Annotated in this window: 50 protein-coding genes and 2 pseudogenes (2 of these 52 running past the window's edge); 16 read left to right on the top strand and 36 right to left on the bottom strand. The window is 60.8% G+C overall.

Annotated features, from left to right (window positions below; genetic code table 11):
- The 9 genes from truD to rlmD all read right to left on the bottom strand — a co-directional run.
- Window positions 1–115: the start of a tRNA pseudouridine(13) synthase TruD gene (gene truD / locus BN1129_RS00255; RefSeq protein ID WP_042033759.1), read on the bottom strand. Its footprint begins 944 nt before the window's first position; 115 of the gene's 1,059 nt are visible here — the first part of the coding sequence; the start codon lies at window positions 113–115; the stop codon falls past the left edge of the window.
- A complete protein-coding gene (gene ispF, locus BN1129_RS00260) occupies window positions 115–591 on the bottom strand; it encodes a 2-C-methyl-D-erythritol 2,4-cyclodiphosphate synthase (protein WP_042033760.1) in 477 nt (158 codons plus the stop codon). The genes truD and ispF overlap by 1 nt, the downstream gene beginning before the upstream one ends.
- A 132-nt stretch (window positions 592–723) precedes the next feature.
- A complete protein-coding gene (gene ispD, locus BN1129_RS00265; protein ID WP_042033761.1) occupies window positions 724–1,410 on the bottom strand; it encodes a 2-C-methyl-D-erythritol 4-phosphate cytidylyltransferase in 687 nt (228 codons plus the stop codon).
- Window positions 1,403–1,720: a cell division protein FtsB gene (ftsB, locus tag BN1129_RS00270; protein WP_042033762.1), complete on the bottom strand. Its 318-nt coding sequence runs from the start codon at window positions 1,718–1,720 to the stop codon at window positions 1,403–1,405. The genes ispD and ftsB overlap by 8 nt, the downstream gene beginning before the upstream one ends.
- Window positions 1,721–1,899: 179 nt before the next feature.
- On the bottom strand, window positions 1,900–3,201 hold the full coding sequence (gene eno, locus BN1129_RS00275; RefSeq protein ID WP_042033763.1) for a phosphopyruvate hydratase: 1,302 nt from the start codon (window positions 3,199–3,201) through the stop codon (window positions 1,900–1,902).
- Between the two features lie 89 nt (window positions 3,202–3,290).
- Window positions 3,291–4,928, bottom strand: coding sequence for a glutamine hydrolyzing CTP synthase (pyrG, locus tag BN1129_RS00280; RefSeq protein ID WP_042033764.1), 1,638 nt, complete (start codon window positions 4,926–4,928; stop codon window positions 3,291–3,293).
- Window positions 4,929–5,068: 140 nt separating this feature from the next.
- Window positions 5,069–5,866 carry a nucleoside triphosphate pyrophosphohydrolase gene (mazG, locus tag BN1129_RS00285; RefSeq protein WP_042033765.1) on the bottom strand — a complete coding sequence of 266 codons (798 nt, stop codon included), beginning with the start codon at window positions 5,864–5,866 and terminating at the stop codon, window positions 5,069–5,071.
- An 84-nt stretch (window positions 5,867–5,950) separates the two neighbouring features.
- Window positions 5,951–8,161 (bottom strand): GTP diphosphokinase, encoded by a 2,211-nt coding sequence (relA, locus tag BN1129_RS00290; RefSeq protein ID WP_042033766.1) that lies wholly within the window; start codon window positions 8,159–8,161, stop codon window positions 5,951–5,953.
- A 304-nt stretch (window positions 8,162–8,465) separates the two neighbouring features.
- A complete protein-coding gene (gene rlmD, locus BN1129_RS00295) occupies window positions 8,466–9,788 on the bottom strand; it encodes a 23S rRNA (uracil(1939)-C(5))-methyltransferase RlmD (protein ID WP_042033767.1) in 1,323 nt (440 codons plus the stop codon).
- A 153-nt stretch (window positions 9,789–9,941) separates the two neighbouring features.
- Here rlmD and barA point away from each other — a divergent pair, with 153 nt between their 5' ends.
- The 4 genes and pseudogenes from barA to kbaY form a co-directional block, all read left to right on the top strand.
- Window positions 9,942–12,653: a two-component sensor histidine kinase BarA gene (barA, locus tag BN1129_RS00300; RefSeq protein ID WP_042033768.1), complete on the top strand. Its 2,712-nt coding sequence runs from the start codon at window positions 9,942–9,944 to the stop codon at window positions 12,651–12,653.
- A gap of 131 nt (window positions 12,654–12,784) precedes the next feature.
- Window positions 12,785–13,264 (top strand): YehS family protein, encoded by a 480-nt coding sequence (locus tag BN1129_RS00305; RefSeq protein WP_042033769.1) that lies wholly within the window; start codon window positions 12,785–12,787, stop codon window positions 13,262–13,264.
- 99 nt (window positions 13,265–13,363) lie between these two features.
- On the top strand, window positions 13,364–14,194 hold the full coding sequence (locus BN1129_RS00310) for an N-acetylmuramoyl-L-alanine amidase (RefSeq protein ID WP_042033770.1): 831 nt from the start codon (window positions 13,364–13,366) through the stop codon (window positions 14,192–14,194).
- Between the two features lie 25 nt (window positions 14,195–14,219).
- Window positions 14,220–14,345: pseudogene (gene kbaY, locus BN1129_RS24425) on the top strand (tagatose-bisphosphate aldolase subunit KbaY); the annotation flags it as partial.
- A gap of 126 nt (window positions 14,346–14,471) precedes the next feature.
- On the opposite strand, the gene pdxJ reads toward kbaY, so the two are convergent.
- The 10 genes from pdxJ to rpoE all read right to left on the bottom strand — a co-directional run bounded on the left by pdxJ (window position 14,472) and on the right by rpoE (window position 23,283).
- Window positions 14,472–15,209, bottom strand: coding sequence for a pyridoxine 5'-phosphate synthase (pdxJ, locus tag BN1129_RS00315; RefSeq protein ID WP_042033771.1), 738 nt, complete (start codon window positions 15,207–15,209; stop codon window positions 14,472–14,474).
- A gap of 140 nt (window positions 15,210–15,349) precedes the next feature.
- A complete protein-coding gene (recO, locus tag BN1129_RS00320) occupies window positions 15,350–16,057 on the bottom strand; it encodes a DNA repair protein RecO (protein ID WP_042033772.1) in 708 nt (235 codons plus the stop codon).
- The gene (gene era, locus BN1129_RS00325) at window positions 16,058–16,957 is read right to left on the bottom strand and encodes a GTPase Era (RefSeq protein ID WP_042033774.1); all 900 of its coding nucleotides are present in this window, start codon (window positions 16,955–16,957) and stop codon (window positions 16,058–16,060) included.
- 61 nt (window positions 16,958–17,018) lie between these two features.
- Window positions 17,019–17,690, bottom strand: coding sequence for a ribonuclease III (rnc, locus tag BN1129_RS00330; protein ID WP_042033775.1), 672 nt, complete (start codon window positions 17,688–17,690; stop codon window positions 17,019–17,021).
- Window positions 17,691–18,614, bottom strand: a complete 924-nt coding sequence (lepB, locus tag BN1129_RS00335; RefSeq protein ID WP_042033776.1) for a signal peptidase I — start codon at window positions 18,612–18,614, stop codon at window positions 17,691–17,693.
- 3 nt (window positions 18,615–18,617) lie between these two features.
- On the bottom strand, window positions 18,618–20,411 hold the full coding sequence (gene lepA, locus BN1129_RS00340; RefSeq protein ID WP_042033777.1) for a translation elongation factor 4: 1,794 nt from the start codon (window positions 20,409–20,411) through the stop codon (window positions 18,618–18,620).
- A 117-nt stretch (window positions 20,412–20,528) separates the two neighbouring features.
- A complete protein-coding gene (locus BN1129_RS00345) occupies window positions 20,529–20,990 on the bottom strand; it encodes a SoxR reducing system RseC family protein (protein ID WP_042033778.1) in 462 nt (153 codons plus the stop codon).
- 93 nt (window positions 20,991–21,083) lie between these two features.
- A complete protein-coding gene (locus BN1129_RS00350) occupies window positions 21,084–22,064 on the bottom strand; it encodes a MucB/RseB C-terminal domain-containing protein (RefSeq protein ID WP_042033779.1) in 981 nt (326 codons plus the stop codon).
- A gap of 21 nt (window positions 22,065–22,085) precedes the next feature.
- Window positions 22,086–22,679, bottom strand: a complete 594-nt coding sequence (locus tag BN1129_RS00355; protein ID WP_042033780.1) for an RseA family anti-sigma factor — start codon at window positions 22,677–22,679, stop codon at window positions 22,086–22,088.
- A gap of 22 nt (window positions 22,680–22,701) precedes the next feature.
- Window positions 22,702–23,283, bottom strand: coding sequence for an RNA polymerase sigma factor RpoE (gene rpoE / locus BN1129_RS00360; protein ID WP_042033782.1), 582 nt, complete (start codon window positions 23,281–23,283; stop codon window positions 22,702–22,704).
- Window positions 23,284–23,465: 182 nt separating this feature from the next.
- Between rpoE and nadB the strand changes: the two genes are divergently transcribed.
- A complete protein-coding gene (gene nadB, locus BN1129_RS00365) occupies window positions 23,466–25,073 on the top strand; it encodes an L-aspartate oxidase (RefSeq protein ID WP_042033783.1) in 1,608 nt (535 codons plus the stop codon).
- An 83-nt stretch (window positions 25,074–25,156) separates the two neighbouring features.
- Here nadB and BN1129_RS00370 read toward each other — a convergent pair whose 3' ends face one another.
- Both BN1129_RS00370 and sdhE read right to left on the bottom strand, forming a co-directional pair.
- Window positions 25,157–25,534: a protein YgfX gene (locus BN1129_RS00370; RefSeq protein WP_209418461.1), complete on the bottom strand. Its 378-nt coding sequence runs from the start codon at window positions 25,532–25,534 to the stop codon at window positions 25,157–25,159.
- 18 nt (window positions 25,535–25,552) lie between these two features.
- Window positions 25,553–25,822, bottom strand: a complete 270-nt coding sequence (sdhE, locus tag BN1129_RS00375; RefSeq protein ID WP_042033786.1) for an FAD assembly factor SdhE — start codon at window positions 25,820–25,822, stop codon at window positions 25,553–25,555.
- 113 nt (window positions 25,823–25,935) lie between these two features.
- Between sdhE and ygfZ the strand changes: the two genes are divergently transcribed.
- Complete coding sequence (gene ygfZ, locus BN1129_RS00380) at window positions 25,936–26,847, top strand: tRNA-modifying protein YgfZ (RefSeq protein ID WP_042033788.1); 912 nt, start codon at window positions 25,936–25,938, stop codon at window positions 26,845–26,847.
- Between the two features lie 6 nt (window positions 26,848–26,853).
- On the opposite strand, the gene BN1129_RS00385 is transcribed toward ygfZ, so the two are convergent.
- On the bottom strand, window positions 26,854–27,735 hold the full coding sequence (locus tag BN1129_RS00385) for a LysR family transcriptional regulator (RefSeq protein WP_042033789.1): 882 nt from the start codon (window positions 27,733–27,735) through the stop codon (window positions 26,854–26,856).
- A gap of 136 nt (window positions 27,736–27,871) precedes the next feature.
- Between BN1129_RS00385 and BN1129_RS00390 the strand changes: the two genes are divergently transcribed.
- Window positions 27,872–28,309, top strand: a complete 438-nt coding sequence (locus tag BN1129_RS00390; RefSeq protein WP_042033790.1) for a PACE efflux transporter — start codon at window positions 27,872–27,874, stop codon at window positions 28,307–28,309.
- 95 nt (window positions 28,310–28,404) lie between these two features.
- Here the strand turns inward: BN1129_RS00390 and BN1129_RS00395 are convergent, their stop codons facing one another.
- Window positions 28,405–28,746, bottom strand: a complete 342-nt coding sequence (locus tag BN1129_RS00395) for a hypothetical protein (protein WP_042033791.1) — start codon at window positions 28,744–28,746, stop codon at window positions 28,405–28,407.
- Between the two features lie 193 nt (window positions 28,747–28,939).
- Here BN1129_RS00395 and cutA point away from each other — a divergent pair, with 193 nt between their 5' ends.
- The 3 genes from cutA (at window position 28,940) to BN1129_RS00410 (ending at window position 31,587) form a co-directional block, all read left to right on the top strand.
- Window positions 28,940–29,257, top strand: a complete 318-nt coding sequence (cutA, locus tag BN1129_RS00400) for a divalent-cation tolerance protein CutA (RefSeq protein WP_042033792.1) — start codon at window positions 28,940–28,942, stop codon at window positions 29,255–29,257.
- The gene (locus BN1129_RS00405) at window positions 29,254–31,047 is read left to right on the top strand and encodes a protein-disulfide reductase DsbD (protein WP_042033793.1); all 1,794 of its coding nucleotides are present in this window, start codon (window positions 29,254–29,256) and stop codon (window positions 31,045–31,047) included. The genes cutA and BN1129_RS00405 overlap by 4 nt, the downstream gene beginning before the upstream one ends.
- A 126-nt stretch (window positions 31,048–31,173) precedes the next feature.
- Complete coding sequence (locus BN1129_RS00410) at window positions 31,174–31,587, top strand: hypothetical protein (protein WP_042033794.1); 414 nt, start codon at window positions 31,174–31,176, stop codon at window positions 31,585–31,587.
- A gap of 51 nt (window positions 31,588–31,638) precedes the next feature.
- On the opposite strand, the gene BN1129_RS00415 is transcribed toward BN1129_RS00410, so the two are convergent.
- The 10 genes from BN1129_RS00415 to BN1129_RS00460 all read right to left on the bottom strand — a co-directional run bounded on the left by BN1129_RS00415 (window position 31,639) and on the right by BN1129_RS00460 (window position 45,099).
- The gene (locus BN1129_RS00415; protein WP_157013207.1) at window positions 31,639–32,943 is read right to left on the bottom strand and encodes an NAD(P)/FAD-dependent oxidoreductase; all 1,305 of its coding nucleotides are present in this window, start codon (window positions 32,941–32,943) and stop codon (window positions 31,639–31,641) included.
- 270 nt (window positions 32,944–33,213) lie between these two features.
- Window positions 33,214–34,293, bottom strand: coding sequence for a class II fructose-bisphosphate aldolase (fbaA, locus tag BN1129_RS00420; protein ID WP_042033796.1), 1,080 nt, complete (start codon window positions 34,291–34,293; stop codon window positions 33,214–33,216).
- Between the two features lie 116 nt (window positions 34,294–34,409).
- The gene (locus BN1129_RS00425) at window positions 34,410–35,573 is read right to left on the bottom strand and encodes a phosphoglycerate kinase (RefSeq protein WP_005318809.1); all 1,164 of its coding nucleotides are present in this window, start codon (window positions 35,571–35,573) and stop codon (window positions 34,410–34,412) included.
- A 62-nt stretch (window positions 35,574–35,635) separates the two neighbouring features.
- Window positions 35,636–36,646 (bottom strand): erythrose-4-phosphate dehydrogenase, encoded by a 1,011-nt coding sequence (gene epd / locus BN1129_RS00430; RefSeq protein WP_042033797.1) that lies wholly within the window; start codon window positions 36,644–36,646, stop codon window positions 35,636–35,638.
- Between the two features lie 46 nt (window positions 36,647–36,692).
- On the bottom strand, window positions 36,693–37,622 hold the full coding sequence (locus BN1129_RS00435; protein WP_042033798.1) for an ROK family protein: 930 nt from the start codon (window positions 37,620–37,622) through the stop codon (window positions 36,693–36,695).
- 204 nt (window positions 37,623–37,826) lie between these two features.
- Complete coding sequence (gene hemE / locus BN1129_RS00440; protein ID WP_042033799.1) at window positions 37,827–38,894, bottom strand: uroporphyrinogen decarboxylase; 1,068 nt, start codon at window positions 38,892–38,894, stop codon at window positions 37,827–37,829.
- Between the two features lie 145 nt (window positions 38,895–39,039).
- Entirely contained in the window at window positions 39,040–39,819 is a 780-nt protein-coding gene (gene nudC, locus BN1129_RS00445) for an NAD(+) diphosphatase (RefSeq protein WP_042033800.1), read from the bottom strand.
- A gap of 207 nt (window positions 39,820–40,026) precedes the next feature.
- Complete coding sequence (gene putA, locus BN1129_RS00450; protein ID WP_042033801.1) at window positions 40,027–43,191, bottom strand: bifunctional proline dehydrogenase/L-glutamate gamma-semialdehyde dehydrogenase PutA; 3,165 nt, start codon at window positions 43,189–43,191, stop codon at window positions 40,027–40,029.
- 327 nt (window positions 43,192–43,518) lie between these two features.
- The gene (locus BN1129_RS00455; RefSeq protein ID WP_042033802.1) at window positions 43,519–44,124 is read right to left on the bottom strand and encodes a TIGR04211 family SH3 domain-containing protein; all 606 of its coding nucleotides are present in this window, start codon (window positions 44,122–44,124) and stop codon (window positions 43,519–43,521) included.
- A gap of 153 nt (window positions 44,125–44,277) precedes the next feature.
- Window positions 44,278–45,099, bottom strand: coding sequence for a potassium channel family protein (locus BN1129_RS00460; protein WP_084204524.1), 822 nt, complete (start codon window positions 45,097–45,099; stop codon window positions 44,278–44,280).
- Window positions 45,100–45,132: 33 nt separating this feature from the next.
- On the opposite strand from BN1129_RS00460, the gene BN1129_RS00465 reads away from it, so the two are divergent.
- From BN1129_RS00465 to glnE, 3 genes are all read left to right on the top strand, one after another.
- A complete protein-coding gene (locus BN1129_RS00465; RefSeq protein WP_042033804.1) occupies window positions 45,133–46,383 on the top strand; it encodes a methyl-accepting chemotaxis protein in 1,251 nt (416 codons plus the stop codon).
- A gap of 166 nt (window positions 46,384–46,549) precedes the next feature.
- Entirely contained in the window at window positions 46,550–46,996 is a 447-nt protein-coding gene (locus tag BN1129_RS00470) for a GNAT family N-acetyltransferase (RefSeq protein ID WP_042033805.1), read from the top strand.
- A 190-nt stretch (window positions 46,997–47,186) separates the two neighbouring features.
- Entirely contained in the window at window positions 47,187–50,072 is a 2,886-nt protein-coding gene (gene glnE, locus BN1129_RS00475) for a bifunctional [glutamate--ammonia ligase]-adenylyl-L-tyrosine phosphorylase/[glutamate--ammonia-ligase] adenylyltransferase (protein WP_042033806.1), read from the top strand.
- A gap of 80 nt (window positions 50,073–50,152) precedes the next feature.
- On the opposite strand, the gene BN1129_RS00480 is transcribed toward glnE, so the two are convergent.
- The 3 genes from BN1129_RS00480 to BN1129_RS00490 all read right to left on the bottom strand — a co-directional run bounded on the left by BN1129_RS00480 (window position 50,153) and on the right by BN1129_RS00490 (window position 55,524).
- Entirely contained in the window at window positions 50,153–50,887 is a 735-nt protein-coding gene (locus BN1129_RS00480) for an SDR family oxidoreductase (protein ID WP_042033807.1), read from the bottom strand.
- Window positions 50,888–51,029: 142 nt separating this feature from the next.
- Entirely contained in the window at window positions 51,030–53,183 is a 2,154-nt protein-coding gene (locus BN1129_RS00485; protein ID WP_042033808.1) for an AsmA family protein, read from the bottom strand.
- A 193-nt stretch (window positions 53,184–53,376) separates the two neighbouring features.
- Window positions 53,377–55,524 (bottom strand): prolyl oligopeptidase family serine peptidase, encoded by a 2,148-nt coding sequence (locus BN1129_RS00490; protein WP_042033809.1) that lies wholly within the window; start codon window positions 55,522–55,524, stop codon window positions 53,377–53,379.
- A gap of 280 nt (window positions 55,525–55,804) precedes the next feature.
- Between BN1129_RS00490 and BN1129_RS00495 the strand changes: the two are divergent.
- The 3 genes and pseudogenes from BN1129_RS00495 to BN1129_RS00505 all read left to right on the top strand — a co-directional run.
- A pseudogene (locus BN1129_RS00495) lies at window positions 55,805–56,014 on the top strand (threonine synthase); the annotation flags it as partial.
- On the top strand, window positions 56,011–56,676 hold the full coding sequence (locus BN1129_RS00500) for an amino acid ABC transporter permease (protein ID WP_042033811.1): 666 nt from the start codon (window positions 56,011–56,013) through the stop codon (window positions 56,674–56,676). The pseudogene BN1129_RS00495 and the gene BN1129_RS00500, both read left to right, overlap by 4 nt.
- Before the next feature lie 92 nt (window positions 56,677–56,768).
- Window positions 56,769–57,312, top strand: the 5' portion of a protein-coding gene (locus tag BN1129_RS00505) for an amino acid ABC transporter permease (protein WP_042033812.1). It continues 119 nt past the right edge of the window; only the first 544 of its 663 coding nucleotides appear in the window; it begins with the start codon at window positions 56,769–56,771; the stop codon falls past the right edge of the window.

Consider the following 57,312-nt stretch of genomic DNA (forward strand, 5'->3'; position numbering starts at 1 on the left):
CCTCGCCACAGGGCTCAAAGCCAAGATCCTCAACCACCACGAAATCACTGGCCTCGGCCTTGAGAATGCCACGGGCGGTGGGCGCCCCGTGCAGATAACTGAGTTGTTCCAACATTATTGTTTCACCAGTAAGACGACGGCTTCGGTGGCGATCCCTTCCTTGCGCCCCGTAAACCCGAGTTGTTCTGTGGTAGTCGCCTTGACATTCACACGGTGCAAATCACACATCAGGTCGGCGGCCAGCACGGCGCACATGGCGTCGATATGGGGTGCCATCTTGGGGGCCTGGGCTATGATGGTCACGTCCAGATTGCCGATGACATAGCCTGCCTTTTTTACTCGGGCAAATACGTCCCGTAGCAGGATCCGGCTGTCGATCCCCTTGAATTGCGCGGCGGTATCGGGAAAGTGGCGGCCTATATCACCGGCACCGATGGCGCCCAGCAGGGCATCGCTCACCGCGTGCAGCACCACATCGCCGTCGGAGTGGGCCAGCAGGCCCTGTTCGTACGGCACAGCGACGCCACCCAGCATGCAGGGGCCCAGCCCACCAAATTTGTGTACATCAAAACCATGACCAATGCGCATCATCAGCGGCAACCTCCCAACATGCTGAAACCAACCCCATCAATTTTGTGTACGTCCACACCATGTCCAATCCGGATCATGCTAACTCCTTGTTCGGGCCTGTTTGTTCGAGACAGTCTGTCCTGACTGAGGAGCTTATGCCTGCTGGCTTAAAAACAGCCCCGCCAGGGACAGATCCTCCGGCCGGGTCACCTTGATATTGTCGGCACGCCCTTCCACCATGCGCACGGTGAAACCGGCACGCTCCATGGCAGAGGCCTCGTCGGTCATGATGGCCCCCAAGGCCAGCCCCTCCTCCAGCGCCCGCAACAGGGTACGGCTAGGGAACATCTGCGGCGTCAGGGCATGCCAGAGCTGCTCGCGATCGACGGTGCCGAGTATGTTGCCCATGGAGTCTGAACGCTTCATGGTGTCGCGCACCCGGCTACCCAGAATGGCGCCACCACACGGGATGGCGGTGGCGATGAGCCGGTCAAGGTCGCCGTGGGTCAGACAGGGACGGGCGGCATCGTGCACCAGCACCCACTCCCCCTCTGCCAAGTGCAGCGCATTGAGAACGGAAAAGGCGCGCTCGGCGCCCCCCTCTACCCGCAGGACACGCGGGTCTGTCGCAATGGGCAGGGCATCAAACCAGCGATCGTGAGGAGCCAGCGCCACTATCACCTGGGTGATGGCCGGGTGAGACAGCAGGGCGCCGAGGGTATGCTCGAGAATGGTCTGTCCCGCCAGTTGCAGATACTGTTTCGGACAATCGGCGCCCATCCGGCTGCCAATCCCGGCGGCGGGGACTATGGCGGTCAGCCCGGTCTGGCGATCAGTCATCGTAGGCTGCATCTCCCGAGCTGGAGCCCTTGTCCTTATCCTTGGGGATGATCCGGTAGAAGGTCTCGCTCTGCTTGATGTAGCCAAGATCGTTGCGCGACAGCTCCTCTATGGCTTCAAGACCCGAGGTCAGATCGTCAATCTCGCGATAAATCAGGTCGTTGCGGTCCTTGAGTACCAGATTGTCCTGCTGCTGCCGGGAGATGGCGTCGGACAATTCGTGATAATCGGACAGGCCATTCTTCCCCAGCCAGAGGTCATATTGAAGCCCTCCCAACAGGAAGAGCAGGATAAGAGTGAGTAGCCGCATGCACTGAGTCTCCTTCAAGCGGCCTAGTTTCCCATATTCGCAGGCAAGACAAAAGGAAGCCTGTGTCCCGGATGGGCAGGGCCGGAATAAAAAATGCAGAAACGGCGCCCGACGATGACGGAAACGAAAAAGCCCCGCCATATAGGCGGGGCTTTGAGCAGATTAAGGGCGGGCTGAAATTAAGCCTGGCCTTTCACTTCTTTCAGACCGTTGAACGGAGCTTTGGCACCCAGAGCTTCTTCGATACGGATCAGCTGGTTGTACTTGGCAACACGGTCAGAACGGCTCATGGAACCGGTCTTGATCTGGCCTGCAGCGGTACCAACAGCCAGGTCGGCGATGGTCGCGTCTTCGGTCTCACCGGAACGGTGGGAGATGACGGCAGTGTAGCCAGCGTCTTTGGCCATCTTGATGGCAGCCAGCGTTTCGGTCAGGGAACCGATCTGGTTGAACTTGATCAGGATGGAGTTGGCGATGCCGTTGTCGATGCCGCGCTTCAGGATCTTGGTGTTGGTTACGAACAGGTCGTCACCCACGATCTGGATTTTCTTACCCAGCTCTTTGGTCTGGTAAGCGAAACCGTCCCAGTCAGATTCGTCCAGGCCATCTTCGATGGAGACGATCGGGAACTTGGTGGTCAGGTCAGCCAGGTAGTCGGAGAACTCGTTGGAGGTGAAGATACGACCTTCGCCCTTCAGGTTGTACTCTTTCTTCTCGGCATCGTAGAACTCGGAAGCAGCGCAGTCCATGGCCAGGGTGATGTCTTTACCCAGTACATAGCCAGCAGCGGCAACGGCTTCAGCGATCACTTCCAGCGCTTCGGCGTTGGATTTCAGGTTGGGAGCGAAACCACCTTCATCACCCACAGCAGTGTTGTAGCCCTTGGACTTCAGCACTTTGGCCAGGTTGTGGAACACTTCGGCACCCATGCGAACGGCTTCTTTCAGAGTCTTGGCGCCAACCGGCTGGATCATGAACTCCTGGATGTCGACGTTGTTGTCGGCGTGCTCACCACCGTTGATGATGTTCATCATCGGCAGCGGCATGGAGTAAACACCGGCGGTGCCGTTCAGCTCGGCGATGTGAGCGTACAGCGGCAGGCCTTTGGCAGCGGCGGCGGCTTTGGCGTTGGCCAGGGAAACAGCCAGGATGGCGTTAGCGCCAAACTTGGATTTGTTCTCGGTGCCGTCGAGGTCGATCATGATCTGGTCGATAGCGGCCTGGTCCTTGGCATCTTTACCCAGCAGAGCTTGAGCGATCGGGCCGTTGACGGCGGCGAGGGCTTTCAGAACGCCTTTACCCAGGAAACGGCTCTTGTCGCCGTCACGCAGTTCCAGCGCTTCGCGGGAACCGGTGGACGCGCCAGACGGCGCGGCTGCCATACCAACAAAACCACCTTCCAGGTGAACTTCGGCCTCAACGGTCGGGTTACCACGGGAGTCGATGATTTCACGACCGATCACTTTAACGATCTTGGACATGTGTATTTCCTCAGGTTTCGTAAAAAAACAACAAAAATATGCCAAAAAAAGCGGCTGTGGCACAGAGCCTCAACCGCATTTATTTTAAATTACTTCAGATTACGCTTCTGATACTCGCCTGCCGCCTTCACAAAACCGGCGAACAGGGCGTGGCCATCACGGGGAGTCGAGGTGAACTCCGGGTGGAACTGCGCCGCCACGAACCAGGGGTGATCCGGGATCTCGATGATTTCCACCAGTTTCTTGTCGGCGGAGAGACCGGTCACTTTCAGACCTGCCGCTTCAATCTGCGGCAGCAGCTTGTTGTTCACTTCGTAACGATGACGGTGGCGCTCGTAAATGGTCGGGCTGCCGTACATCTGACGCACCTTGGAATCGTCGACCAGGTGGCAGAGCTGGGAGCCCAGACGCATGGTGCCGCCCAGATCGGACTTCTCGGTACGAGTCTCGACGTTGCCTTCGTCATCCACCCACTCGGTGATGAGACCGACGACCGGATAGGCGCAATCTTTCTTGAACTCGGAGGAGTGAGCCCCTGTCATGCCCGCCACGTTGCGTGCAAATTCGATCATGGCCACCTGCATGCCGAGGCAGATACCCAGATAAGGGATCTTGTTCTCACGGGCATACTGGGCAGCCTGGATCTTGCCTTCCACGCCGCGCTCACCGAAGCCACCCGGTACCAGGATCGCATCCAGGCCTTCCAGCAGCTCGGCGCCACGGGTCTCGATGTCCTGGGAGTCGATGTACTTGATGGTGACGGAGAGACGGGTCTTGAGACCACCGTGCTTGAGCGCCTCGTTGACCGACTTGTAGGCATCCGGCAGGGAGACATACTTGCCGACCATACCGATAGTCACTTCCGCAGTCGGGTTGGCCTCTTCGAAGACCACTTGTTCCCACTCGGACAGGTCGGCTTCCTTGCACTCCAGACCGAAACGCTCGGTGAAGTAGGAGTCCAGATTCTGGGACTTGAGCAGAGCCGGGATCTTGTAGATGGAGTCGACGTCTTTCATGGAGATGACGGCGCGCTCGGGCACGTTGCAGAACAGGGCAATCTTGGCACGCTCATTGGCCGGGATGGCACGGTCGGAGCGGCAGATCAGCACATCCGGCTGGATACCGATAGAGAGCAGCTCTTTCACGGAATGCTGGGTCGGCTTGGTCTTCACTTCACCGGCAGCGGCCAGGTAAGGCACCAGGGTCAGGTGCATGAACATGGCGCTGTTGCGACCCACTTCGGCAGCCAGCTGACGAATGGCCTCAAGGAACGGCAGGGACTCGATGTCGCCCACGGTACCGCCCACTTCGACGATCGCAACCTGATGGCCTTCGGCACCGGCAATCACCCGCTCCTTGATGGCGTTGGTGATGTGCGGGATGACCTGAATGGTGGCACCCAGATAGTCGCCACGGCGCTCTTTGCGCAGCACGTCGGCGTAGATGCGACCAGTGGTAAAGTTGTTGCGGCGAGTCATCTTGGTGCGGATGAAACGCTCATAGTGGCCCAGATCCAGATCGGTTTCGGCCCCGTCCTCGGTTACGAATACTTCACCGTGCTGGGTCGGGCTCATGGTGCCCGGATCCACGTTGATATAGGGGTCCAGTTTCATGATGGTCACATCCAGACCACGGGCTTCCAGAATGGCTGCCAGAGAAGCTGCGGCAATGCCTTTGCCGAGGGATGAAACAACGCCACCAGTTACAAAAATATATTTTGTCGTCATGCTGAACCTGAAAGAAGTTTAGGGAATTTAAGGGGTGCTTCGGGGATGAAGCAGGACGGGGAAACAGTATACCAAAACCCCCTCTCCCAAACAATGAACAAAAATCTATCAGGCTCCCCGCCCCCTCATCTTGCGCCAAATCAACTTTGTTCGGTTTCCTTGGCCTTGTCCCAGGCTGCATCCAGCTTTTCCAGTGAACAATCGGTCATTTTCAGCCCTTCCGCGGCGATAAACTGCTCAACCAGACGAAAGCGACGTTCGAACTTGGTATTGGCACCCCGCAGCACCTGCTCCGGATCCTTGCCAAGATGACGTACCAGGTTGACGGTAGCAAACAACAGATCGCCGAGCTCATCGCTCACCCGCGCTTCGTCCACATCGGCCATCAGCGCCTCTTCCATTACCTCGTCGATCTCTTCGTGGATCTTGTCTACCACAGGTCCCAGCGTCTTCCAGTCGAAACCAACCGTGGCACAGCGCTTCTGGATCTTGGCCGAACGGGTAAGGGCTGGCAGCGAGAGCGGTATGTCATCCAGCACACTCTGCTGATCCAGCGCAGCCCGCTCTTTGGCCTTTTCGGCCTCCCAGTTCACCTTCACCGCCTGCTCGTCACCGAGATCTGCATCGGAAAACACATGGGGGTGGCGGCGAATGAGCTTTTCGCTCACCGCATCCACGATATCGGCGAAATCGAACAGCCCCTGCTCCTTGCCCAGCTGGGCGTAAAACACCACCTGGAACAGCAAATCGCCGAGTTCCCCCTTCAATCCCTGCCAATCACTGGTTTCGATGGCATCGGCGACCTCATAGGCCTCTTCCAGGGTGTGCGGCACTATGGTCTGAAAGCTCTGCTTGAGATCCCAGGGGCAACCCCGTTGCGGGTCACGCAGGCGAGACATGATATCGAGCAGTTGGGGCAGGTCGTAACGTGGGGACATGGGATATTCGCTTTTTGATTCGTACCACAGGGGGAAAACAGTGACCGACCTAGCGGTCGGTCACGGGTTGGTTCTTGATGACAATCAGAGGCGCTTGGCGCTGATCACGTCATTGAGCTGGCTGAGCTTAGCCAACGCCCGGTTGAAGGCGTTGATGTTGTAGATCTCCAGCTCCATGTCGATCTCGGCAGTCTGCTCGCGCACGTTGGAGCGCGAACGCACTCCCATTACGTTTATCTTCTCGTTGGCCAGCACTGTGGTGATGTCTCGCAGCAGACCCGAGCGATCGTTGGAGAGAATACGGATGGTGAGGCCATAACCACCGGAGTAATTCTCCCCCCATACCGCATCGATCAACCGCTCCGGGTTACGACGAGAGAGCTCCTTGAGCTGCTCGCAATCATCCCTGTGGATAGACACCCCGCGCCCCATGGTGATGAACCCCTGAATGGTGTCACCGGGGATAGGCTGGCAGCAGCGGGCGATATGGGTCATCAGATTGCCGACCCCTTCCACGACTATGTGATCCTTGGGCTTGGGCCGGAACGGGGTATTGGCCTTCTGCTCCAGTTTTTCCAGCACACGGCGATCTTCTTCCTCCGCCGTCAGCTTGTTGTAACGGGTGTCCAGATAGTTGAGCAACTGGTTGATGCGGATATCGCCGCTGCCGATACCGGCCAGCAGGTCTTCCAGCTCCTCGGCGTGGAAACGCTCAAGAACCACCTTGTCCACCTTGGAGAGGGTCAGGTTATGCCTGTCCAGCTCCTTCTCCAGCAGTTCCTTGCCGGCGGCTATGTTTTTGTCCCGATCCAGCTTTCTGAACCAGGTGGCCACCTTGGCCCGCGCCCGGCTGGAGCGCAGGAAACCCGAGTTGGGGTTCATCCAGTCGCGGCTCGGGTTCGGCTCCTTCTGGGTGATCACCTCCACCTGGTCGCCGGTCTGCAGCGCATAGGTGAACGGCACTATGCGCCCATCAATCTTGGCGCCGATGCAGCGGTGGCCGATCATGCTGTGCACGTGATAGGCAAAATCGAGCGGGGTGGCCCCCGCCGGCAGATCGATGACATCCCCTTTCGGGGTAAACACATAGACCCTGTCTTCGAACACCTGACTGCGCAGATCCTCGAGCAGGGAACCGCTTTCGGAGAGATCCTCCTGCCAGGCGAGCAGCTTGCGCAGCCACTCGATCTTGTCTTCAAAGTTGTTGGCTTTGTTGGCGGCCTGAGCCCCTTCCTTGTAACGCCAGTGAGCAGCCACGCCAAGCTCGGCATCCTGATGCATCTGGTCGGTACGGATCTGGATCTCCACCGTCTTGCCCTCGGGCCCCACCACGACAGTGTGGATGGACTGGTAACCATTGGGTTTCGGGTTGGCAACATAATCGTCAAACTCGCGGGGAATATGGTGGAAGTGGGTATGGACTATGCCGAGCGCCGCGTAGCAATCCTGCAGCCGCTTGGTCACCACCCGCACCGCACGCACGTCGAACAACTCGTTGAATTCGAGGTGCTTCTTCTGCATCTTGCGCCAGATGCTGTAGATATGTTTCGGGCGGCCATACACTTCCGCCTCCACCCCGGCCTCTTTGAGCCCGTCGCGCAGGGACTGCACGAACTCGCGGATGTAGCGCTCCCGATCGAGGCGCTTCTCGTCGAGCTGTTTGGCAATCTGCTTGTAGGTATCCGGGTGCAGGTAACGGAAGGCGAGATCTTCCAGCTCCCATTTGAGCTGACCAATGCCGAGCCGGTTGGCAAGCGGCGCATAGATGTTGGTGATCTCCTGGGCCATCAGCACCCGGGTCTCTTCATCCGCCTTCTTGGCTTCCCGCAGACAGGCGATACGCTCCGCCAGCTTGATGACCACGGCGCGCACATCCTCGACCATGGCGAGCAGCATGCGCCGCACGTTGTCGACCTGCTCCGGCGAAGTCTCGCTGCGGTGCAAGGTCTGCAGGGAGCGGATGGCCTCCATCTCCAGCACCCCTTCCACCAGCTTGGCGATCTTGGGGCCGAAGTCTTCGTCCATCCGCTCCTGGCTGATGAGGCCGGCTTCGACGAAGGGGTAGATGATGGCAGCCTTGAGAGTGCCGAGATCCATGCTGAGCATCAGCAGAATGCCCGCCATCTCGACACCACGCACCAGCAGACGGTTGGTGAGCGCCTCGTCACCAAGCGTCAGACAATACTGATAGACGGTTCGCAACTGATCCTTGTCACTGTCACTCAGGGTGAGCGAGCTGACCCACTCTTCCAGGGTGAAGTTGTCTTTCAAATGAATATCGCGAACCGCAACCATGGTATCAATCCTTTAAATTATTGGGCCGAAAGCTGCCGCTTCCTCCCCCTCACCTGATGAGACTGCCTCAGATGGGGATATCTGGAGAACTTTTCAAGGCATATTGTCAATAAAGACAATAGAGTTCTCCAACAGGCCCAGCCGATTTACGAGGGGCTAGATTACCCCAATCACTCAGGCTCCAACAGCCTAACGGACTCCGGATATACCGGATTAAAAGAACATATCCGCCCCCCAACACGTCAGACCAAGGGGTAGGATGACTGAGTTCCTTCACACTTGGTTAGGCCGTGAATGACCTCGTTTACTCCCGCTCAAACAGGGCCATGGACTCCAGGTGACCCGTGTGGGGGAACATGTCGAGCATCCCCAGACGCACCAGTCGGTAGCCCCCTTTCACCAGCACCCGACTGTCACGGGCCAGGGTGACCGGGTTACAGGAAACGTAGACCACTCGCTTGGGTGAAAGTTTCACGACGTGACCCATCACCTCCAGCGCACCGGGGCGGGCTGGATCCAGCAATACCAGATCGAACCCTTCCCGTGCCCAGGACATGCCGACTATGTCACCGCTCAAGTCCGCCTTGTAGAAACGGGCGTTGTCGATGCCGTTGCGACGGGCGTTCTCCTCGGCGCGGGCCACCATGGCCAGATCCCCTTCCACTCCCACTACTTCGCGGGCCTGACGGGCCAGTGGCAGGGTGAAGTTGCCGATGCCGCAGAACAGATCCAGCACCTTGTCATCCTTGCTTGCCCCGAGCCATGCCAACGCTTGGGTCACCATGCGCTGGTTGATGGGGCCATTGACCTGAATGAAGTCACCGGGAGCAAATGCAAGAGACAGGCCATCAAGTGAGTAGGATGGCTGGAATACGTGGTGCAACGGCTCGATGCGTTCATCGGCAGCCTGCAGATAGAGGTCTATCCCCTGTGCCTTCGCAAACGCCACCAGCAGGGCGAGATCCGCCTCGTTGGGGCGACCCGTATGGCGCAGCAGCATCATGATCCCCTGCTCGGCCTGAATGAGTTCGGCATGGCCCAGCTCACGCTGGCTCTTGAGGCGATTGAGACACTCGCGCAGCGGCGCTATGAGCGCAGAGAGCGGCTCGGCCAGCACGGGACACCCCTCAATCTCCACCAGATCATTGGATTGGCGACGACGAAAACCGACCCGGGTGCAGCGGCCATTCTTGTCAAACTTGATGGCCAGCCGGCAGACCCGGCGGTAGGCACGAGACTCCCCTGTCAACACTGGCTCCAGCGCTGGCGCCTTGATCTGCCCCAATCGCTCGAACAGGCTGACCAGCCCGGCCTCTTTGGTGGCCTGCTGATCAGCCTCGCCAAGATGCTGGGCATTGCAACCGCCACACTCGCGGTAGTGGCCGCAGAAGGGGGCGATGCGATTGGCCGCCGGGGTCACCACCTGTTGCAACGCGGCATGGGCATACTGCTTCTTGTCTTCGAGGATGCGGGCCTTGACCTGCTCACCGGGCAGCCCCCCTTCGATGAAGATCGCCTTGCCCTGATGACGGCCGATACCGACGCAGTGGTGATCCAGGCTGTCTACCGTAAATTCAATACGTTGGGGCTGGGTGGATTTCTTTTGGGGTTTGAAAAACTGGGCCATAAAACTTGGTGCCTATAGGTGGCTATGTCATGATTGTGGAATCTGCAGCAGGCTATTGTCCCACAAGAATAATAGTATGACCAAATCCGGCCTGCGGGCCCGCCCACTGTCGTGTACCCTCTTGCCCACCCTGCTCATCGGGGGATCATTCCCATGACCAAGTACGGCCTTCGAGCCCGTGTGCTGGCCTTTACCATATTGCCGACCCTGATCATTGGCGGCCTGATGGCCGGTTATTTTACCTTCCATCGCTACCAACAGCTGGAAAACAACCTGATCGATCAGGGCATCAACATCATAGAGCCGCTGGCCATTGCCAGTGAATACGGCATGACCCAACACAGCCGGGAATCGCTCAAGCGGCTGATTGGCCTGACCCACCGCAAAAACTCACCGTTCATCAAGTCCATCGCCGTCTTCACCCAGGACAACCAGCTGTTTGTGACGTCCAACTATCACAGGGACTTCACCCGACTGCGGCTGCCCGATGGCAGCAAGATCCCCGAGCTGACCAGCGTCACCCTGTACGGTGACGACATCATATTGCGCACCCCGATCCAGGCCGAAACCAGCATGGATGGCTTCCCGCTGCCCAGCGATGTGGAACCGCCCATGATCGGCTACATCTCCATGCAGATGACCACCGACAGGGCCATGATACTGCAGTATCGCGATACCTTCTTTGCGGTGATCGTGGTGCTCATCGGGGTCGCCTTCAGCACCCTGTTTGGCTTTAGGCTGGTCAAGAGCGTGACCCAGCCCATCACCGACATGGTGCAGGCGGTGCACAAGATCAGGGAGGGGCGGCTCGACACCCGGGTCAGCGGCCAGCTCACCGGCGAGCTGGACATGCTGAAAAACGGCATCAACGCCATGGCCAAGGCGCTCTCGGAATATCACGAGGAGATGCAGCAGAACATCGATCAGGCGACCTCGGATCTGCGGGAGACACTTGAACAAATAGAGATCCAGAACGTCGAGCTCGACATGGCGAAGAAACGGGCGCAGGAGGCGGCGCGGGTCAAGTCCGAGTTCCTGGCCAACATGTCCCACGAGCTGCGTACCCCGCTCAACGGCGTCATCGGCTTCACCCGCCAGCTGCTCAAGACGCCGCTGACCCCGAGCCAGACCGACTACATGCAGACCATAGAAAAGTCGGCCCGCAACCTGCTCGGCATCATCAACGACATTCTCGACTTCTCCAAACTGGAGGCGGGTAAGCTGCAGCTGGAACATATCCCGTTCAGCCTGCGCGACACCCTCAACGAGACCATGCACCTGCTCGGTCCCAGCGCCCACGACAAACAACTCGAACTCTCCCTGCAGGTGGATGCCGAGGTGCCGGACTACCTCACCGGCGACCCCATGCGCCTGCAGCAGGTGCTGACCAACCTCACCGGCAACGCCATCAAGTTCACCGAGCGCGGCAACGTGGACGTGCGCATCGAGCAGACCGGGTCCAGCAACGGTAACAAGGTGCGGCTCAACGTGCTGATCCGCGATACCGGCATCGGTATCTCGGAAGAGCAGCAACGCCAGCTGTTTCAGGCCTTCAACCAGGCCGACTCCTCCATCTCGCGTCGCTATGGCGGCACTGGCCTGGGTCTGGTCATCACCCAGAAGCTGGTGCAGCAGATGGGGGGGCAGATCCGTTTCGAATCCGAGTTTGGCAAAGGCTCCGTCTTCTCCTTCAGCCTGGACATCGACGTCTCTCCCCTGCCCCAGACCGACAAGCTGCCGCTGGATCGTATCCAGGGCAAACGGGTCTGGCTGCTGGAGCCGGACCCCTTCAGCCACTCCTCCCTCTGCGCCCTGCTGGCGGAGTGGCAGCTGGATGTGCAGTCGCTCGCCATCGACACCATCTGGCCCGAAATGAGCAACCAGGACATGGTGATCATCGGCAGCAGCACACTGCACACCCCGCAGCAAGTGATCGCCCGCCTCGACGGGCTGGACGGCCAGCAGAACACCATAGTGCTGCTCAGCAGCCACGAGCCCTCACTCTATGACGCCATGCTGGCCCATGGCGCCCAGCACTGCCTCTCCAAACCCACGAACCACCGCAAGCTGCTGCACGCCCTGCTCTCCCCTGAGCCAGCCAAGAGCGCGCCGCTGCCTGCCCCCACCCCGCGCAGCGTGCAGGCGATCAAGGTGCTGGCGGTGGACGACAATGCGGCCAACCTCAAGCTGATCGCCGCCATGCTCAAGGAGATGGTGAGCCAGGTGGTGGTCTGCAAGAATGGCAAGGAGGCTGTCAGACTGGCCCAGAGCCAGCCATTCGATATCATCTTCATGGATATACAGATGCCGATCATGGATGGCATCAGCGCCACCCAGGCGATCCGCAGCCAGTCCCTCAATACTGAGACGCCGATCGTGGCGGTGACCGCCCACGCCATTCCCGGCGAGCGGGAGAGGTTGATCAGGCAAGGGATGGATGACTATCTGGCCAAGCCCATCGACGAGAGCATGCTGGCCCAGCTCATCACCGACTTCGCCCATCGTCGCCACCAGAACCACGCGGACCAGCAGATAGACTGGTCCCTGGCGGTGCGCCAGGCCGCTGGCAAGCCGGATCTCGCCAAAGAGATGCTGACCATGCTGATGGCCAGTTTCGACGAGGTGGATCCCGTGCTGGAGGCGGCCCTTACCGGTCAGGTGGAGGATGCCGAGGTGCTGGCCCAGCTGCATCGCCTCAACGGTGGCTGCGCCTATTCCGGGGTACCTGGTCTGCAACGGCTGCTCTCCCAGCTGGAGCAGCAGCTACGCGACGGGGTGCCGGTCAGCGAGCTGGAACCCGAATTGCTGGAATTGCAGGATGCGATGGAGCAGGTGCGCCAGGAGGCGCCAGACTACCTCGCCTGAATGAGCGGGATTCAGGGCGGCTCGCCATTGGCAGCAACCCCTAGCCCCCTTCTCCTGCCAGGGCCAACCCCGCTTTTTCTGACGCGGGGCGCGCCAGATGATAAAGTTGCGCCGTTTCTACAGGAGTCAACATGACCAACAACGATATTCTGCGCCGTCTGCGCTACGCCCTCACCATCAGTAACGATCAGATGGTCGAGATGTTTGCCAAAGGCAACCTGACGGTCACTCACGCCCAGCTGCACAGCTGGCTGATGAAAGAAGCGGCTGAAGGGGAAGAGCAAGAAGCAGGCTATGTCGCCTGTCCCGATGCGGCCCTGAGCCAATTCCTCGACGGCTTCATCATAGCGCGCCGCGGTGTGCGGGAAGATGCCCCAGCCCAGGTGATCCCGAACCGGATCAACAACAACATGATACTGCGCAAGCTGCGCATCGGCCTCAACTACAAGGAAGAGGACATGCTCGGCACCCTCAAGCTCGCCGACTTCAACCTCTCCAAGTCCGAACTGAGTGCCCTATTCCGCGCCAAGGATCACAAGCACTACCAGGATTGCGGGGATCAGATCCTGCGCAACTTCCTCATCGGCCTCACCGCCAAGTACCGCGCCTGAGTCATGGGCCAGCGTATCCGCTCACTGTCAGCCCGCCTCTCGCTGGCCAGTGAGCGACGCTGGCCGTCGTGCCTTCTCAAGCCGAACCCGAACAGGGCCATGTGGCTGCAGCTATGGTCACTCTGCCTCATACTGCTGCTGAGCGCCTGCCAGCCTGCCCCCTATCAGCTCTCTTCCCGTTATCCCAGCGCCAGCCAGAATGAACGCATCGCCTTCCTGATCCTGCACTACACGGATGAGGACGACGCCCACTCCCTGCGCCTGCTGACCGAGGCGGCCCATCAGGTGAGCGCCCACTACCTGATCCCCCGCGACACGGATCAGACGCCGCTGCCCGTCTACCAGCTGGTGCCCGACAGCCAGCGCGCCTGGCATGCGGGTCGCAGTCGCTGGCACCAGTATGCGGGGCTCAACGCCAGCTCCCTCGGCATCGAAATCGTCAACCTGGGCTATCCGCCGGAAGATGAGCTGCTACCCGCCCACCTGCGGCGCTGGCAGCCTTACACCCAGGCGCAGATCGCCGCCATCGGCGCCCTGACTCAGAAGCTGGTGCAACGCTACCGGATACCGCCAACCCAGGTGCTGGCCCACAGCGATGTTGCCCCCGAGCGCAAGCAGGATCCCGGCCCCCACTTCCCCTGGCGCGAGCTCGCCCTGCACTACGGGGTCGGCGCCTGGCCCGACGAGGCCAGAGTCACGGCCCTGCGCCAACAGCAGGCCCCCGCCTGGGATGCCCTCACCTGGCAGCAGCAACTCGCCCGTTACGGCTATGGGGTCGCCCCAAGCGGCGCCTGGGATGAACAGAGCCGCGCCGCCCTGCGCGCCTTCCAGCTCCATTTCCGTCCCGCCCTGGTCAGCGGCGAGCCCGACGAGCATAGCCAGGCCATCCTCACCGCCCTGCTGGAACGTTACTTCCCCGAGCCTGACTGAGCGCATCTGCTGACAATGAACGAGGGATGCCATGCAGGCCTGCCTCGCTGCCCACCCGGATGCCAGCGATCAGCACCAGTATCTGGTGCCCGCTATGGAGGAAGTGCTCGCCGCCAAGATCCGCATATGCATGAGCGGCGGCAGACTCTGATCATCACGGGGTGACGCGCACGTCTGGCTGACACCTCCCCCTGCACCTGTTCCGCTTTGCAATCAAAAGGGACGCCATGGCGTCCCTGTTTGTTCGTCTCTCGCTGTGTGCAACACCGCCGGGCGGTCAGATCCCCTGACGGGCTTCCTGCATCAGCAGGCGCATGTCGCTCACCGCCTTGCTCAGGCCGTCGAAGGCGGCACGGCCTATGATGGCGTGGCCGATGTTGAGCTCATAGAGCTCGGGGATAGCGGCGATGGCCTTGACGTTATGGTAGTGCAGACCGTGACCGGCATTGACCTTCAAGCCTTTGCCAGCAGCATAGGAGGCGCCGGCGGCAATGCGCTTGAACTCGGCGTTGCGCTCGGCATCCGTGGTGGCATCGGCGTAACGGCCGGTGTGGATCTCGATGAAGGGAGCGCCACTGTCGGCGGCCGCGTCGATCTGGTGCGGGTCGGCATCGATGAACAGCGACACCTGGGCGCCGACGGCCGAGAGGCGCGTCACCGCATCCATTATTTTGTCGAGCTGACCGGCCACGTCCAGACCACCCTCTGTGGTTACCTCGGTACGCTTCTCCGGCACCAGGCAGACGAAGTGCGGCTTGATGCGACAGGCGATGCCGATCATCTCCTCGGTCACCGCCATCTCCAGGTTCATCCTGGTCTGTATGGTCTGGCGCAACACCTCAACATCACGGTCCGTGATGTGGCGACGGTCTTCCCGCAGGTGGACAGTAATGCCATCGGCACCGGCCTGCTCGGCCACGAAGGCGGCCTGCACCGGATCCGGATACTGGGTGCCACGGGCATTACGCAGGGTGGCGATATGATCGATGTTCACACCCAGATAGATTTCGCTCATTGATGACTCCTTGAAACACTTCATCTGTTGACTGCGCGGCTACCGCGCGAATATCCGTATATCAGCCCGTAGGTTCGATTAGCGCAGCGTAATCGGACGTAGGTAACATTCTTACCGTGTCGGGTAACGCCGCAGAGCGGTTAACCCAAGCTATTGCGGCGTTTTAAAAACAGCTCCCGGCTCTTTAACTGACGCTTACCCAGATAGGGTTGCAGCGCCAGTCGGCTGAAACGTTTGGCCGCCTGCAGCAAGGGAGGGGTATCGAAACGTCCCTCGGCGAAGGCCAGCAGGTGGGCACCGAGGAACAGGGTACGGGGATCCGGCGCCCGCTCGCAAGCGACAAAGCCCAATTCGCGCTCGAAGCCGTAGAGCAGCTCGGGCTGGATCGCGGACTCGTCGTCGGCGGCGTATTCGAAGTCCACCGCATAGCCAAGCGCCTGCAACAGCAGGAACTCGAAGCGGCGCAGCGGCAACTCAGGCGTCTCGCCATCCGCCAGCGCCATCAGGGCACGGGCATAGGCGTCAAACACCTCGGGAAAGGGGGTATGGGCTTCCAGCAGGTAGTAGACCAGCTCATTGAGGTAGAGGCCGTAGAAGAGACGATCGCCACCGAGTCGCAATGAGTGATCCGGACATTCGACTTGGGCGAGGTTCTTGAGATCCCCCTTACCACGCCAGCTGATGGTGAGCAGGGAAAAAGGTTGAAGCAGCCCCTTCAGAGGGGAGCGTGGCCCGCGAGAACCGCGAGCCACCAGGGTAAATCGGCCACTATCCTGGGTAAACACCTCGACCAGCTGACTGGTCTCCCGATAGGGCCGACTGTGGATGACGAAGGCTGGACTCAGCAATCAGTCATCGCCATAGCCGAGACTGCGCAGGGCGCGCTCGTCATCGGCCCAGCCCGCCTTGACCTTGACCCACAGCTCAAGGAACACCTTGTTCTGGAACAGGCGTTCCATGTCGATGCGTGCCTCTGTGCCTATGGTCTTGATCTTCTCACCCTTGTTGCCGATGACCATCTTCTTCTGGCCATCACGCTCCACCAGGATCAGGGCATTGATGTGATAGATGCCGCTCTCTTCCACCTTGAAGCGCTCGATCTCCACGGTCACAGAGTAAGGCAGCTCCTCACCGGTGAAACGCATCAGCTTCTCGCGGATGATCTCGGAGGCCATGAAGCGGGAAGAGCGGTCGGTCACGTAATCTTCCGGGAAGAAGAAGTTGTTCTCCGGCAGCAGATCCTTGGACCACTCGCGGATCTTCTCCACGTTGGTGCCCTTCTCGGCGCTGATGGGCAGGATATGGGAGAACTTCATCTGCTGGCCCAGCCACTCCAGGTGGGGCAACAGGTCTTCCTTGTCCTTGACGTTGTCGATCTTGTTGACCGCCAGCACCACGGGACAAGGCAGATGGCGCAACTTGCCGAGCACCATCTCGTCATCCTTGGTCCAGTGGGTACCGTCGACCACGAACACCACCATGGCCACGTCCCCCAGCGAACTGGTGGCGGCGCGGTTCATCAGACGGTTGATAGCCCGCTTCTCTTCGATGTGCAGACCCGGGGTATCCACATAGATGGTCTGATGGTTCTCCTCGGTGTCGATCCCCAGGATCCGGTGACGGGTGGTCTGGGGTTTCTTCGAGGTAATGCTGACCTTCTGGCCGAGCAGCTTGTTGAGCAGGGTGGACTTGCCCACGTTGGGACGGCCCACGATGGCGACAAAGCCGCAATAAGTGGTATCTGTCATGACAGTTTTTCCAATGCCTGTTGTGTTGAAAGACCGCGTCTTCTTGGATCAGCAGTAGCTGTCACGACAATCTTTCCAATGCTTGCTGCGCCGCAGCCTGTTCTGCCTTGCGGCGACTGGTACCAACCCCGACCAGCGGACCATCCAGGCCTTCCACGTCGCACTGGACGGTGAACTCCTGGTTGTGGGCCTCGCCCTTGACGTTGGTCACTGTGTAGGTCGGCAGGGATTTACGGCTTCCCTGCAAAATTTCTTGCAAGCGGGTCTTGGGATCCTTCTGCTCTATGCCCGGGCGTATCTCGTCCAGACGGCTGGCATACCAGCTCAGCAGCAGCACCCGCACCCCCTCAAGATCAGTATCCAGATAGACGGCGCCAATCACCGCCTCGACCGTGTCGGCCAGAATGGATTCGCGACGGAAACCGCCGCTCTTGAGTTCGCCAGGCCCAAGGATCAAGTGATCCCCGAGGTCAAACTCCCGGCCCAGTTCGGCCAGGGTCTTCTCGCGCACCAGGGTGGCGCGCATCCGGCTGAGGTCCCCTTCCGCCGCTTGCGGGAAGCGGTGGAACAGAGCATCGGCAATCACCAGACTCAAAATAGAGTCTCCCAAAAATTCCAGTCGCTCATTGTGACGGGAACCGGCGCTACGGTGGGTCAGCGCCCGGGTCAACAGTTCCTGATCGTGAAAGACATGCCCGAGACGGGACTGCAGTCTGTTCATTTTGATATTCATTTACTTGATTCCGCCAATGCGGTTGAAGCGCACACCTGTCGGTACCCAACTTGGCAGCAGGGAGCCTTCTTCACGCTCGAATTCAAAACTTATCCAGATAGCGACCGCCTTGCCGACCAGATTCCTTTCGGGCACAAACCCCCAGAAACGGCTGTCGGTACTGTTGTCACGGTTATCACCCATCACGAAGTACTGACCTTCCGGCACGACCCACTCGTCGGGGTAAGTGCCGGGCTGGCGATAATAACGGTCGACCATATCGGGCATCAGCGGGTTGCGAAGAGTCCCGTGGGACACCTCACCCAGCTGCTCGGTATAGCGGTCAAGCGGGATCCCCATCTGGGTAAATTCACCCCTTTGTTCAAACTTGGCGTCGACCTTCTCAAAGCCCGGGCACGTTTTCCCTTCCTGCTCCTCGCACTTGGGCCGGATCATCAGCTCCTTGTTGCGATAGATGACCCTGTCACCCGGCATGCCGACCACTCGCTTGATGTAGTCCACCCGGGTATCCAGCGGATACTTGAACACCACCACATCGCCACGTTTGGGTTCGCCAGTCTCGAGGAACTTGGTGTTGGTCACCGGATCCCGCAGACCGTAGGCAAACTTCTGTACCAGGATGAAGTCGCCCACCAGCAGGGTGGGCATCATGGAGCCAGACGGGATCTGAAACGGTTCAAAGATGAACGAACGCAGAATGAGCACAAGTGTGATGACCGGGAAGACACCGGCGGTCTGTTCGATCCAGACCGGCACGGGGGCAACCTTGGCCAGGGTTTTCTCATCCAGATGGGCGCCGCCATGGGCACGGGCCATGGCAATCTTGGCGGCCCGCTGCTTGGACCAGATCATCTTGTCCAGACACCAGATAACACCGGTGATCGCGCAGACCACCACCAAGATCAGGGAAAACGTGCTTGCCATCGATTAATCCTTTCCTACATGGAGAATTGCGAGGAAAGCCTCCTGCGGCACGTCGACACGGCCCAGGGACTTCATCCGCTTCTTACCTTCTTTCTGCTTGTTCAGCAGCTTCTTCTTCCGACTTACGTCACCGCCGTAGCACTTGGCAGTCACGTCCTTGCGCAGCGCCTTGACCGTGCTGCGGGCGATGATCTGGTTGCCGATAGAAGCCTGAATGGCGATATCAAACATCTGGCGCGGGATCAGCTCACGCATCTTCTCCACCACCTGGCGACCGCGATACTGGGCGTTCTCCTTGTGGGTGATGATGGCCAGGGCATCGACGCGCTCACCGTTGATCATGATGTCCAGACGGACCATCTCGGAGGTTTCGAAACGCTTGAAACCATAATCCAGCGAGGCGTAACCACGGCTGGTGGATTTCAGGCGATCGAAGAAGTCGAGCACCACTTCCGCCATCGGGATTTCATACGTCAGTGCGACCTGGTTGCCGTGATAGACCATGTTGGTCTGCACGCCACGCTTCTCAATACAGAGGGTGATGACGTTGCCCATGTACTCCTGCGGCAACAGAATGTTGCACTCGGCGATAGGCTCACGCATCTCCTTGATGTTGTTGACCGGAGGCATGGCGGACGGGCTGTCAATATGGATGGTGTCGCCATTGTTCAGCTCAATCTCATAGACCACGGTCGGCGCAGTAGTAATGAGATCCAGATCGTATTCCCGCTCCAGACGCTCCTGAATGATCTCCATGTGCAGCATGCCGAGGAAGCCGCAACGGAAACCAAAACCCAACGCGGTGGAACTCTCAGGTTCAAAGAACAGGGAGGCATCGTTCAGAGACAGTTTGTCGAGGGCATCACGGAACGACTCGTAGTCATCGCTGGAGATGGGGAACAGACCCGCATACACCTGCGGCTTCACCTTCTTGAAACCCGCCAGCGCTTTTTCGGCGCCGTTCTTGGCTTGAGTCAGGGTATCGCCCACAGGGGCACCGTGGATGTCTTTGATGCCGCAGACAACCCAACCTACCTCGCCACAGCCCAAACCCTGAGTATCCACCTGCTTGGGCGTAAAGATACCGATACGATCGACACCCCACACCTGACCGGTGCTCATCACCTTGATCTTGTCGTTCTTCTTGAGGGAGCCGTTCTTGATCCGCACCAGAGAGACGACGCCCAGATAGGAGTCGAACCAGGAGTCGATGATCAGCGCCTGCAGCGGGGCATCCGGATCACCTTCCGGTGGCGGGATACGCGCTACGATCTCTTCCAGCACGAGATCAACACCCAGGCCAGTCTTGGCGGAGCAGCGCACCGCATCGATGGCGTCGATGCCGACGATGTCTTCGATCTCCTCGGCAACACGCTCGGGTTCTGCGGCCGGCAAATCAATCTTGTTCAGCACCGGCACCACTTCCAGCTCCATTTCCATGGCGGTGTAGCAGTTGGCCAGAGTCTGTGCCTCAACCCCCTGGCCGGCATCTACCACCAGCAGCGCCCCTTCACAGGCCGCCAATGAGCGGGAGACTTCGTAGGAGAAATCTACGTGGCCCGGGGTGTCGATAAAGTTCAGCTGGTAGGTGTTACCGTCTTGTGCCTGGTAGTTCAGGGTCACACTCTGTGCTTTGATGGTAATGCCGCGCTCGCGCTCCAGGTCCATGGAGTCAAGCACCTGAGCCTGCATCTCGCGGGAGGACAGGCCACCGCAAGTCTGGATCAGACGGTCCGACAGGGTCGATTTACCGTGGTCGATGTGCGCAATAATCGAAAAGTTACGAATGTGTTTCATCGAGCAAGAATCACTCAAAATTAGGTTAGGCCGAATATGGAGGCAGGATTTTACTGGATAACCAGGTCGACGGCCAATCTTTAGTCGACGGAGCACCAGAAATACAGGCCTGCATGGTCAGGAGAGGTTGCGGGTATGGAGTACCACACCCAGCATGCGAGGGCCATATGCCCCCTGATCGAGTCGCGTGGAAAAGTAACGAACCAGTGAAAATCCGATGAGACCACCCAGCAAGCAGCTGAGGATGGTGATCCCCTCCCCCCCCGCCAACAAGGGTGCCAACCAGAGCTGGCCAAGCAGAGCGCCAGCCAGCAGACAGAACAGCGGCAATACATAAACCAAGGCGGCCCCCCGCAGGATACTCGCCTGGGGAATGCCGAGCCTCACTTGCTGGCCGACGCTCACCTCGGCGGTAAGGACAACCCGCAGCCGTTGCTGCTTCATCGGAAACGCCTTGGCAACCGTGCCGGTACCGCAGTTGGACTGTTGATGACAACCGCTGCAGGCGGAGCGCCGTTCGCACTCCACCCAAGCATATTGTCCATCAATGGCCACCACAGTCGCCAGCTCTTCGCTCATTTCACTCACAAGCCGTTTCCACAATAACAAGGGACAGATTGACCCAATCTGAACATGGCAGCCCTGCTTGAGCAAGCGGGAGTGCAAATACGACTACTGTACCGTCTCATTGCGGGCCAGAGGTTGCACCGACTCAGCGATGCGTTTCGCCGTTTCGGCCGGTACTTCGCCCACGACCGTGATCTCGACCCCCACGTCGTTGACGTAACTCACCAGCGAGGTCGCCCCCTGGCGGATCAGCTGCTGGCGCACCGCCTGCTTGGGATCGACCCTGGCCACATAGACCGAAAGATCCACCAGACCATCGGAGAGCATCATGTAATCTACCGGCAAGCTGGTGGTCACCAGCTGGTGCCTGTCCTGAGACAATACCTTGAAGCCATCCGGTAACCAGGTGAGATGCCAGTTCAGCGTCTGCTGCGGCGCCGGGTAGGCATCCTCCATCGCCAGCGCCTTGGGCAGTTTGCTGCCGGCCAGCTTCACCAGCCAGGGCGCAGGGGCACTCTGCCTGTCCAGAGCCACGCCCAGCACCTGCTCGACCAGGTTGCCTTCCCGATCCACCATGTCCACCCGCAGCAACAGCTGGCTCTGCTCATCGACCCAGAGCACGAAGCCATACTTGTCCGCCTCTTTGGGCACCAGCCTGACCACCTGCGCCACCAGACCGGCTACCCGGCTGCGGCCGGCCAGCACGGGATCATAGCTTTCCAGCACCCGGGGCAGCGGCATCTTCACCAGAGTGGCCCAAACACCAGGGAAGCGGGCGCCCTTGAGGGTGTAAGGTTCGTGGCTGTTTTCAAAGAAGGTGAACTCGTCCTGGCGCTGCAGGTACTCTATGGTCTTGCCGTCCAGATAGCTCAGGTGAGCCACCTCCTTGCCATCGATCACCCCATGACTGAAACGTATGGGTTCGAGGCGCCCCTGACGGGCTTTGACCATGGATAATTCGAAATTCTGTTGCGAGACGGCACTCTGCATCTGCTGCAACAAGGCCTCGGCCGACTTATCGTCGGCCGAGGCCTTGGCACATATCAGCAGGAGAGAGGCCAGCAAAATACGGCTGGACTGGCGCACGATCTGCTCCCTAAAAATGCGTTATTCCTGAATCTGCTTGTCTTGCAGCAGACGCTGTTGCAACTGATGGTCACGCAGGAAGGCATTGATGCGCTCACGCTGCTCCTGCATCTGTTGCTCACTCAACCCTTGCTGACGCGAGGTCGCCCGGTTGCTATCCTGGGGGTAGTGCACACTAACCGGCGAGGCACTGCCACCGACAGGAATAGTGTTGAGCACAGGATTGGTCGGCATGCCATCATGACCCTGATACTGCTGCACCCCGAAGATGACGGCGGCGGCGACCGAGGCGGCGATGGCATACTGCCCCACCTGCTGACCGACCCGACGAAACAGCGGAACCACTTTGGCAGCGGTGCGAACCTGCGATGCTGTTGGCTTGCTCTCCACCGGTTTGGGCGCCAATATGGTGGGCTCGTCTTCCAGTGCAGCCATGATGCTGTCACTGAAATCCAGCTGCAGATTGACCGGCAGGTCCCCCCGCATGGCATCACCGATCAAGTGGTAACGAGACCAGGTATCTTGCAACGCCGGATCCATTTCCAGCTCGCTCAGAACCTCAACATCACTCAAGTCACCATCCATCAGGGCCGAGAGTTGCTCTTTAGTTGCCATAAGTTAACCTGTCTTTCCCCAGTTAATTCTCGATCAGAGGTTTCAGCTTTTTATCGATTGCTTCCCTCGCCCGGAAAATACGGGATCTCACCGTACCGACAGGGCAATCCATGATTTCGGCAATCTCTTCATAGCTCAGCCCTTCCAGTTCACGAAGGGTGATGGCTGTCCTCAAGTCTTCAGGCAAAGCTTCTATGGCGGAAAACACAGTGCGCTTGATTTCGTCGGTCAGCGCCAGGTTTTCCGGTGTTGCCACCTCTTGCAAGGCTTCGCCACCACCATAGTATTCTGCCTCGTCCGCCTCTACATCACTGCTGGGCGGCCTGCGCCCCTGAGAGGTCAGATAATTTTTGGCCGTATTCACGGCGATTCGGTACAACCAGGTGTAAAACGCGCTCTCGCCACGGAATGTCGGCAACGCCCGGTAGGCTTTGATAAATGCCTCCTGCGCCACATCCGGCACATCGCCCGGATTGTTGACATACCTGGCAACCAGGTTGACCACTTTATGCTGGTATTTTTTTACCAACAGGTTGAATGCATTTTTATCGCCACGCTGGACCCGTTCAACCAGCTGTTCGTCCAGTAGATTCTGGTCGCTCATCAGAGCCGTAAAACCCCCATCAGGTTATCGTTTTTCTTTTCCGGCCCTTCCTAAGCGCACAAGTTCAGACAGGAGGAATCAGGGAAAGTTCGGTTGCATTGAAAAAAATGTGACGCAGGCTGCATCACGGCCCTCGCTTGGGCTACCATGGTGCCAGTTCTTAATCCAAGCCAATGATACTTATGAAAGCAAGTATTGAATACCTTTGCGATGTACTGATCATTGGCAGCGGTGCCGCTGGTCTATCCCTCGCGTTGCGGTTGGCAGACCAGGCCAAAGTCCTGGTTCTGAGCAAGGGTCCCATCAGTGAGGGGGCCACTTTGTATGCGCAAGGAGGCATCGCTGCCGTTTTCGACGAAACAGACAGCATCGAATCCCACGTGAGCGACACGCTCAACGCCGGGGCCGGGTTGTGTGACCCAGCCGTGGTAGAGTTCACCGCCCGTCACGCCCGCGAGTCCATCCAGTGGCTGATCCAACAGGGCGTTCCCTTCGATCAGGAGCAGGACGCCGAGGGTGAATCCCACTATCACCTGACCCGCGAAGGGGGCCACAGCCATCGCCGCATCTTCCACGCGGCCGATGCCACCGGCAAGGCGGTGCAGCTCACCCTGATCGATCAGGTGCGCTCCCACCCCAATATCCAGCTGATGGAGCGTTTCAACGCGGTCGACCTCATCACCACCCGCAAGCTGGGTCTGCCGGGCAACAAGGTGCTGGGCGCCTACGTCTGGAACCGCAACGCCGAGCAGGTCGAAGTGATCCGCGCCCGCTTCGTGGCGCTGGCCACCGGCGGCGCCTCCAAGGTATATCAGTATACCTCCAACCCGGACGTGAGTTCGGGTGACGGTATCGCCATGGCGTGGCGCGCCGGCTGCCGGGTGGCGAACCTGGAGTTCAACCAGTTCCACCCCACCAGCCTGTTCCACCCCGATGACCCCAACTTCCTGTTGACCGAAGCCCTGCGCGGGGAAGGCGCCTATCTGCGCCGTCCCGACGGTAGCCGCTTCATGCTGGAGTTTGACGAGCGGGCCGAGCTGGCCCCGCGGGACATAGTCGCCCGCGCCATCGACCACGAGATGAAACGCCTTGGTGCCGACTGCATGTATCTGGACATCAGCCACAAGCCGGCGGATTTCATCATCAAGCACTTCCCGACCATCCATGAACGCTGCCTCGCAGTCGGCATCGACATCACCAAAGAACCGATGCCCATCGTCCCGGCTGCTCACTACACCTGTGGCGGCGTAATGATAGACAATAATGGCCAGACCGACATTCCCGGTCTCTATGCCATCGGTGAAGTCACCTATACAGGGCTGCACGGCGCCAACCGCATGGCCTCCAACTCCCTGCTCGAGTGCGTGGTCTATGCCCATCAGGCGGGGGCCGACATCATGGCCAAGCTGCCCATGAGCATTGAACCGCCCCATCTGCCCGCCTGGGATGAGAGCAAGGTGGATAACTCGGACGAGCAGGTCGTTATCCAGCACAACTGGCACGAGCTACGGCTGATGATGTGGGACTATGTAGGAATAGTGCGTACCAACAAACGCCTGGCCCGCGCCAAACGCCGCATTGATCTGCTCAAGCAGGAGGTGCAGGAGTACTACGCCAACTTCCGGGTCTCCAACAACTTGCTGGAGCTGCGCAACCTGCTGCAAGTGGCCGAGCTCATCGTCAACTGCGCCTTGCAGCGCAAGGAGTCCCGTGGCCTGCACTACAACCTGGATTATCCAGACATGCAGCCAGACTCCAAACCCACGGTACTGACGCCGGATCGGGAGTAATCACCCGTTAGGCGTCACCCAACTGACCTCGCCCCGGCGGGGTCATTTGCTATGGGGGATAAGGGTCAAAACGGGCGGTACGATTAACGGGCGGGCGGGGTTAGCCGGATGGCGCGGGCCAGCTCCCTGTAGTGTTCCGGCGCGAGCGCGTCGGAGAAAAGCCAGAGGCGCGCATCGGGCCTGTCGTTTGCCACAAGTTGCAGCCAGAGTGCCCCGGGCAAGATGCGGCTGCGCGTCCCCAGCTGGTAGCGATTGCCCTGCCACTCCAGCCACTGCCCATCCCACACCAGCATACCGGCATTGCGACGGGAGCGGCGCCAGGCCAGCCAGCCCCCCGTCAGCCAGCAGGGCAACCAGAGTGCCCACTGCCAGCCATGGATCAGACTGGCCACAGGCCACCACAACAGCAGAAACAGGATCAGCAGCAGAACACGCTGCTGCCGGGAGAGAATGACGGGCATGACCACCCGCATCGGGGATCAGCTCAAGCTGTCGTGGCGCGCCTGATTGCGCTCCAGGATCAGGGGGATCATGGCGGCAAAGGCGGGGTCAGCCGGAACACCATGGCCCATGCACCATTTGAACAGGTCCGGGTCATCGCTCTCCAGCAAACGAATGAAGGTCTGCTGCTGTTCATCGCTCAGGCTATCGAACTCGTGTTCAAAGAACGGCATAAAGATCACATCCAGCTCGAGCATGCCACGACGGCAGGCCCACTTCAGGCGGGATTTTTCAATTGGGCTCAACATGGCACTCTCCTTACAAAGACCTGTGGATGGTAACAGCTGGATTTTCCGGCTGACAAACATTCCTTACGTCTTTACCATGCAGGTCACATACTTTCTGTCTCTGGAATACCATCGTGAGCCTGCAAACGCCTGTTTTTCCTGCCGAGCCAACCCTTTTCTCCCTGACCGATCTGGCCATCACCAGCCTGACCGGTGCGGATCGCGTCAAATATCTGCAAGGCCAGGTCACCTGCGACGTCAACGCCCTGCAACCGGGCCAGAGTACGCTGGGCGGCCACTGCGATGCCAAAGGCAAGCTGTGGGGCGATTTTCGTCTGCTCTGCCTGAGCGATCGCCTGCTGCTGCTGACCAAACCCTCTGTGCTGGCTCGCCAATTGCCGGAGCTCAAGAAGTTTGCGGTGTTTGCCAAGGTAGAGTTCGCCGAGAACCATGGTCAGGCGGTCGGTGTGGCTGGCCAGGGCACAGATGAGTGGATGGCGGCCCGATTTGCCGTGTCACAAACCGGCCTGATCGACGATGGGATGGCGGTGCAGATCGAAACGGATCGCTGGCTGCTGGTGAGCGATCAGCCGTTGGCGCTGGACCTGCCTGCCGGCAGTGAATCACTCTGGTGGGGGCTGGATATCAAGGCTGGTATCCCGCATATGGAAGCGGTACATCAGGGGGAATACATACCCCAGATGCTGAATCTGCAGGCGCTGGAGGGGATCAGCTTCACCAAGGGCTGCTACATGGGGCAGGAGACGGTGGCCCGCGCCAAGTATCGCGGTGCCAACAACCGCGCCCTGTTCGTGCTGGCCGGCACCGCCAGCGAGCCCGTCGCCTGTGGCGATGCCCTGGAGATCCAGCTCGGTGACAACTGGCGGCGCAGCGGCATGGTGCTCAACGTCTGGCAACAGGCTGGTCAGGTGTGGATCACGGCCGTGCTGCCCAAGGATACAGAGACCGATGCCCGTTTTCGTTTCAAGCAGGAGGAGGCCTCCAGCCTCGCTCTGCAAGCCCTGCCCTACTCGCTGACCGAGTAAGGTCGGCTAACGAGGCACCCGCGCCAGCAGTGCCTCCTTGAGCCAGCGCCCCGCCTGCCCGAGCGGGCGGGCGCGATGCCACTGCAACTCCAGCTCCAGTTCGGCCTTGGCGATAAAATCCGGGTTGAGCACCACTACCTCCCCCCGCGCCAGCGGCCGATGCAGCAGAAAATCGGGGATCGCCGCCCACCCCAGCCCCAGCTTGACCAGCTCCAGAATGCCGAGATCCCCCTCGACCCACCACACCTGCGCCGAGAGGCGGAAGCGGTGGCGCTCCGTGCCCTCCCGCCGTCCCGTCACCATCAGCTGGCGGGCCCCTTGCAGATCGCTCTCTCGCAGCGGCGTTCTGTGGGCCAGTGGATGATCCGGGGAGACCACCAGCGGCATGCCGACGGATCCCAGCGAACGGGAGGCTATCTCCCGCTCCGGCTGTTCCTTCTGGTAGCTGATGCCAAGCTGGGCCCGACCGCTTTTGAGCAGCTCGGTCACATCCTCCATCAGGGGAAACAGCAGCTCCAGTTCAACGCCCGGGTAACGGGTGGCGAACTCTTCCAGCAGAGAGCCGAGCCAGGGCAGGTGGGAATCATCGTCGATGGCCAGGGTGAGCCGCGACTCTATGCCTGCGGCCAGCTCCCCGGCAATCGCCTGCAATCGCTCGCTTTGGGCCAGCAAGATGCTGGCTTCCTGGTGGATGCGGGTGCCCGCCTCCGTCAGCACGGGATAGCGGGCCGAGCGATCAAACAGCGCCAGCCCAAGATCTATCTCCAGGTTGGCGATGGCGGTGCTGATCACGGACTGCGACTTGCCCAGCTTGCGGGCCGCCGCCGAGAAGGAGCCCGTCTCTGCCGCCGCCAGCAGCGCCTTGAGTTGTTCCAGCGAGGGGTTCATCCAGTTGCTCCTGTCATGACCTGATTGCACACCAATCCATCTGTTTTAACGATAGATACTAACGTGAACCTATCAGAAATTCGCGATAAATTGGCCACCATCGACACTCAGAAACAGATAGATAGAGAGACAGACCATGCGTAATACCCGTGACCGCCTGCGCCACGCCATTGGCTTTGAACTGATTGGTCTGCTGATCGCGGCCCCCCTGGCAAGCTGGATCACTGGCGTAGGACTCCACCATATGGGACCGCTGGCATTGTTCTTCTCGGTGCTCGCCACCGTCTGGAACTACGTCTACAACATCGGGGTCGACAAGCTGTTGCTGAAGTATCAGGGCCATACCCACAAGACCCTGTGGCAGCGGGTGCTGCACACCTTCGGCTTTGAGGGCGGTCTGCTGATCGTCGCGCTGCCGGTCATGTCCTGGTGGCTGAGCGTCAGTATGCTGGAAGCGCTGGTGCTGGATCTGGGCTTCGTGCTGTTTTACCTGGTCTACGCCTTCATCTACAACTGGAGCTATGACAAGGTGTTCCCGATACCGGGTCAGGTGCAGCAGAACGCACTGGGTTAAGCGACAGGAAAACAGGGCAGGGACAACGAGGCACCATCATGCGACTGGCATGATGGTGCTGGAGGAGGGCAAGCCAGTCGGGCCTGCCGCAGCGCTCAGGCTTGCGCCTTCAGCGCTTCGGTCGGGACATCTGCCTCGGCCGACTCCTGGGTCAGCATGGCCTCAAGGTCGCTCTGGTACTGGTTCAGCAGGCGCTGGGCAGCCACCATGTCACCCTTGTGCAGACGCTCGAACAGATGGTGTTGCACCACGTCGTTGAGATACTCCACCGTGACGGGTTGCTCCAGGGCAGCCAGCAGCTCCTCTTTTTCCAGTTCGGCATTGATTTCATCGGCACTGGTACGCAGCAGACCGGCCAGTTGCACCAACATACGGCGCTCACCTTCGCGCAACAGGCTCAACATGCGGTTTCTCTGCTGCTCATTCTGTTGGGTCATACATTTCCTTACGTCGAATGGGAACAAGCCCGCTCATTCTGCCCTGTCCGTTTGACAGCGTCTATCTCATGCCCCCCACTTATTTTCATGTCGAGCCGATAAAGGCCGTCAGATGCTATTTGCCCCGTCGCTAGGTATAGTAGCCACTGGTTTACGGGCGCCTGACCGCCCCGCACAGACGAGAAATTTCACCATGACAGATGCCATTCTGGTGCTGTGCACCTGCCCGGATGAGGCCAGTGCCGACCTCATCAGCGAACACCTGCTGAACCAGCGGCTGGCAGCCTGCATCAATCAGCTGCCCGGTCTCACCTCCGTCTATCGCTGGCAGGGGAAGATAGAACGGGCACGGGAGATCCAGCTCATCATCAAGTCGCGGGCCTCCCTGTTCGAACTCTTGCGCCTATGCATCCTCAGCCATCACCCCTATGAGGTGCCGGAGATCCTGGCACTCCCGACAAGCCAGGGCCATCAGCCCTATCTCGACTGGTTAACACAGGAAACCTCATGACACTGTCTCGCCTGCTCTCCCCCCTGCTTGTGCTCTCTGCTCTGCTGCTGTCCACTCTGAGTGCGACGCCGGTTCAGGCTGGCAGTGACAGTCTGCTGAGCGCCCTCGGCATCGAGGCCAACGCCCAGCCCAAGTTTCTGAAAGCCGACGACGCCTTCGTCCTCGAGAGTGAACAGCAGGGCAACCAGTTGCTGCTGACCCTGCGCATCGCCGATGACTACTACCTCTACCGCCACAGCTTCCGCTTCCAGGGCGAGAACCTCGCCTTCAGCGAACCCGTCTTGCCCGCAGGGACCGAGCATCAGGATGACTTCTTCGGCAAGACCCGGGTCTACTACCGGGAGGTGCAGATCCCCGTCACCCTGACCGAGGCGGGCCAGCAGGCCAGCCTCACCGTCAGCTATCAGGGCTGCACCGACGGTCTCTGCTACCCGCCCACCGACAAGCAGATTGCGGTGCAGCCCCTTGTGGCCAGCACCCACGATGTCGCGCAGACCAGCATGGATGAAGCCGCCAGCCCCCCTGCCAGCAGCCAGCAGGATCAGCTGGCCGCCGCCCTCGGCAGCCAGGGATTCTGGCTCAGCATCGCCGTCTTCTTCGCGCTGGGGCTGGGGCTCGCCTTCACCCCCTGCGTCTTCCCCATGTACCCCATACTGACCGGCATCATAGCCGGGGCGGGTCATCGTCTCTCCACCCGCCGCGCCTTCCTGCTCTCCTTCGTCTATGTGCAAGGGATGGCGGTGACCTATACCCTGCTCGGGCTGGTGGTAGCGTCGGCGGGCTTGAAATTCCAGGCGGCGCTGCAGCACCCCTATGTGCTGATCGGGCTCTCCGTCATGTTCGTGGTGCTGGCACTCTCCATGTTCGGGCTCTACACCCTGCAACTGCCGAGCAACCTGCAAACCCGGCTGTCCGGCCTCTCCAACCGCCAGCAGGGTGGCTCGCTACCCGGGGTCGGCATCATGGGGATGATCTCCGGCCTGGTCTGCTCCCCTTGCACCACGGCGCCGCTCTCGGGGGCGCTGATCTACGTGGCCCAGAGCGGTGATCTCTGGCTCGGCGGTGCGGCTCTCTATGCCCTGTCGCTGGGGATGGGGCTGCCGCTGCTGCTGCTCGGCACCTCGGGCGGCAAGCTGCTGCCCAAGGCCGGCGCCTGGATGGATATGATCAAGCAACTCTTTGGCTTTGCGCTGCTGGCGGTGCCCATACTGCTGCTGTCACGGCTGTGGAGCGATCAGATGGCCGCTCTGGTATGGCTGGGCTGGGGATTGGTACTGTGCGGCTATCTCTATCACCACAACCAGCATCAGAGTCACTCCGTGGGTCGCAGCCTGCGCGGCTTCGTACTCTTGCTACTGATGATCAGTGCCGTGGTGGTGGGCAAGGACCTGCTGCTGCCCGACCCCGGCGTCAAGGCCAGCTCCGAGGCCCAGGCGCCCCAGTTTATCCGTATCAAGACCCAGGATGATCTCAAGGTGCAGCTGGCCGCCGCCCGCGGCAAGCCGGTGCTGCTGGACCTCTATGCCGACTGGTGTGTGGCCTGCAAGGAGTTCGAACACAAGACCTTTAGCGACCCGGCAGTGCGCGAACGCTTCGGCCAGATGGTGCTGCTGCAGGCGGACGTCACCGCCAACGACGATGCCGATGTGGAACTGCTCAACGGCCTCAACGTGCTGGGGCTGCCGACCCTGATCTTCTTCGATCGCGCTGGCAACGAAGTGAGCGGTCAGCGGGTGACGGGCTTTATGGGGCCGGCCGAGTTTTTGGGTCAGCTCGACAAGTTGCGCTGAAAACAGCTGGCCCGGCCTCACGCCCGGGCCCAACGGTTAACCGCTGATTTTTCTGGCAATCCCTTGTATATGATCGGCAGCGTGGCAAAATTTGCCCCTTCCCGTCTCGCATCGTCCGGAGTTTTGATGAAAAAGTGGTTCATCCCCCTGCTGGCCCTCTGGCTATCTGGTTGTTACGCAGGTCCCGGTGAAGAGGCGATCCAGACCCAGGTGACCGCCAAACTCCAGTCTGACACAGACGACAATCTGTTCGAGATCAGTGACTTTGCCATTCTCGGCAAAGAAGAGCGGATGGAGGGGGTCTATCTGATCAAGGTGAGCTACCAGCTCCATTTCAAGCAAGGGCTGGATCAGTTGCGGGTGCAGCATGACGAGGACCTGGTCTATGACAGGGTCGGCCCCTTCCAGCAGGAGATGGGGCTGATGGAGCTGGAGCGCAAATACGGCGAGTTCGACGCGGGCCAGGTACTGCCCCAGCAGACCGACGTCTGGATGATGAAAACCGAACTGGGCTGGCGCCTGGCTGAGCCCGCTCACTAAACACCTATCCACCGGCCAAGGCTGCGTCTCTTAAGCTGTTTTTCTCGCCCCTTACAGCAGATCCTTCATCCGGTGCCACAACATGCCCAGTGCCAACAGCGGGGAGCGCAGCGCCGGGCCGCCCGGGAAGGTCATGTGGGGCACGCTGGCAAAGAGATCGAAACCCCGGCTCTCCCCCTTGATCGCCTCTGCCACCAGCTTGCCCGCCATGTGGGTGGCGTTGAGACCGTGACCAGAATAGGCCTGGGCGTAGAGCACGTTGGGATATTCCTTCAAGCGGCCAATCTGCGGCAGCCGGTTAGCGCCGATCCCTATCATGCCGCCCCATTGAAACTCAATGGCGGTACCGGCCAGCTCGGGGAAGACCCGCAGCAGCTTGGGCAACATGAACGCCTTGATATCCTTGGGATCCCTTCCTGAGTAGTTGCAGGCACCGCCAAACAGCAGGCGCCCGTCGGCGGAGAGACGATAGTAGTCGAGCGCCACGTTCTGATCACACACCGCCATGTTTTGCGGCAGCAGACGCTGACGCAGCCGTTTTTCCAGCACTTCAGTGGCGAGAATATAGGAACCGGCTGGCAGCACCCGGCCCCCCAGTTCGGGATTGAGGTCATTGAGGTAGGCGTTGCAACCGATAACCAGATAATCGGCAGTGACCCGACCGTGAGCTGTGGTCACCTCGACCCGTTTGCCGTAGTCGATATGGGTCACTCTGGAGTGTTCAAACAGGGAGACCCCGAGGCTGGCAGCGGCACGCGCCTCACCCAGCACCAGATTGAGGGGATGCAGGTGGCCAGAGCCCATGTCGATCATGCCGCCGATATAGCGATCAGACCCGACCACTGTGTGGATCTCATCCCGTGGCACCAGCGTGATCTCGTGCTGATAGCCAAGGCCGGCCAGATGCGCCGCCTCCTCTTCAAACCCGGCCAGATGACGCTGGCGGGTAGCAAGATCGCAGTAGCCCCAGGTGAGGTCGCAGTCGATGTTGAAGTGCTCGATGCGCTCTCGCACCAGCTGTACCGCCTCCAGCCCCATCAGATCCAGCTCGCGCACCCCCTGCTCGCCGATCCAGCGGGCAAACTGGCCGGTGTCGTGGCCTATGCCACGAATGAGCTGACCGCCGTTGCGGCCAGACGCCCCCCAGCCGATGCGGTTCGCCTCCAGCAGGACCACCTTGTAACCCGCCTGTGCCAGGTTGATAGCGGTGTTGAGGCCGGTGAAGCCGCCACCTATGATGCAGACGTCGGCATTGAGCTCACCGCTGAGCTCGGGCCACTGTTGATTGTCGTTGCGGGTGGCCGCGTAATAGGAGGCGACGTGCTCCTGATGTCCGTTGTGCTTTCCTGCCTGCATACTCAGCATCCTGCCTTGGTAGCCCGACCTGCCCTCGATAATACCCAGCCCCCTACCCCCAATCTAGCCTCCGTGGATCACAGAAATGGAAAAGGCGTACCAAAGGACACCGTTTACTGCATTCTCGGTTTGAGGCAGGCCATCGAGATGGCCCATTCCCCCAGATACAACAGACACAGGAAAGGAGGTATCTGCTGCAATCAGGGCCCTTACAAACACGAAAGGCGCCCCGAGGGGCGCCTTTGCAAGCAATCAAGATACGGTAACGAATTACAGTACGTTGATGGCGTTCAGGTCGGAGAAGGCTTTCTCCAGACGAGCGATCATGGCAGTCTGACCTTCACGCAGCCATACGCGCGGATCGTAGAACTTCTTGTTCGGCTTGTCAGCGCCTTCCGGGTTGCCCAGCTGGCCTTGCAGGTAAGCTTCGTTCTTCTGGTAGAACTTCAGCACGCCTTCCCAGGTTGCCCACTGGGTGTCGGTGTCGATGTTCATCTTCACGACGCCGTAGGAGATGGACTCGCGGATCTCTTCCAGAGTGGAACCTGAACCACCGTGGAATACGAAGTCCAGAGACTTGGCAGGCAGACCAAACTTCTCGGAAACGTGCTTCTGGGAAGCGTCCAGGATGGACGGGGTCAGCTTGACGTTACCCGGCTTGTATACACCGTGTACGTTACCGAAGGAGGCAGCGATGGTGAAACGCGGGCTGATCTTGGACAGACGCTCGTAAGCGTAAGCAACATCTTCAGGCTGGGTGTACAGGGAAGATTGATCCAGGTGGCTGTTGTCCACGCCATCTTCTTCGCCACCGGTGCAACCCAGTTCCAGCTCCAGAGTCATGTTCATCTTGGCCATGCGGGTCAGGTACTCGCAGCAGATGTCGATGTTCTCTTCCAGAGACTCTTCGGACAGATCCAGCATGTGGGAGGAGAACAGCGGCTTGCCGGTTTCAGCAAAGTGCTTCTCGCCCGCTTCCAGCAGACCGTCGATCCACGGCAGCAGCTTCTTGGCAGCGTGGTCGGTGTGCAGGATAACCGGAATACCATAGGCTTCGGCAACGGCGTGAACGTGCTTGGCACCGGAGATGGCACCGATGATGGCAGCCTTATGACCTTCCATCTTCAGACCCTTGCCGGCGGTGAATACGGCACCACCGTTGGAGAACTGAACGATAACCGGCGCCTTGACCTTGGCGGCAGCTTCCAGCACGGCGTTAACGGAGTCGGTACCAACGCAGTTGACGGCCGGCAGAGCGAAGCCGTTCTCTTTGGCGATGGCGAATACTTTCTGAACGTCATCACCAGTGATCACGCCGGGTTTTACGAAGTCGAAAATTTTCTTAGACATGTTTAATCGTCCTGTTCTCGTATGCCGTTAATAAAAAATGGGGGGTTCATCATGAACCGGCACAGCGGCCACATGATAAACGAAACGGGAGGCTTTTGCCCCCCGTCTCGGGTCAATTAGGCTTTGGCGCGCTGTTCAAGCATCGCAACAGCCGGCAGTACCTTGCCTTCTACAAACTCCAGGAAGGCGCCGCCGCCAGTGGAGATGTAGGAGACTTTGTCGGCGATGCCAAACTTGTCGATGGCGGCCAGGGTGTCACCACCGCCAGCGATGGAGAAGGCCGGAGACGCAGCGATGGCTTCGGCAATCACCTTGGTGCCTGCGGAGAACTGGTCGAACTCGAACACGCCAACCGGGCCGTTCCACAAAATGGTCTTGGCGTTCATGATGATGTCGGCCAGGGCCTTGGCAGAGTCAGGGCCGATGTCGAAGATCATGTCGCCGTCGGTCACGTCGGAGACGGACTTGATGGTGGCCGGAGTAGACTCGGAGAACTCGGTACCCACGACCACGTCGGTGGTGACAGGAATGTTGGTCTCGGCGGCCAGTTTCTTGGCGGTGTCGAGCAGGTCGTGTTCACACAGGGACTTGCCGACGTTGTGACCGGCAGCAGCGATGAAGGTGTTGGCGATGCCACCACCGACCACCAGCTGGTCTGCGATCTTGGAGAGGGACTCCAGCACGGTCAGCTTGGTGGAGACCTTGGAGCCGCCCACGATGGCAACCATCGGACGCTCGGGCTTGAGCATGGCTTTGCCCAAGGCTTCCAGCTCACCGGCCAGCAGCGGACCAGCACAGGCGATCGGGGCAAATTGAGCCACACCGTAGGTAGAACCTTCGGCGCGGTGAGCAGTACCGAATGCATCCATTACAAAGACGTCACACAGGGCGGCGTATTTTTTGGCCAGCTCTTCGGTGTTCTTCTTCTCGCCTTTGTTGAAACGGCAGTTTTCCAGCACAACCAGCTCACCGGCAGCGACGTCTACGCCATCCAGGTAATCCTTGGCCAGGCGGACCGGGCAGGACAGTGCGTCTTTCAGATAGTTGACGACCGGAGCCAGGGAGAACTCTTCGTTGTATTCACCCTCGGTCGGACGACCCAGGTGGGAGGTGATCATCAGCTTGGCGCCCTTTTCCAGAGCCAGCTTGATGGTCGGCAGCGTCGCCACGATACGTGCGTCGGAAGTGACCTTGCCGTCTTTTACCGGCACGTTCAGGTCAGCACGGATCAGCACGCGTTTACCCGCCAGATCCAGGTCGGTCATCTTGATAACAGACATATTCAGTCCTCTATATTTTCAGGTAATGTTAAAAACAGTAACCTTGTGCCCGGTGCAGGCTCTCAGCCTGCGGCCATCATGGCCCGGGTGGTATCCAGCATACGGTTGGCGAAGCCCCATTCGTTATCGCACCACATCAACATCTTGACGAGGTTGGCATCGCTGACCCGGGTCTGGGTACCATCAATGATGCAGGAGTGCGCATCATGATTAAAGTCTACGGAGACCAATGGCTCTTCCGTGTAATCCAGAATACCGCTTAATGTACCTCTGGATGCTCGTTGCAGAGCTTGATTTACGTCAGTAACCGTCACTTTTTTACGAACAGTAATACTGAGATCCATTGCCGTTACGTTGATGGTCGGCACCCGTACCGCAATCGCCTCGAACTTGCCGGCGAAGTGGGGGAGGATTCGCTCCAACCCCTTTGCCAGCTTGGTGTCAACCGGGATGATGGACTGGCTGGCAGCACGGGTTCGACGCAAGTCACTGTGGTAGGCATCGATGACTTGCTGATCATGCATGGCCGAATGAATTGTCGTAATAGTACCACAATTTATCTCGAACTCTCGATGCAATGTTTCTATGACGGGCACCACGCAGTTGGTGGTACAGGAGGCGTTGGAGACGATCCGCTCCCGCCCCGTCAGCACCTGATGGTTCACCCCGTAGACGATGGTCGCATCCACATCCGCATCAGCCGGATGGGAGAAAAGCACCTTGCCCGCCCCCGCCGCCAGATGGCGTTCGGCATCGGCCCGCGAGCCAAATACCCCGGTGCAGTCCAGTACCACATCCACCCCCAACGCCCGCCACGGCAGGCTGGCCGGATCCCGCTCGGCAAACAGGGGGATGAGATCCTCCCCCACCAGCATGCTGCTGCCGGCCAGCTGCACTGGATACCGGAAGCGGCCGTGGCTGGTATCGAAACGGGTGAGGTGCACCATGGCTTCGGGCGCTGCCAGTTCGTTGATGGCAACGATCTTGATGGTCTTGTCGCGCCCGCTTTCATAGAGGGCTCGCAACACGTTGCGGCCAATCCGCCCGTAACCATTGATGGCAATCTTGATCATGGAAAAAGTGTGTCCTTAGCGACGGCAAAGAGGACCGATGGATGGCTCACGACAGCAGGGCATCCTGGAATACGCCACGGGCCAGCAGGGCAGCCCCGAATACCCCAGCACTGTCACCCAAGGCAGGAGCAATAATGGGGGTGGCGAAGCGGGGATTAAAGAGGAAGGGCAAAATTGTCTGCCGCCCGGCGCTGTAAAGGCTCTGCACGTTGCCGACCCCGCCGCCGATGACGATGACATCCGGATCCAGAATGTTGACCACGTTGGCCAGCGCCTGACCAAACAGCAGGTGCAGTCGGTCGAGGGTGAGCCTGGCCACATGATCGTGGGCGCTGGCCGCCGCAATCTGGGCCAGCGACAGATGACGCTTGGCCTTGGCCTGATACCAGGCCTCCAGCGCGGGGCCGCTGATGAAGGACTCGACGCAACCGCGCTTGCCGCAATAGCACTCGGGCCCATCGGGGGAGAGCACATTGTGGCCCCACTCACCGGCGATGCCGTGGTGGCCATTGAGGATCTGGCCGTTGATGACGATGCCGGAACCGACCCCGGTGCCCATGATGATGCCGAACACCACGCGTGCAGAGGGATGGTGCTGGCGCACCGCCCCGAGATGGGTCTCCGCCAGGGCGAAGCAGTTGGCGTCGTTGGCAATCAGCACAGGCACACCCAGTTTAAGCTCCAGATCTTCCTTGAACGGCTTGCCGTTGAGCTCTGTGGTGTTGCAGTTCTTCATCAGGCCGGTCTGGGGATCCCGCGCCCCCGGCGTGCCCATGCCCAGCACGCCCGGCCGCTGACCCAGTCTGGTGGCGCACTCGTCCACCAGTTTGGCGATCTGGCCGATCATGTGCTGATAGCCGCCCTGGCGCTCGGTGTGGATGCGGTGGCGCAGCAGCACCTCATCGCCATCCAGCACCACGCATTCACACTTGGTACCACCGAGATCTATGCCCCAATCCAGTGATTTTTTGCTCATCTTGCCTCCTGCCATGACCAAGGATGCTGCCGCGAGGACGCTAGCTGTCCGCCTCACCTGCGACCGCTCATCTTGCTCTTCATTTACCCGCGAGTGTGGCGCAGTGTAACCCGAGCCGGGGCCGGGATGCAGCCCCAAACCACGGCAGGCCGGATAACAAAACGGGGCCCGCAGGCCCCGTTCTCATTGTGCTTTTTACCGGTCTCAGCGACCGTGGTACTGAGCCGACAGCTCGTGCACCGCATTGACGAACACACCTGCATGCTCCGGATCCACATCCTGATGGATGCCGTGCCCCAGGTTGAAGACGTGGCCGTTGCCGCTGCCAAAGCCCGCCAGTATGGTAGCGACCTCTTCGCGGATACGCGCTGGCGCGGCGTAGAGCATGGAAGGATCCATGTTGCCCTGCAGTGCCACCTTGTCACCGACCCGGCGCTTGGCGTCTGCTATGTCTATGGTCCAGTCCAGCCCCAGCGCATCGCAACCGGTGGCGGCGATCTGCTCCAGCCACTGGCCGCCGTTCTTGGTGAACAGGGTCACCGGCACGCGGCGCCCCTCATTTTCACGGATCAGGCCATCGACGATCTTGTGCATGTACTGCAGGGAGAAATCGCGGTAATCCCGTGGGGTCAGCACGCCGCCCCAGGTGTCGAACACCATGACCGACTGGGCACCCGCCATGATCTGGGCATTGAGATAGGCGATGACGCTGTCGGCCAGCTTGTCCAGCAGCAAGTGCAGTGTCATGGGCTCTGCATACATCATCTGCTTGATCTTGGTGAAGGCCTTGGAGCTGCCCCCCTCCACCATGTAGGTGGCCAGGGTCCAGGGGCTGCCGGAGAAGCCGATGAGCGGCACCTCGCCCTTCAGCTCGCGGCGTATGGTGCGCACCGCATTCATCACGTAGCCCAGCTCGTCTTCCGGATCCGGAATGGGCAGCGCCTGCACATCGGCCATGGATTTGATGGGACGCTCGAAGCGCGGGCCTTCGCCGTGTTCGAAGTAGAGACCCAGCCCCATGGCATCGGGCACAGTCAGGATGTCGGAGAAGAGAATGGCGGCATCGAGCGGATAGCGGCGCAGGGGCTGCAGGGTGACTTCACAGGCCAGTTCGGCGTTGCGGCACAGGGACATGAAGTCCCCCGCGACGGCGCGGGTCGCCTTGTATTCCGGCAGATAACGGCCAGCCTGGCGCATCATCCATACCGGGGTCATGTCCACTTCCTGGCGCAGCAGGGCACGCAGGTATCGATCGTTCTTCAGCTCTTTCATCCCAGTTCCTGAGTTCATATCACGCATAAAATGGCGGATATGATACCACTTTGTGCGTGACGCGGGGCGGCCCAAACGCCCGCCATGGCGCTTCAAGTGCAAAGATGTGAAGGGGCGCAAACAAGCGCCCTGTTTTTTATCGCCGTCAGTGCACTTCGCTCAGACTCTGCTCGATGAGCCGCCGCGCTATGGTGCCGTGCGGGGGCAGCCGTGGCAGCCGGTCTGCCTCAAAGAAATCGGCGGCCACCAACTCCTCATCCTGCACCCGGATCTCGCCGCTCTCATAGTCGGCGGTGAAGCCCATCATCAGGTTGTGGGGGAAGGGCCAGGGCTGGCTCGCCACGTAGCGCACGTTGTGCACCCGGATGCCACTCTCCTCAAACACCTCCCGCGCCACACACTGTTCCAGGTTTTCACCCGCCTCCACGAAGCCGGCCAGCACGGTATACATGGGGTCATCCGCCTGATAGTGACGGCGATGGGCCGCCAGCAGGATCGCCGGCCCCTTGCGCACCGCCACTATGATGCAGGGGGAGATGCGCGGGTAGACGACGTGACCATGCTGGCACATCTGCGCCCACTCCCCGCTCTTGGGCGCCATGGGGGCACCGCACTCGCCACAGAAGCGATGGCTGCGGCGGAAGGTAGCCAGCTGCCAGGCTCGGCCCCCAAGACGAAAGCCCTCTTCATCGCCGGCCACCATCAGTTGGCGCAGCGGCATGAGCCGACTGGTGTCGGCCTCGGCCCCCAGCGCCAGCAGATAGCAGGGCAAACCGCCCCACTCATCAAAATGCTCAAAGGTGGCGCGTTGCAGATGAGCTGGCAGGCTGGCGCGAGGGCCTTGTGGAATGCGCCCCTGTTCATCCAGCAGGACGAGGTGATCGCCCCCCAGCACGAACCAGCAGGCCTGTTCGGTTAATGGCATCAGATGAACACTCTTGTTGCGATGTCAGATGAGAATGGCTTGCCCGGCATGATGCACCGGACGCGGCCCGGTGAAAAATGACGAGTCGCGACCATATTACGACCGCTTGGGCTCGCTGGCGACCCCAAGATGGCAGCCCCGGGGGCAAGAGACGACCAATAGAAAGGCCGCCCGCAGGCGGCCTCAAGGTGGGGCTCTCAATGCCGATCAGGCATCGCCCATTGCCAGCAGGGAAGCGTTGCCGCCCACCGCCGTGGTGTTGATGGTGCGGGTCTTTTCGGTCACGAAGCGGCCAAGGTAGTGGGGGCCACCCGCCTTGGGACCAGTACCGGAGAGCCCTTGCCCGCCGAACGGCTGCACCCCGACCATGGCGCCGATCTGGTTGCGGTTGATGTAGACGTTACCCACGTTGATGCGGCTGGCCAGCTCCTCGGCATAGGATTCGTTGCGGCTGTGGATCCCCAGCGTCAGGCCGTAGCCGGTGCCGTTGATATCTGCGATCACCTTGTCCAGATCCTTGGCGGCGTAGCGCACCACGTGCAAGATGGGACCGAACTGCTCCTTCACCAGCTCGCTGATGGAGCCGATTTCCAGCGCCGTCGGCTGCACGAAGTGACCCGCCAGGGTCACGGCCGGCATGGGTGCCTGGGCGATCAAGCGGGCGCGCGGGATCATGTGCCCCAGATGCGCGTCCAGCCCGGCCTTGGCGTCAGCGTCGATGACCGGGCCGACGTCGGTATTGTGCTCGGCCGGATTGCCGACTTTGAGCTCCTGCAGGGCACCGGTCAGGATCTCCAGCACCCGCGGCGCGATTTCCTCCTGCAGGTAGAGCACCCGCAGGGCGGAGCAACGCTGACCGGCGCTCTGGAAGGCGGCGCTCACCACGTCGCGCACCACCTGCTCCGGCAGGGCAGTGGAGTCGACTATCATGGCGTTCTGGCCGCCCGTCTCGGCGATGAGCGGCAGGATGGCGCCATCACGTTGGGCCAGCGTCATGTTGATGAGCTTGGCAGTCTCGGTGGAGCCGGTGAAGCAGACGCCACCGATGCGGGCATCCGCCGTCAGCTTGGCCCCCACGCTAGCGCCATCACCCGGCAGCAGTTGCAGCACGTCACCCGGAATACCGGCCTGATGGGCCAGGGTCACCGCCAGATGGGCGATAAGGCCGGTCTGCTCCGCCGGTTTGGCGATAACGGTATTGCCGGTGGCCAGCGCCGCAGCGATTTGACCAAGGAAGATGGCCAGCGGGAAGTTCCACGGGCTGATACAGACAAAGATGCCACGGCCCTGCAAGAACAGCTCGTTCTGCTCACCCGTGTAACCGGGCAGAAGGGTCGCCTGCCCCATCAGGCCACGGGCCTGCACCGCGTAGTAGCGGCAGAAATCCACCGCCTCGCGCACCTCGTCGATACCGTCCTGCAGCAGCTTGCCCGCCTCGCGGGTACAGAGTGAGATGAACTGCTCGCGGTTCGCTTCCAGCAGATCTGCCAGCGTCTCCAGCGCGGCGGCGCGCTCGCTCACCGGGGTCTCGCGCCAGCGCGGGAAGGCAGCATGAGCGGAGGCCAGCGCCTGCTCCACCGCCTGCTCGTCGGCCCAGTGGATCTTGCCGACCGTCAGGCTCACGTCCTGCGGGCTCAGCACTGTGCGGGCCTCGCTGCGCTTGAGGGTCTCCCCATCGACGATGGGACCCGCCAGCCACTGCTTGCTCTCCAGCTCTTTCAACCTGGCGAAGAAGGGACGCTGGATGGCGACGATGTTCATGTTCACGCCGCTGGAGTTTTTACGGTCCGTGAACAGGTTCACCGGCTGCGGAATACGGTCATTGGCCAGGCTGCCATAGCGCTTCAGGGTGCGCAGCGGGTGCTCGGCCAGGCTGTCCACCGGGGTGTTGGGATCCACCAGCTTGTGGACGAAGGAGGTGTTGGCCCCGTTCTCCAGCAGGCGGCGCACCAGGTAGGGCAGCAGATCCTTGTGGGCACCGACCGGCGCATAGATGCGGCAGTGCAGGCCGGGACATTCGCTGAGCACGGCGTTGTGCAGCTCCTCCCCCATGCCGTGCAGACGCTGGAATTCAAACTGGCGATCGCCGGCCATCTCCAGAATGCTGACCACGGTATTGGCGTTGTGGGTAGCAAACTGGGGGGAGATGAAGCCGCGGGTCGGCTCGCTCAGCAGGTAGCGGGCACAGGCGAGATAGGAGATGTCGGTACCCGCCTTGCGGGTAAACAGCGGGTAACCGGGCAGACCGGCCTGCTGGGCATATTTCAGCTCGCTGTCCCAGTAGGCCCCTTTCACCAGCCGCACCGGGATCAGATCCCCCTGCTCACGGGCCAGCCCCGTCAACCAGCAGAGCACCGGCAGGGCGCGCTTGGAGTAAGCCTGCACCACCATGCCGAGTTTGCCCCAGCCGCGGTTGGCCTCGGAGCGGTAGAGCTGCTCGAAGAGATCGAGCGACAGCTCGAGGCGGTCCATCTCCTCGGCATCGATGCTGATGGCCACGTCCTTGTCACGGGCCAGACGCACCAGCCCCACCAGTCGCTCGCTCATCTCGCCGAGCACCCGCTCGCGGTTCGCCACGTCATAGCGCGGATGCAGCGCCGACAGCTTGATGGATATGGACGGGGCCGGGCCGCCGTCGCTGATGCGCTCATTGCCGACCGCCTCGATGGCGCGCTGGTAGTCGCCGAAATACTTGTCCGCATCGGCCAGGGTCAGGGCGGATTCCCCCAGCATGTCATAGGTGTGGGTGTACCCCTTCTCCCGGGACTTGCGGCTCGCCTTCAGGGCCTCCTTCATGTCACGCCCAAGCACGAACTGCTTGCCCATGATCTTCATGGCGGCATACATGGCGGAGCGCACCACGGGCTCACCCAGCTTGTTGACCATGCGGCCCAGCATGTTGGCCGGATTGCCGTCCAGCTTCTTGTCGAGCTTGATGATCTTGCCGGTCAACATCAGGCCCCAGGTGGAAGCGTTGACCAGGGTGGAGTCGCTCTTGCGAAAATGGGAGGACCAGTTGGCGCCGGAGAGCTTGTCCTTGATCAGGGCGTCGGCGGTCTCGGCATCGGGAATGCGCAACAATGCCTCGGCCAGGCACATCAGTATGATCCCCTCCTGCGTATCCAGGCTGTACTCCTGCAGGAAGGCGTCGATGCCATCGCCCGATCCACTCTCCTTGCGTACCTTGGTCACCAGGGTACGGGCGCGCTGGGTCACCCGCTCCAGCGAGGCACCATCCCCCGGCAACATGGCAGAGAGCTCCGCCAGATAGGCATTCTCATCCACCACGTAATTCTGGGTAATGGCTTCGCGCAGGGCGGCCAGATCGGAGGGAAGGTAGTCAGCAGCAAGAACTTGAGTGGCTTTGAACATATGGGGTCTTCCTGTACGCCCGCAGGCTATGTCGACGAAGGCGGCCGTGCCGCCGAAACGCCGACAATGTATACAATATCAACCGATAGATGAAATGAAATTGTTGCCTAACATTAACAAATATCGCTAATTGGCTCATTTGGCGCACATTAAAGCCGAGGGGTTGGCGAGGCTGGTAATTTCACTGCCTTATTTTGTATACAATTTTATACAGGGCAAAAAAGAAGGTCGCTATTGCGACCCTTCTTCATCCGACCGACAGAAACGGTCCGTTTGTCCTGCTTCACCACGGCTGCCACGACAGGGCAGAACCTGGGTAGCAGCATATCAGTTCATCCAGCGTTCGCCACGACTGCGACGACGGGGCAGCATGGGGAGCAATATGCCGAGCAATATGCCGCCACCCACCATGGCACCACCGCGGATGAACCAGTCCATCTGCATGTCGTGCTCCTGGTTGTCATAGCTCTGGGTCAGGGCGTCGTTCTGCTCCTTTAGATTCCCCATCTCCTCGCTCTGGCTGGCGAGCTGGGTCTTCAGGCTGGCGATCTCCTTGCTCTGCTCGGCGATCTGACCATCCTTCTCGGTGAAGCGCTGCTCATTGTCACCGTTGAGGTTTTGCAGGCGAGCCTTGAGCTCTTCCAGCTCTTTCTGAGCCTGAGGCAGGCGCTCGCGCAGGCTGATCTCGCTCTGCAGCTCGCTGTTCTTGATCCAGCCATCGCGGCCACGACCGTCCACCACCTGGGTAAAGCCGGCCTCGTTGTTCACCGCCTTGACTTCGAGCGGTTCACCCGCCTTGACGCTGCCGAGGATCCGGTACTGGGTACCCGGACCGTTGTGGATAAAGGTAGAGATGTTGTCTGAGACATAACGGGTATCGGCCAGTGCCTGTTGGGCACATAAGCAGATCAGGATCCCGAGAAGGGCGCGCATGGTCGATCGATTCTCTTCATTTGGTTAGATGACTGGCCGAATGTTAAGCCTCCTGCGGGTCAAAGGACAAGCAAAGAAAAACGCCTCCCCCCGAGCTGAGAGCTGGCTCGCAACTTGTCCCCTCCCCCATGCGACCATTCCAGACGCCGGAGGCTACTTCTGTTTCAGCGCCTTCACCTCGGCGGACAAGGCGCGCAGCTCCTGCAGCAGCAGCTCATGCTGGGCACTCTGGTGATGCCGCCACTTCTCCAGTTCGTCATCCCTCCGTCCCGGCTGCAGAAACAGGCTGGCCATGAAGCCACTGATGGCACCGAACAGACCGACCCCGAACAGGATCAGCAGACTGGCGACGAAGCGTCCCTGCTCCGTCTTGGGCACCAGATCGCCATAACCCACGGTAGAGAGTGTCACCAGGGTCCACCAAAAGGCGTCGTAAGGGGTCTGTATCAGGCTGCCGGGCTGACCCGATTCGATCAGATATATGACGCCCGACCCCATCCCCAGCAGCAGGAAAAACAGAAACAGGATCCCCGAGAGGGTGGTCTCGTTGCGTTCGCGGCGGAACATGCCGAGCAGATCCGGCTGCTTGCGCAACAGCTGATAGACCCGCCACAACTGGATCAAGCGCGCCCAGCGTAGCTGTTCCACCATGGGCAGACTGCCCGGCAGATAGAACCAGTTCGCCTTGAAAAAGGCCATCTTGTCGCTGGCTCGCACCCAGCCATAAGCGAAGTGGGCGAGGAAGAAATAGCAGATCAGACTGTCGACGTCATAGAAGAGCTGCAGTGTCTGGGAGGGCCACTCCGAGTAGCCCCACCAGCGGGCGCAGACCAGCGCAACGGAGATCACCGACAGAAACGCCATCAGCAGATCCATGGCGCGCAGGTGAGTTAAGTGATGTCGCATACATTTTCCGACTTTAGGCACAGTACAAATGAATAAAAGAGAAGATAATGCCGATAGTCCTGAGGGCAAAGGAAAAAACGGCTTTTAAAAAGGAGAATGGCAATGCAGTTAAACCTGCTGGAGAAAAGAATGAGCAACATCCGGCTGATACCCAAAGTGGTACTGCTCATGGTGTTCAGTACTGTGTTGTTGCTCATCAAGCTCTGGTTTGACGCCAGCATTCTGGAAACCACCCTGCTGAGCGAGGGCATAGATGCCGACAAGGCCAATGCCATTGCCGATCGCCTGCTCTGGACCGGGGTGATGGAAACCGCCGTGATGGGGGTCATCTTCGTGGTACTGCTGCTAACCGGCTCCCGTCTCATGGTCAAGCAGGTGCACTACCTGGTGGGCCTGCTGGAACGCTTCGCCCGCAAGGATCTGAGCCACAAGGTGCTGCTCAAGTCCCGCGACGAGTTCGGCGACATCGCCAAGGCGGTGGCTCACTCGCAGGAAAACCTCAAGCAGGTATTCGGCACCCAGCGCGTCGCTTGCAAGGAGCTCAACGACATCGCCTCCCAGGTCACCCTTTGCATGGAAGAGGCCAACGAGGCCATCAGCGAGGAGTTCACCCAGATAGAACAGCTGGCCAGCGCCATGAGCCAGATGGTGAGCGCCATTCGCGAGGTGGCCGCCCACGCGGAGCAGGCCTCCCACGCCACCGCCGACACCAGCCTGCTGGCCGAAGAGGGCAGCCGCTGCGTGGCGGCTACCGTCAGCACCATAGATACCCTCTCCGGCAACATCCAGCGCTCCGCCACCGTGGTCAATGAGGTGGAGCAGGGAGTCGAACAGATTGGATCCGTCGTGGATACCATTCGCGGCATCTCGGAGCAGACCAACCTGCTGGCGCTCAATGCCGCCATCGAGGCTGCCCGCGCCGGTGAGGCGGGTCGCGGCTTTGCCGTGGTGGCGTCAGAGGTACGCGAGCTGGCGAACCGGGCCCAGGCCGCCACCGTCGAGATCCAGAAGATGATCGAACAGTTGCAGGGCAATGCCCGTCAGGCTGCCGAGCTGATGGCCAAGAGCGTGCAACAGGCCGACAAGGGGGTGGAGCAGGTGACCCAGGCCGGTGATCAGCTCGCCACCATAGTGCTGCGGGTACAGGGGGTAGCCGACATGAACCGCCACATCGCCGCCGCCTCCGAGCAGCAGAGCTCGGTGGCCGAAGAGATGAGCGGCAACCTGGAGCAAGTCAAGCAGGTGGTGGAAGGATCCGTGGTCGTCCTGCGGGAGCTGCAGGAAGCCTCCGAGCTGGTGGAACACCATAGCCAGACCCTGGATACCCATATCCAGGCTTTCAAACTGGCCTGACGGGCATTACCTCGCAGACCGGATACAGGAGCAAACGGCTCATCACCGCCAGACCCTGGACAGTACTCATCATCCAGGCTTTCAAACTGGCCTGAGACCGCGATTTGAGTAAACTGGAAGGCCCCGCGAGGGGCCTTTCTTATTCATGTCACGGCAAGGAGCCTGGATGCAGCACCCACAAGATCACTCCCAACTGGAGATCAGCGACGACAAGGGACGGCTCGACGTGCCCTTGATCCACCAATTTTTGTCCAAGGAGGCCTATTGGTGCCTCGGTATTCCACAGGCGACGGTACAGAGAGCCATCAACCACTCTCTCTGTTTCGGTGGCTACGTGGCAGGTCAGCAGGTGGCATTCGCCCGAGTCATCACCGACAAGGCCACCTTCGGCTATCTGGCGGATCTATTCGTGCTGCCCGCCCATCGTGGCCGGGGCCACAGCAAGACGCTGATGGCGGCTATCCTGGCTCACCCGCAATTGCAGGGGCTGCGGCGCCTCAGCCTGGCTACGTCGGATGCTCACGGCCTCTATGCCGGTTTTGGCTTCGTGCCGCCGCGCAAACCGGCCAGCCTGATGGAAAAGTACGATCCCGAGATCTATCAGCGATCCTGACCAGAGATCGCAGCGCTCGCCGGTTCATGCCGTACACCCCTGCGCTGTGGCGCAGGGGTGAGACTGTGCACGGTGAGGGTACCTGCGACCAGCTCGCCCATCGCACTGTGCCGAGCCGCTCGACAGTGCTAGATTGGCTGCCAGCATTTTCATTCACCCTGCAGACCCGTTAACCACAAGGACGGCAATCGTGGCCCAGCATTTTGCTTCTCTCTTCGCATCAATCACCTCTTTCCCGCCCTTGCTGCAAGAACAGGCCGAGCGCCAGTGGCAGCGGCTGGTCGAGCTGGCCCCCGACTATGGCGACCTGCCCGAGCCGGTTCGTCAGACCCTGCTGACCCTGCTGGGCCTCTCCGATTTTGTCGCCGATTCCCTCTTCAAACAGCCGGAGTTGCTGACACAACTGCTCGCCTCCGGAGATCTGGATCAGACCGAGCGCTGGCCCGCCTACCAGCGCGATCTGACCGCCCTGCTCGCCGAGGTGAATGATGAAGAGGCGCTCAAGCGCATCCTGCGCCAGTTCCGTCGCAGCCGCATGCTGGTGATCGCCTGGCGCGAGCTGCTGGGCCACGCCGCGGTGGAAGAGAGCTTTATCCATCTCACCAAACTGGCAGATGCCCTCATCTGCTCCGCCCGCGACTGGCTCTACGCCAAACAGTGCAGCGAGCTGGGCACCCCGATGGATGGCAATGGCAACCCGCAGCCGCTGCTCATTCTCGGCATGGGCAAGTTGGGCGGGGGCGAGCTGAATTTTTCCTCGGATATCGACCTTATCTTCACCTTCCCCGAGAACGGCTACACGGTCGGCGGGCGGCGCGAGCTGGCTAACCAGCCCTTCTTCATCAAGCTGGGCCAGCGGCTAATCAACGCCCTGCACCAGCCCACCCAGGATGGCCAGGTGTTCCGGGTCGATATGCGGCTGCGCCCCTTTGGCGATGCGGGGCCGCTGGCCATCTCTTTTGCCGCCATGGAGGATTACTACCAGCACCACGGCCGCAACTGGGAACGCTACGCCATGGTCAAGGCGCGGGTGCTGGGACCCCAGTGTGAACACGCGGTCGAGCTGGCCGAGATGCTGCGCCCCTTCGTGTTTCGCCGTTACATCGACTTCGGCGTCATCGACGGTCTGCGCCAGATGAAGGCGATGATCGCCGCCGAGGTGCGCCGCAAGGGGCTGGAGGGCAACATCAAGCTGGGGGCTGGCGGCATTCGCGAGGTGGAGTTTATCGCCCAGGCGCTGCAACTTATTCGCGGTGGCCGTGAGCCCGCCTTGCGGGTGCGTCACCTGCCGGAGGCGCTGGCCGCCATCGCCCAGTGCGGTGCCCTCGAATCCGCCCATTGCGACAGCTTGCTGACGGCCTATCGCTTCCTGCGCCGGGTGGAGAACATACTGCAGGAGATCGGCGATCAGCAGACCCAGACCCTGCCCACCGAAGAGCGGGATCGCCAGCGGCTGATCGCTGCTCTAGGTTTTGGCGACTGGGGCGCCTTTATGGCCCATCTGGATGAAGAGATGGCGGCCGTCCATCAGGAGTTCGCCGCCGTGGTGGGGGAAGAGAAAGAGGCCCCCGCCCATCTGGAGCAGCTCTGGCTCGATCTGTGGCGCACCGAGCTCGATGCCGCCGAGCTGGAAAAATTGCTGACCGCGCAGGGGGTGGCCGAGCCCGCCCCGCTCTGCGCCGCCCTGCTGCGCTTCAAGGAGGAGTACAAGCGCCGTCAGATCGGGCCGCAGGGGCGCATCGCGCTGGACTGGCTGATGCCGGAGCTGCTGCGACTGGTGGTGGCCAGTGAGCAACCCGCCCGCCTGTTCGAGCGGGTGTGCGCGCTGCTGGCCCGCATCTTCACCCGCAGCGCCTATCTGCAGCTGCTGGCGGAAAACCCGGGTGCCCTGCGCCAGCTGGTACGGCTGTGTGATGCCAGCCATCTGGTGAGCGAGCAGCTGGCACGCTACCCGATTTTGCTGGACGAGCTGCTCGATCCCCAGCACCTCTACCACCCCACCCCGCTCGATCAGTACAAGCCCCAACTGCGCCAGTTCCTGCTGCGCATCCCCGAGGAGGATGTGGAGCAGCAGATGGAGGCGCTGCGCCAGTTCAAGCAGGTGCAACTGCTGCGCATAGTAGCGGCCGACATCGCCGGAGCCCTGCCGCTGATGAAGGTGAGCGACCACCTCACCTGGCTGGCGGAGGCGATCACCGAGGAGGTGGTCAATCAGGCGTGGGCCCAGATGAGCGAGCGCTACGGGGTGCCACCCGAGGTGGCGTTAAGCGGCCAGCGCGGCTTTGCGGTGGTGGCCTATGGCAAGCTGGGCGGCATTGAGCTCGGCTACGGCTCGGATCTGGATCTCGTCTTCCTGCACGGCGGCGATCCCAACAGCCATACCGATGGCCGCAAACCCATCGACAGCCGCCAGTTCTACCTGCGCCTCGCCCAGCGGATCCTGCATCTGTTCAGCACCCGCACCCCGTCCGGGATCCTCTACGAGATCGACATGCGGCTGCGCCCCTCCGGCGATTCCGGCCTGCTGGTCTCGTCACTGTCGGCCTATGAGCAATATCAGCAAAACGAAGCCTGGACCTGGGAGCATCAGGCGCTGGTGCGGGCCCGACCCATCTATGGCGATGACACCATCGTTGCCGAGTTTGCCCGCATCCGCCGCGATGTGCTGGCCAAAGCGCGGGAGCTGCCGACCCTGGCCCGCGAGGTGCGCGAGATGCGCCACAAGATGCGGGATCACCTGCTCAAGGCGGGGGCCGACGAGTTCGACCTCAAGCAGTCCCCCGGCGGCATGGTGGATATCGAATTTATCGCCCAGTATCTGGTGCTGGCCCACGCCTGCGGCGAGCCCGAGGTGCTGACCCGCTGGTCCGATAACGTGCGCATCTTCGACGAGTGCGTGCTGGTGGGCGTACTCACACTGGAGCAGGCGGAAGGGCTGAAACATGCCTATCTGGAGATCCGTAACCTCGGCCATCGCCTCAACCTCTCGGAGATCTCCCGCAAGGTGAGCGACGACCAGCTACTGACCGAACGGGGCCATGTGCTGGCGGTCTGGCAACTGCTGCTGGGGGAGTGAGATACCACACTGCCGGATCAACGAGAAAGGGGCGCTTGGGCGCCCCTTCTTCATCCAGATATCAGCGTTAGCATCAAGCGCTATCGCCCCCCGGCAAGGTCGATGAAGGTGCCAGTGACGTAGGAGGCGTCGTCCGACAGCAACCACGCAATAGCGGCGGCCACCTCGGCCGGTTGACCACCCCGCTGCAGCGGGATCTGGTTTTTCACTCTCTCCACCCGATCGGGTTCACCGCCGTCAGCATGCATCTCGGTGTAGATAAAGCCAGGGCGTACCCCGTTGACCCGGATCCCCTGCGCTGCCACCTCCAGCGACAATCCTCTGGTCAGCACGTCTATGGCCCCCTTGGAGGCGGCATAGTCCACGTATTCACCCGCCGAGCCCAGGCGAGCGGCGGCCGAGGAGACATTGACGATGGCGCCGCCCGCCGTCATGCGCCGCACCGCCTCCCGGCAGCAGAGAAAATAGCCGGTCACATTGGTGGTCAAAGTCTTGTTGATGCGCTCAGCGCTCATCTCCATCACTTTCATCTGGGGCAGCAAGATGCCGGCGTTGTTGACCAGATGGGTGATCACCCCGAGTCGCGCGTCCATCTCCTCAAACAGGCGCACCACCTCAGCCTCGACACTGATATCCGCCTGCACCGCTATGCAGGCGACCGGATGTTGCGCCCGGATCTGCGCCACCAGCGCCTCGGCAGCTTGCCGGTCACGCCGATAGTTGATGCAGAGGTGATAACCCTGCCCCGCCAGATGGCGGGCGGTGGCCGCCCCTATCCCCCGGCTGCCACCCGTGATCAGCACATGTTTGTTCATGGACGCTCCTTGTTCACTGTCTCTCTGACTGACCCGGATAGTACCCCATCTTTGATGGCAACGCCGCGATCCGACACCTTGCTGGCCTGCAGCAAAGAGCCCGCACTGGGCGGGCTCTGAATGGTAATGAAAGGGGGGATAACTACTTGAACAGCCCCTTGAGCAGTTGATCGGCCACCCCCTTGATGCCTTCGCTGTCAGCCTTGTCACCCAGCAATTTTTTCAGGCCACGCTCGGCCTCCTTGCGGGCCTTCTCCTCCAGTAGCTTGTTGTTGCCGAGCAGCGCCTTCACGTCGAGCCGGTAGCTGGGAGCCTGCCAGTGGCCACCGATACGCACCGGTATGGTGATCTCTTTGAGCTCATCCACATCCTTGCCGCCCTGGCCCTTGCTGCTCTCGACGATGGAGGTGAGGAACAGGAAATCCAGGGTTTCCGGCACCAGAGCTGTCTGACCCTCGCCTTTCACCCGCAGGGCCGGAGCAAACAGCTGGATGTCGTCGGTACGGGCCACGCCATTGGCAATCTGGAAGCTGGCGGTGAAGGTGCTGAAGTCGGTCTTGCGAGCCTCTTTGACCTGCTCGACCCCCTTACCGGTCAGGGTAGCCCGCGCCTCGCGGATCATCTCCGCCAGATTGATGCCGTGCAGGGCACCATCGCTCAACTTGAGGCTTACCTTGCCCTGCATCTGGCTGCGCAGCGCCTGCTCAGACAAGCCACGGCCCTGCACCTCGACCTCGAGATCCCCCTTGCCCTCGAGCAGATCGCTCTGGGCCAGAGTTTGCAGCAACGGGCGCACATTCACCCCCTGCACCCGCTTGTGTATCTGGTAGCGGGCTGGTTGCTGACGGGCATCGAGCACGCCGTTTGCAGTTACCTGACCACCGGCCACGCCGGCGCTGAACTGCTTGAGGCTGAGCTGGCCACCCGCCAACGCCAGTTGCAGATCGACGGCGCTCAAGTCCAGTCCCTTCAGCCGCAGGCTGCCCAATTGCAGCCGACCGGCCAGATCAAACGCCTTGAGCGCGCTCAGATCAGGCTCCAGCGCCGACAGCGCCTGGGCCACCTTGGCGGGGGATGTACCCTTGTCTGCCGTCTTCACGGGCGCCGAAGGGGTCGACGCTGCGGCCTGGGCCGCTGCCGGTTTGCCGAGCCAGGCGTCGAGATCCAGCTTCTCCCCCTTGAGGTCGAACTCAACCCCGGGCACGGCCCCGAGCCGCACCACCCCCTCCCCGCGCAGCAATGTCTTGTCGACATCCAGCACCAGCTTGCTCAGGGTGATGGTCTGCTTGTCGAGCTCGGCGCGGGCAAAGCCAGCCAGCTTGAGATCCAGTTGCGGGCGCGGCAGAGCCGAGCCTTGCAGCTTGGCGGCCAGTACCGCATCCGACACCTCCAGCAGTTGCTGTCCCTGATCGAGCCGCGCCTTGAGAGTCCCCTCCAGGGTGCCGGCCAGGGTCGGTTTGTCCGCAGCCCCCTGTACGCCGCTCAGGTTCAAAGTGAGGCTGCTCCACTGCCCCAGTGCCATCCGGTCAGCCTTGAGGGAGAACGCATCGAGCCGCTGCGTCGGCGCACTCAGGCTGCCACTCAGGCTGAGATCCTTGAGTTCGCTGGCTGTTGCCTCCCGGGCCAGCTTGAGCCGAGCCTGCCCCTTGATATCGAAAACAAGATCCCCGCGTGCCCCCCTGGCGGCCAGGGTCACAGGCACCCACTGATCCACCGCCAGCTGACCCAGGTTGAGATCGAGCTGCTCGAGGCGGGAAATGGTGCCGTCGCGATCGTCCTGCAGCAGGGCACTGGCCTGTTCCAGCACCACACCCTGCAGGCTGATCTGCCAGGTCTGGCCATTACTCGCAGGGGGCTGGCGCTGGCCACCTGGCGCGGGCTCGCTGCCCTTTGCCGACTCAGGGGCCTTGACGAGATCGCTCAGGTTGGAGCTGCCATCGGCTTTGGTCTGGATGAAGAGGTGCGCCCCGTTCAGCGTCACCTCGCCAATCTCCAGCCGGTGGGAGAGCAGCGGCAGCACGGCTACCGAGGCCTGCCCCCGCTCGAAGCGCACCAGATCCGGCTCGGCAAAACCGGCCGGGTTGCGAAGCGCCACCTTCTCGAGGGAGAGGCCCAGGCTTGGCCAGAAACGCCAGCCGATATCCCCTTGTATCACCAGCTCGCGGCCCGTGCTCTTGCGCACCTGATCCACCAGCTGGGGCTTGAACTGATTGGGGTCAATCAGGCTCACCAGAGCGACTATCGATACCAGGGCGGCCAGCGCAAGCCCCAGCAGTATGTAAATGATCTTCTTCACGATGGACTCCTTGAATACTGATCCTGTGACTGACTATACCACCGGGGGCGCGGCGGATGGCCTCCGTCGCCCGAAACCGGATCGCGGCGAGACAGGGATGGTCGCACCGCCGGAGGCTGACAACGAAAAGGGCCCCGCAGGGCCCTGATCTCGCGGGGTGACAGGCAGTTGCCAGTAGCCTATCTCGCCTGGGTCATGGTTGGCGCGGCAGTTGCCGGTAGCCCATCTCATGAAGGGTAAAGGCGTAGATATCCGCACTCTGCTCGATCAGCTTGGCCACCGGCGTGCCCGCCCCGTGCCCGGCATTGGTTTCGATGCGAATGAGCTGGGGGCTGGGCCCCGCGTTGTAGGCCTGCAGGGTGGCAGCAAACTTGAAGGAGTGAGCTGGCACCACACGGTCGTCGTGATCCGCCGTGGTCACCATGGTCGAGGGGTAGCTGACCCCGGCCCGGATATTGTGCAGCGGCGAGTAGTTCTTCAGATAGTCGAACATGGCCTCGCTATCGGCACTGGTGCCATAGTCGTAGGCCCAGCCCGCCCCGGCGGTAAAAGTGTGATAGCGCAGCATGTCGAGCACCCCCACAGCAGGCAGGGCGACCCGCATCAAATCCGGGCGCTGGGTCATGACGGCCCCCACCAGCAGGCCGCCGTTGGATCCGCCTCTGATAGCCAGCCGGTCCGTGCGGGTGTAACCCTCGGCCTTGAGGTACTCGGCCGCGGCGATGAAGTCGTCGAACACATTCTGCTTGTTCATCTGGGTGCCCGCCAGGTGCCAAGCCTGGCCGTACTCGCCACCGCCACGCAGGTTGGCCACCGCATAGACGCCCCCCAGATCCAGCCAGTTGGCGACCGAGACGCTGAAGCTCGGGGTCAGGCTCACGTTGAAGCCGCCATAGCCGTAGAGGATGGTCGGATTGCTGCCATCGAGCTTGAGCCCCTTGCGATAGCTGATGATGAGCGGCACCCGGGTGCCATCCTTGCTCAGGTAGAAACGCTGCTCGGAGACGTAATCCTCAGGTTTGAAGGGGGCAGCCGAGGCGCGATAGAGGCTGATTGCCCCGCTGTTGGGCTCGAACTTGTAGAGGGTGGGCGGCTGGGCATAGTTCTCGAAGCCGAAGTAGAGCGCAGGATCATCGTGCTTGCCGTTGAAACCGCTCACGCTGCCAAGCCCCGGCAGCGCCACCTCGCGCACCCGCTTGCCGTCATGGTCGAACTGCTCGATCCGGGCGGTGGCATCCACCATGTATTCGGCGAACAGGTAGCCGCTACCGCTGTGCACCGTCAGCACCTGCTGACGCTCCGGGATGAGATCGCGCCAATGTTCGGGGCCAGGGTTGCCCGCATCCACTGTCACCAGCCGGCGGTTGGGGGCATCCCGGTTGGTCAGCAGGTAAAGCGTGCTGCCTCGGTTGTCCACCAGGTTCACGTCTGCAGCCAGATCCCCCTGCACCGTCAGCAGTGGAGCCCCCTCCCGGGTCAAGTCCTTCACATAGAGGCGGTTGCCCGAGGTGGAGTTCGCCGCCGAGATGAGCAGGTAGCGATCATCCTCGGTCACGGTCGCCCCCACGTAACGGTGCTGCTGGGCCGGGATGGCGCCAAACACCAGCCGATCATCTTCCTGCGCCGTGCCGAGTCGGTGGAAGTAGAGCTTGTGCTGATCGGTCTTGGCCGACAGCTCGCTGCCATCCGGCTTGTCGTAGCTCGAGTAGAAGAAACCCTCATTGCCAAGCCAGCTGATGCCGCTGAACTTCACGTCCCTGAGCGGCACCTCCAGTGGCTGCTTGCTCTCCACGTCCATCAGGTGGATCTCGCGCCAGTCGCTACCAGCCAGCGACAGGGAGTAGGCAAGCGTCTTGCCGTCACGGGAGAAGCTCAGCTGATCCAGTGCCGTGGTGCCATCGGGGCTGAGCAGGTTGGGATCGAGGAACACCTCGGCCGGCTTGCCCGCCAGCTGGCGCCACAAGACATGCTGGTTTTGCAGACCGTCGTTCTTGAAGAAGTAGTGATAACGCCCCTCGCGAAACGGCGCCCCCTCCTTGGCGTAATTCCAGGAGGCGGCCAGCTTGCCCTTGATGGCATCGCGAAACGGGATCTGTGCCAGATAATCCTGAGTCATCCGGTTCTGGGCCCTGACCCAGGCCTCGGTCTCCGGGCTGCGATCATCCTCCAGCCAGCGGTAGGGGTCGGCCACGGCCTGACCGAAGTAGTGGTCCACCTGCTCGCTCTGGCGGGTGACGGGGTAGTGAAGGCGCGCTTTCCCTGACATGGCATCCTCTTTGGTTGACTGGCCGCTGCAGGCACTCAGCAGTGACAGGGCCAGCAGGCTGACAATGGCTCGCATCGATGCGGCTCCCTGCGGTGTCGGTGAAACAGGCAGGGTAACAAAGAGTGCCGGATGGCCCAACCCCCCAGAGGCTTGGCTGGCGGATACCCCCTGCGAACCGACACTGGCATGGGCGAGCGGAGTCATATGAATTTTTTCGCTTAAGTTTGCCACTTTATGTTGTTTGTTATCAGGCACTTTGGCCACAAGATGGAATAAGCAACTGACTTACACGACTCATTCAGGATAACGCATGCCCTACAGCTACCTATCACATCTGCGTTGCAGCAAGACGGGCGAGATCCGCCAGCTCGCCTCTCAGGAGGGCAGCTTCGTCTGCCCGGAAGGGGCGGCCGCCTTCGCCGCTGCCCGCCAGTTGCGTGAAGCGGGCTGGAGCCGGGAGGGTGAGCGGGTGGTGATGCTCAACACGGGGGCCGGCATCAAGTACCCGGACGCCATCACAGTGCAGCCCCAACGGCTGCGCCGTGACGGGAGGATACAGGCATGACTTTCGACTGGGCGTTCATCCTCACCACACTGCCCGCATTCGGCAAGGCGGTCTGGGTCACCCTGCAGCTCGGCACCATAGTGATCCTCAGCTCGCTCACAGTGGCGTTGCTCAACGTGATCCTGCTGAGCCTGCACAGGCCGTCGCTCACGGCACTCATCCGCGCGTATGTGGAGCTGGCCCGCAACACACCACTGCTGATCCAGCTGTTCTTTCTCTACTTCGGGCTACCAGCGCTGGGGCTGTCGTTGTCAGGTTTCGCCACGGCGGTGATCGCCATGACCTTCCTCGGCGGTGGCTATCTGACCGAGGCGCTGCGTGCAGGCATTCAGGCGGTGCCCGCCAGCCAGCTGGAGGCGGGCCGGGCCATCGGTCTCTCCCGCTGGCAGCTGCTGCGCCACGTGCAACTGCCCCAGGCCTGGCTTGCCAGCCTGCCCGCGCTGTTTGCCAACTTCATTTTTTTGCTGAAAGAGACCACGGTGGCCTCGGCAGTGGCGGTGCCCGAGTTGCTCTACACCACCAAGAACTACATCGCCCTCTACTACAAGACCTACGAGATGCTGGCCGTACTGACATTGATGTGCGTGCTGATCTTTCTGCCGCTGTCCCTCGCTCTGCGAGTCGTTGAAAGGAGGCTGCAACATGGTCAGTTCGGTCACTGAGTCGCTTGAACGAGCATGGATCCTGATGAGTGCGCCGAGCGCCCAGTCATCGTCATCACAGGCCCTGCGAGCCTCGAAAAGGAGGGTTCAGTATGGCCAGTCCGGTCACTGAGTTGTTGGCACAAGCACTGCCACTGCTGGCGGTGGGCGCGGGCCAGACCCTCGCCATCTCGCTGCTGGCCATCCTGTTTGCCACCCTCGGCGGTGTCGCTTACGGCGTGCTGGCACAACAGGGCAGTCGGTTGGTTCGAGGACTGCTGCGCTGCTATCTCGAACTGTTTCGGGTGGTACCGGTGCTGGTGTGGCTCTATCTCTTTTTCTTCGGGTTGCCGATCTTTTTCGGCCTCGATATTCCGGCTTTCTGGTGCGCCGTGCTGGTGCTCGCCCTCTGGGGCGCCAGCGAGGTGGGGGAAGTAGTGCGCGGTGGTCTGGGGTCGCTGGCACGTGGTCAGCAGGAGGCCGGGCTGGCGCTCGGGCTCTCGACCTGGCAGCTCTATCGCCATGTATTGCTGCCTCAGGCGTTGCAACGGCTGACGCCGCCGACCATCAACATCTACACCCGCATCATCAAGACCAGCTCGCTAGCGGTGCTGATCGGGGTGGTGGAGGTGATCAAGGTGGGCCAGCAGATCATCG

Source organism: Aeromonas popoffii, from assembly GCF_000820025.1.
Lineage (GTDB): Bacteria > Pseudomonadota > Gammaproteobacteria > Enterobacterales > Aeromonadaceae > Aeromonas > Aeromonas popoffii.

What these genes read in the sequence shown, in the direction of transcription:
- ispF (WP_042033760.1), bottom strand. Translation starts at nt 591, where the DNA reads ATGATGCGCATTGGTCATGGTTTTGATGTACACAAATTTGGTGGGCTG.
- ispD (WP_042033761.1), bottom strand. Translation starts at nt 1,410, where the DNA reads ATGACTGATCGCCAGACCGGGCTGACCGCCATAGTCCCCGCCGCCGGG.
- ftsB (WP_042033762.1), bottom strand. Translation starts at nt 1,720, where the DNA reads ATGCGGCTACTCACTCTTATCCTGCTCTTCCTGTTGGGAGGGCTTCAA.
- eno (WP_042033763.1), bottom strand. Translation starts at nt 3,201, where the DNA reads ATGTCCAAGATCGTTAAAGTGATCGGTCGTGAAATCATCGACTCCCGT.
- pyrG (WP_042033764.1), bottom strand. Translation starts at nt 4,928, where the DNA reads ATGACGACAAAATATATTTTTGTAACTGGTGGCGTTGTTTCATCCCTC.
- mazG (WP_042033765.1), bottom strand. Translation starts at nt 5,866, where the DNA reads ATGTCCCCACGTTACGACCTGCCCCAACTGCTCGATATCATGTCTCGC.
- relA (WP_042033766.1), bottom strand. Translation starts at nt 8,161, where the DNA reads ATGGTTGCGGTTCGCGATATTCATTTGAAAGACAACTTCACCCTGGAA.
- rlmD (WP_042033767.1), bottom strand. Translation starts at nt 9,788, where the DNA reads ATGGCCCAGTTTTTCAAACCCCAAAAGAAATCCACCCAGCCCCAACGT.
- barA (WP_042033768.1), top strand. Translation starts at nt 9,942, where the DNA reads ATGACCAAGTACGGCCTTCGAGCCCGTGTGCTGGCCTTTACCATATTG.
- BN1129_RS00305 (WP_042033769.1), top strand. Translation starts at nt 12,785, where the DNA reads ATGACCAACAACGATATTCTGCGCCGTCTGCGCTACGCCCTCACCATC.
- BN1129_RS00310 (WP_042033770.1), top strand. Translation starts at nt 13,364, where the DNA reads ATGTGGCTGCAGCTATGGTCACTCTGCCTCATACTGCTGCTGAGCGCC.
- pdxJ (WP_042033771.1), bottom strand. Translation starts at nt 15,209, where the DNA reads ATGAGCGAAATCTATCTGGGTGTGAACATCGATCATATCGCCACCCTG.
- era (WP_042033774.1), bottom strand. Translation starts at nt 16,957, where the DNA reads ATGACAGATACCACTTATTGCGGCTTTGTCGCCATCGTGGGCCGTCCC.
- rnc (WP_042033775.1), bottom strand. Translation starts at nt 17,690, where the DNA reads ATGAATATCAAAATGAACAGACTGCAGTCCCGTCTCGGGCATGTCTTT.
- lepB (WP_042033776.1), bottom strand. Translation starts at nt 18,614, where the DNA reads ATGGCAAGCACGTTTTCCCTGATCTTGGTGGTGGTCTGCGCGATCACC.
- lepA (WP_042033777.1), bottom strand. Translation starts at nt 20,411, where the DNA reads ATGAAACACATTCGTAACTTTTCGATTATTGCGCACATCGACCACGGT.
- BN1129_RS00345 (WP_042033778.1), bottom strand. Translation starts at nt 20,990, where the DNA reads ATGAGCGAAGAGCTGGCGACTGTGGTGGCCATTGATGGACAATATGCT.
- BN1129_RS00355 (WP_042033780.1), bottom strand. Translation starts at nt 22,679, where the DNA reads ATGGCAACTAAAGAGCAACTCTCGGCCCTGATGGATGGTGACTTGAGT.
- rpoE (WP_042033782.1), bottom strand. Translation starts at nt 23,283, where the DNA reads ATGAGCGACCAGAATCTACTGGACGAACAGCTGGTTGAACGGGTCCAG.
- nadB (WP_042033783.1), top strand. Translation starts at nt 23,466, where the DNA reads ATGAAAGCAAGTATTGAATACCTTTGCGATGTACTGATCATTGGCAGC.
- BN1129_RS00370 (WP_209418461.1), bottom strand. Translation starts at nt 25,534, where the DNA reads ATGCCCGTCATTCTCTCCCGGCAGCAGCGTGTTCTGCTGCTGATCCTG.
- sdhE (WP_042033786.1), bottom strand. Translation starts at nt 25,822, where the DNA reads ATGTTGAGCCCAATTGAAAAATCCCGCCTGAAGTGGGCCTGCCGTCGT.
- BN1129_RS00385 (WP_042033789.1), bottom strand. Translation starts at nt 27,735, where the DNA reads ATGAACCCCTCGCTGGAACAACTCAAGGCGCTGCTGGCGGCGGCAGAG.
- BN1129_RS00390 (WP_042033790.1), top strand. Translation starts at nt 27,872, where the DNA reads ATGCGTAATACCCGTGACCGCCTGCGCCACGCCATTGGCTTTGAACTG.
- BN1129_RS00395 (WP_042033791.1), bottom strand. Translation starts at nt 28,746, where the DNA reads ATGACCCAACAGAATGAGCAGCAGAGAAACCGCATGTTGAGCCTGTTG.
- cutA (WP_042033792.1), top strand. Translation starts at nt 28,940, where the DNA reads ATGACAGATGCCATTCTGGTGCTGTGCACCTGCCCGGATGAGGCCAGT.
- BN1129_RS00405 (WP_042033793.1), top strand. Translation starts at nt 29,254, where the DNA reads ATGACACTGTCTCGCCTGCTCTCCCCCCTGCTTGTGCTCTCTGCTCTG.
- BN1129_RS00410 (WP_042033794.1), top strand. Translation starts at nt 31,174, where the DNA reads ATGAAAAAGTGGTTCATCCCCCTGCTGGCCCTCTGGCTATCTGGTTGT.
- BN1129_RS00415 (WP_157013207.1), bottom strand. Translation starts at nt 32,943, where the DNA reads ATGCAGGCAGGAAAGCACAACGGACATCAGGAGCACGTCGCCTCCTAT.
- fbaA (WP_042033796.1), bottom strand. Translation starts at nt 34,293, where the DNA reads ATGTCTAAGAAAATTTTCGACTTCGTAAAACCCGGCGTGATCACTGGT.
- BN1129_RS00425 (WP_005318809.1), bottom strand. Translation starts at nt 35,573, where the DNA reads ATGTCTGTTATCAAGATGACCGACCTGGATCTGGCGGGTAAACGCGTG.
- epd (WP_042033797.1), bottom strand. Translation starts at nt 36,646, where the DNA reads ATGATCAAGATTGCCATCAATGGTTACGGGCGGATTGGCCGCAACGTG.
- BN1129_RS00435 (WP_042033798.1), bottom strand. Translation starts at nt 37,622, where the DNA reads ATGAGCAAAAAATCACTGGATTGGGGCATAGATCTCGGTGGTACCAAG.
- hemE (WP_042033799.1), bottom strand. Translation starts at nt 38,894, where the DNA reads ATGAAAGAGCTGAAGAACGATCGATACCTGCGTGCCCTGCTGCGCCAG.
- nudC (WP_042033800.1), bottom strand. Translation starts at nt 39,819, where the DNA reads ATGCCATTAACCGAACAGGCCTGCTGGTTCGTGCTGGGGGGCGATCAC.
- putA (WP_042033801.1), bottom strand. Translation starts at nt 43,191, where the DNA reads ATGTTCAAAGCCACTCAAGTTCTTGCTGCTGACTACCTTCCCTCCGAT.
- BN1129_RS00455 (WP_042033802.1), bottom strand. Translation starts at nt 44,124, where the DNA reads ATGCGCGCCCTTCTCGGGATCCTGATCTGCTTATGTGCCCAACAGGCA.
- BN1129_RS00465 (WP_042033804.1), top strand. Translation starts at nt 45,133, where the DNA reads ATGCAGTTAAACCTGCTGGAGAAAAGAATGAGCAACATCCGGCTGATA.
- BN1129_RS00470 (WP_042033805.1), top strand. Translation starts at nt 46,550, where the DNA reads ATGCAGCACCCACAAGATCACTCCCAACTGGAGATCAGCGACGACAAG.
- BN1129_RS00480 (WP_042033807.1), bottom strand. Translation starts at nt 50,887, where the DNA reads ATGAACAAACATGTGCTGATCACGGGTGGCAGCCGGGGGATAGGGGCG.
- BN1129_RS00490 (WP_042033809.1), bottom strand. Translation starts at nt 55,524, where the DNA reads ATGCGAGCCATTGTCAGCCTGCTGGCCCTGTCACTGCTGAGTGCCTGC.
- BN1129_RS00500 (WP_042033811.1), top strand. Translation starts at nt 56,011, where the DNA reads ATGACTTTCGACTGGGCGTTCATCCTCACCACACTGCCCGCATTCGGC.